The following is a 41,223-nucleotide window of genomic DNA, read 5'->3' as shown; positions in this document are numbered from 1 at the left end:
AAGCATTACGGAGAAAATTGTAATGAAAGTGTTTCACATGACGCCAGAAGCCGTCATCACTAAAACCGCCTTCGGAGATAAGGCAGTGGATATGAGGGTTCCATTTGAGATCCCTGCCGAAGGTATGTAAAACCATAATGAAACCAGGGGTAAAGTTTTTTGATTTGTTTATCTGATGAAACATACGGGAAACAACCCTGTTAACGGAATGGAAAAGGCAGTTAAGCAGAGAACGGTCCCTGAGGAAGAAGTTACGAAGATTTTCATCAATGGTAAAAACACAATGACGGTGAGAGACATTTACTAGTTTAAAAGCCATAGTGGTAGTGCGTTCCATGGAGTATTTATTACCACAAGTAGGGCAAAAACGGCTATGGAAGCGGAAAGGAACAAATTTAAAATTTCCGCAATGAGTGCAGGCGTACATGGAGCCGCCGAAAGAAGGATCCCCACAGCCTAACATCTTATCGATATTTTCCATCTCAGTATCTCTGGGATGAAGAGTATATATAATTTCTTCATAATAGTCGGTAAAGATTGTCTGTAAGATATTCATAAGACTATAGAAGATTATCTTTCGGGATTACTAATTCATATATTTCCATGTATGGACTTAACACCAATCTCTGCTGTTGTTCGATCATAAAAACACCGCCTATATTTGATATATGCATTATAGCAAACACAGGCGGTATTATCTACTTTTTCAGTGCCCTCGATTGAGGGGCAGGGGAGTTGAATAGGCAAAGCCTATTTTTTATGGATATATACTAAAAAATCAATAATATATTGTATAAATTACCCAAAATCGAAAAGTATGTTGAATGATTGAAAAAGATATGTTAAATTATAAATAAGATATAACATTTCAACAAACAAAGCACCCAAGGAGGATTTTATGGGAGGAAACAAGTTTATTGACAAGTTTTCCAACGTGGCGATGCGTGTTGGGGGACAGATTCATCTGAAAGCATTAAGAGATACTTTTGCAACGCTTATGCCGCTATATATCTTAGCAGGTGTTGCAGTATTAATTAACAATGTGTTATTTCCATTTTTGTTAAAAGGTGATGCATTGGTAAATGCACAGTATTGGGGAACTGTAATTACAAACGGTACACTGAATATTTCAGGATTGTTAGTAGCACCAATCGTGGCATTTATGTTATCATCAAGTAAACGATTTGAAAATCCGCTGGCAGCAGCGATAATCGCATTGGCAAGTTTGGTTGTTATGATGCCAAACGTTATGGAAGTAACACCATTAAATGCAGATAAAGCAGTTGCAGCAACGGGAATTCTCGGATTCAGCAATATTGGAACAACAGGGTTATTTGCAGGAATCATCATTGGATTGATTACAACTGAATTATTCATATCAATTTCACACATTGATAAACTGCAGATTAAGCTTGGTGATAATATTCCACCGGCAGTATCAAAATCTTTCAATGTATTAATTCCTGTAATTATTGTTTTATCATTCTGGGGAATCATTTCAACCGTTTTATATGTCGTATTTGACACGAACTTGGTAGCACTGATTTCTATGTTCATCCAGGAACCATTAAGAAAAGTGAATACAAGCCTTGCAGGTGTCATTATTCTTTATAGCCTTGGAAATTTATTATTTACACTCGGAATTCATCAGACGGTTATTTACGGAACTTTACTTGAACCGCTTTTAATTGCAAATATCAACGAAAATATGCTTGCATTTGCAAATCATCAGGCAGTTCCACATATCATGAATGTAGCATTTGTTCCAACATTTGGAATGATCGGTGGTTCAGGAAGTACAATCGTATTAATCCTTGTAACATTTTTATTCAGTAGAAACAAAGCATCTAAGAGTATTGCAAAATTAGGACTTGCACCTGGAATCTTTAACATTAATGAGCCGGTTATCTTCGGATACCCAATCGTTTACAACCTGGCATTGATGATTCCATTCGTACTGCTTCCGGCAATCGGGTTAATCATAGGATATGTTGCAACATCCATCGGATTTATCGATCCTTGCGTTGTGTACATCCCTTGGACAACTCCACCATTGATCAATGCTTATCTTGCAACAGCAGGTGACTGGAAAGCCGTACTTGTACAGTTGATTGTTATCGCAATCGGTGTATTATTATACCTTCCATTTGTTAAAATCAATGATAGTATCATGGAAAAACAGATGGATGAAGGAACAGAAAATTAATATTGTATTATAGGAGAAATTTAACATGAAAAATATTTTATTAGTGTGTAACGCAGGAATGTCAACTAGTATGTTAGTACAGAAGATGAGTGCAGCTGCAAAAGAGATGGGTATTGAAGCAAACATTAATGCAAAATCTGTAACGGAAGCAATCAATGAAATCGATCATGTAGACGTTCTGTTATTAGGACCTCAGGTTGGTTACCAGAAAGCAGAAATGGAAAAACTTGCAGCGGGGAAAATTCCGGTAGAAGTTATCAATATGAGAGATTATGGAACAATGAACGGACAGAAAGTACTTCAGTTTGCATTAGATTTAATAGGGGAATAGAAAGATGGAAGGTATTGAATTAATTTGTTTTGAAATCATTTCAAACGTAGGAGCAGCAAAATCATGCTACATTAATGCGATTCAGAAAGCAAAAGAAGGTGCCTATGAAGAAGCACAAAATTGCATCAAAGAAGGTGACACTTATTATTCAGAAGGTCATAAAGCCCATGTAGAAATGATTCAGAAGGAAGCAAGCGGACAGCCAACAGAAGTTTGTTTGTTGTTAGTGCATGCAGAAGACCAGATGATGTCTGCTGAGACATTTAAAGTACTTGCAGGAGAATTTATCGACATCTGTAAAATGATCAATAAATAAAAATTACATGAAAAAAAACATATCTTTTGATTTAAGGTATGTTTTTTTCTTAGAATATTGAAAAGGAGAAATTGATGTCAAAAGTAGGAATTGATTTAGGTGGAACAAATATCAAGGCAGGAATTGTGAATGAAGAGAATGAAATCATTGCAAAAGGTCAGAAGAAGACCTTTGCACAACGTTCTGCAGAAGAAATTATGAAAGATATGGAAAAACTGGTAGAAGAGTTGCTTGAAGAACATCATATTTCCAAAGAGCAGGTAGAAAAAGTTGGGATTGGCTGTCCGGGAACCATTGATTCGAAAACCGGGACTGTCATCTATTCCAATAATATCGTATGGGAAAATATTGAACTTGGAGCAATAATGGAAAATAGTCTGCAGCTTCCGGTAAAAGTATATAATGATGCGGATTGTGCAGCTCTTGGGGAAACAGTTGCCGGAGCAGCAAAGGATTGTAACAATATGATTTTATTGACTCTTGGAACCGGAGTAGGAGGCGGAATCATTTTGGATGGAAAAGTGTTTGACGGATATTATGCCGGTGGGGCAGAACTTGGACATACCACATTGATTGCAGGAGGAGAACCTTGTACTTGTGGTAGAAAAGGCTGTTTGGAAGCGTATGCGTCTGCAACGGCAATCATACGAATTGCAAAGAAGAAAATGGAACAAGAAAAAGAATCTCTGCTTCATGAATACAATGAAATTGATGGAGTTGCAATTTTTGAGGCAGCGAAAAATAATGATCGGGCAGCCAATGAGGCAATTGATGAATATGTAATGTATTTGGCAGAGGGAATTGTAAATTTTGTAAATATCTTTCGCCCGGAAAAGGTGCTTCTCGGCGGCGGCATAAGTCATGCAGGAGATCGTTTGATTCAGCCGGTCAATGAATATGTGAAAAAATATTGTTTTGGAGGCAACAGGACATATATTCCGGAAGTTATGCAGATGAAGCTGGGGAATGATGCAGGAATCATTGGTGCTGCTAACTTGTAACTAAAAGATTACAAAAAGATTACAAAAATACTTTATATAATGCTGTAAATATGATAATATTCAATATGACGTAACAAAAATGTAACAAATAAAAACGAAGGAATAAGAGTGAAAAATAAATTAAAGAGTGTGTGAAACTTTTTCTGTAAAATAGAACTCATAAGGTTTTTCTATGATAAAATAAAAATCATAGGAGGGCCTTTTATTATGGCAAGAGAAAAGAAACCCGTACACAGAGTACAAATGACGGAAGGGAAACGCAGCATAATCCATCAGCTCCTGGAGGAATACGATATCCAAACTGCTGAAGACATTCAAGATGCCCTAAAAGCTCTCCTTGGCGGAACCATCACTGTGTCCAGGCCAGATACAGCATTTTCAGAAGGCTGTCATCCGTCGGAAAGACCGTCTTGGATTTTGTCACTTTCCGAAGCTGCCGGTTGAAGCCTTCAATGGCATTGGTTGTTATATCAGCCGTCTGACTGCTTCCGGGTATTTGAAATAAGTCAAAAGCGCTGCCCAGTTATCGTGCCAGGATTTATAGATTTTAGGGTATTTAGCGTCCCATTTGTCCTTGAACAGCTCCAGTTCGTTTTAGGCAATTTCTTCGGTTGGTGCAGCATATACACCTTTCAGATCTGCTATCAGTTTCTTGATATCCTTGTATGATACAAATTTTGTGGAATTCCGAATCTCATGAATAATATACTGTTGTATCTCTGTCTTTGATTAAACAGCTTCTATCGCCTGCGGAAAGCCGGTAAGTCCATCAACGCCCCGGTTCTTAAGACTAATCCTAAAAGATAACCAAAGTTTTGCACTTTCATTTTCACCTACATGAATATCACCATAGCTGGTATGCTCGGTCTTTTGTGAATGTCCGTTATGGCTGTTGTCAGTATCCTTATTCCGGTGATCATATTTTGAATAACCGAATTCTTTGTTAAGTTCCTTATCCAGTGCACCTTCCAGAAGCACTGACATCATGTCACGCATGACGGAGTTAACATCCGTGCCGGTTTCGATGCTGATATCATTTAATTTCATATAATCATGCATCATTTCCCTCATTGCTGCTTTTTGTGGGCTGTCATTCTCCCCTGCCATAAACAAAACCTCCAAACTGACTAATCTTATCTTACATCAGTTTGGAGGTTTACAAAAACTATGTGATACTCCCGTTTGTTGATTATAAAAGCAATTATAGTGGCGTTAATGAGTGAAATCGTTCTTCATAAACTTTGATCAAATCATCTCTAAAGTCAGGATGTGCAATCTCAATCAATGCTTTTGCTCTTGCTCGAAGTGTTTTTCCCTTCAAGTGAGCGATACCATATTCTGTGACTACGTAGTCAACATCATTTCTTGAAGTTGTCACAGCAGCTCCTTCATCTAGTAGCGGAACAATCTTTGAGATTGTTCCTTTTCTTGCAGTAGAAGGCATAGCAAGGATCGATATGCCGTGTTTTGCCATAGAAGCACCTCGAACGAAGTCTACTTGTCCACCAACTCCACTGATCTGAGTCAATCCAACGGATTCTGAACAAGCCTGTCCCATTAAATCAACTTGAACGCTAGAATTGATACAGATAATATGGTCATTTTTTGCAACGATTACTGGGTCATTGGTAAAGTCCGCAGGGTACATAGCAACATTTTCATTGTGATCTACAAAATCATAAAGACGTTTTGTTCCCATAAGAAAGTTTGCTACCATTTTTCCAGGAAGTAGTTCTTTTTTTGCGTTTGTAATAACTCCGGCTTCTGCTAATTCAACCACACCATCTGAAAACATCTCAGAGTGAATTCCAAGATCCTTTTTGTCTTTTAGGCAAAGAAGTACCGCATCTGGGATTGCTCCGATTCCTAATTGAAGTGTGTCTCCATCCTGGATCAAAGATGCACAGTTAGCTCCGATGGCTTTTTCCACATCAGATAGCACTGCTGGCTTTAATTCTGGAAGAGGTGTTGAATGTTCTACAAAGTAGTCGATTTCAGAAACGTCCATTAAACTGTCACCATAAGTAAAAGGCATTTGGTCGTTTACTTGAGCTATAACGATTTTAGCATTTTGGGCAGCGCCTTTTGTATAGTCTATAGAAACGCCAAGACTGACTCTTCCGTTTTCATCTGGAGGTGTGACAGAAATCAGTGCCACATCTACTGGAAGTTCTTCTTCAAACAATCTTGGGATTTCATGGAAGAAACAAGGAGTATAATCTCCACGTCCCTCAGCAACTGTCTTTTTGGTATTTGCACCAATAAACAGAGCATTGTGACGGAAATGTTTTTCCATTCCTTCCTGTGCATATTCACTTTTTCCAAGTGAAACCATATGGCAGATCTCTACGTTGTGAAACCATTCTTTATTTTCCGCCATTACGGTAAGAAGATAAGAAGGTTCCCCTGCAGCGTGTCCCGTTACGACACGTCCGCCATCAGGAATATTTTTTAAAGCAACTTCAGCTGAAGTTGATCTTTCTTCATAAATCTTTTTCCAGTCCATCGTTTCCTCCTAAAGAATCTTATTCTTCGATTTTTGCAATTGTCTTAGCAAGTTTTTTCTTCATAGGAAGGTTACCTTGACGAGCAATCATGATTCTTTGTGCCTGAGGTGATCCGGCTCCGTGCATAGACTCTGTACGATATCCAACAGCAGCACTTCCAAGGGTTAAGTTTTCAATCAAACGTAAGATACGTAGACGATTTTCAGTAGAAACATCCTCCACGCCACGAAGGTATTTGTCTATGTATCCTCCTAATTTAGGATTTTTTAAGTCCTTTTCAGATGGTGCAGTTACCATTAATCCACCAGCAATATCTTCTGCAAGACGAGCGATTTCATAAGGGAAACGAGTGACATTTTGCTTGCATACATTTGCCAATAGTAAGTCGATCATGTAGTTTCCTGATTTTGTCTTTGTACCTTCTGCTGAACAGGCAATACCACAGCAGTATAAAGTTTCATTTAAGTGAGTCATTTCGATTAATTTGTCTTTGACATGAGAGGCTCTTTGAGCTCCGTTGTATTCTGCAGCAACAGCAGTAGCACCAATCAAGACGTCACCAACACCTACTTTACATCCACCGTAAGATTGTCTGTGGTATCCGGCAAAACGTTCTACTAATACTCCAGCAAATTCATATTCTCCATTTAAGAAGATTCTATCATTTGGTACGAATACGTTATCAAATACGACCAAAGCTTCCATTCCACCAAATTGAGAGTTACCAACGTCGATTTGGCTTCCTTCTAGTTTTCTTGTGTCACAAGATTGACGTCCAACGATCATGAAGATTCCTTCAGAGTCAGTTGGTACTGCAAATGAAACTGCATAATCTTTGTCATCTTCCCCCATGGCGATGGTAGGCATTACGATCACTTCGTGGGAGTTGATGATACCAGTTTGATGAGCTTTTGCTCCGCGAACAACGATTCCATCTGGACGTCTTTCGACTACATGAAGATACAGATCTGGATCAGCTTGTGCATGAGGTGCTAAAGAACGATCTCCCTTTGGATCTGTCATGGCTCCATCGACTGTTAAATCCTTTTCTTGTACATACTTTAAGAAGCTTAAGAAGTTTTCGTGGTAGTTCGTTCCGTGAGCTTCATCTGTTTCAAACGTCGTACTATAAACTGCGTTAAATGCATCCATTCCTACACATCTTTGGAAACAAGCAGCTGTCTTTTGTCCGCATAAACGTTGCATCTTAACTTTCTTTACTAAGTCGGCAGTGCTTTCATGAATGTGAGTAAAACGGTTTACGATTTCTCCTGTATATGGAGATTTTGTTGTCATTAACTCTTCGTATTCTGGATTTCCTGCTAAGTCATAAGTTGCTTTGACTGAATTTAATGATGGACGTAAGATTGGGTCATCGACTGGGTTTTCGATTTTCTCTCCAAACATATAAACTTGAAGATTTAACTTCCTCATACTTTCCACATATTCATTTCCTGTCATTAAAGCCATAATTGTATCCTTCCTTTCTTGAATCATGAATAGTTCAAATGTTCCAAGTACATATAGCGTACTGAAATTATGATTGACTAAAAAGCAAAAGCCGTGCCAACTTAAAAAATGTTAAGATTCTGAAAAATGAATGCAATAAATGCAGAAATGCAACAAATCTACGATTCAAAAATGCAACAAGAAAATATTTGTTGCAAAAATGCAACAAGAAAGAAGGATAGAATTTAAAAGGTATCTGAATCCACACGAAATGAGGATGGCATAAGTTTTGCTATAATAAATAAAATGAAAAGAATTATAGTAGGAGGAAACAGAAATGTTACATGAAATAGAAAAGGTATTAGAAGAGGACGTAAGACCACAATTATTATCTCATGAAGGAAATGTAGAAGTTGTAGATGTTACAGATGGAGTCTTAAAAGTCAGATTGCTAGGACAATGTTCTGGATGTCCATCTGCTACACTAACGACAGAAGAATTAATTGCAGAAGCAATGAAAAGTCGGATTCCAGAGATCAAGGATGTTGTCTTAGTCAATCAGGTGAGTCAAGATTTGATCGATATGGCAAAGAAGATCCTAAGTCACGGAAGATAAGGAGCTTATTATGGAAATTGGGGTCAAGTTTTGTGGTGGCTGTAATCCAAGATATGATCGTGGACGAGAATTAACTGCACTCAAAGGAAAGTTTCCAGATGTGACTTGGGTTTGTGGAAGTTCAGATCAAGTATGTGATTATTGGTTGGTCATTTGCGGGTGTTCAAGAAGATGTATAGCCACGCAAGAATTGTTAGTGCGAAAGAAAATCTTATTACTAGAAAGTCCTATAGATTTTCAAAAGGCAGTGAAACAGATTAAAAAGGATCAAAGATCCAGAGGAAAGCAGGAACGAAAGGCTCTTACCGTTGGAGATGAAGCAGCCATGGAAAAGAAAGTGACCAAAGAGGTGGTAGAAGCATTTGCAAGTTTAACAGGTGACTATAATAAGATGCATATGGATACAGAATTTGCGTCTAGACAGTGGTTTCAAAAACCAGTTGCTCATGGGATGTTTTCATCAAGTCTTCTTTCGTCTGTTATGGGAATGAAGCTTCCTGGAGATGGAACGATCTTGATGGAGGAATCTAGCCAATTTCAAAAACCAGTGTACCTTGGAGATAACATTACAGCAAAGATCACATTTCATTCCTATCAGGAGGAACGTGTATTTTATATTGGAACATTCCATGGAGTATGCACCAATCAAAATGGTGAGATTATCACCGAAATGAAAGCAAAACAAATGATGATGAAACATTTATTTCAGGTAAAAGAAAAAGGAGAATGAAAATGACAAACTTAGAAAAATACAACAAAGTATTTCAAGTAATTTTAAAAAAAGAAGGAGAAGAATTAAAGGAACTTCGTTATCGAGGAGTTCCGGAATGGGACTCCATGGGACATATGAATTTGGTAGGAGAACTGGAGGAGAAGTTTGATATTATGCTAGATACACCAGATATGTTAGCCTTTAGTTCTTACGAAAAAGGAAAAGAAATTTTAAAAAAGTATGGGGTTGAAATTGAGAAAGAGGATGCCTAGACTATTTGTCTTAGAAGATCGTTTGACACAGAGTAATTGTTATCTGATGGAAGATAATGGAAGTGTTCTGATCATTGATCCAAATGACCATGAACGAATCCTAAAAATCATAAGAGAACATCAATGGAACATAGATTATATTTTATTGACTCATGAACATTGTGACCATATACAAGGATTAAATGGGGTGCGTAGAGGATACCCGGAAGCATTGGTCATCGCAACCGCTGTATGTAGTGAGAATCTTGGAAACCGGATCAAAAATATGAGTGGTATGATGGGTACTTATTTACACTTCAAGTATGGAGGTGACAAAAAGTATGTTTATTCATCGATTTTATGTAATCCTGCAAATCTTACGTTTGATCAAGAATATGAGTTTCATTGGAAAGGGCATATGATTCAAATGGAACTTGTACCAGGACATACCATGGGAAGCTGTTGTATAAGAATGGATGAAACGATTTTATTTTCAGGAGATTATTTGATTATGGGGGAAGAAGACATAACCAGATTGGCAGGAGGAAATGAAGAGGCATATGAAACTTATGCAAAGCCTTGGATCGAGGCGTTAGAAGATGGAATTCATATTTATCCCGGACACGGAACAGATTATATCTTAAAAAAAGAAAAGAGGTGAAAATGTGGAATATGAAGAGCTATTAAAACAGGAACCATTTGGTGTTTCACAAAAAGAAAAAGAGGTGTGGTTTTATAACTATTTTACAGAATTGACTGCATACCATAAAGAACATTGTCCAGCCTATGCAAAGTTGTTAAGCGCCCTTCAGGTTCCAGAGGCATTTTCATCGATGAGTCAAATCCCTATGATGCCAGTATCTGCATTTAAGGATATGAAACTTCGAAGTGTGGAGGAAGAGGATGTTTTTAAGGTAATTACATCTTCAGGAACAACAGGTAAGAAGGTGTCGGAAATCTATTTAGATGAGGAAACAGCAGCGAACCAACAAAAAACGTTAGTCCGAATTATGGAAGAAGTGATTGGAAAGAGGCGAATTCCAATGCTGATCGCAGACTCTCCAGAGGTGCTGCAAGATCGGAATATGTTTTCTGCAAGAGGAGCTGGAATCTTAGGATTTTCCATTGTATCTTCCAGACACCAGTATGCCTTTAACAAGGATATGAATCTAGATGTCAAAGGAATCGAAGCATTTTTAGAAAAATATAAGAATGGTCCCATTTTAGTCTTTGGCTTTACCTATATGATCTGGAAGTATTTTTATGGTGCGTTAAAAGAAAGTGAAAAAAAACTTTCGATTCCCAATGGGATCATGATCCATGGAGGCGGTTGGAAGAAGTTGCAGGCACAAGCGGTATCAATGGAGGATTTTAAAAAAGGTATTCAGGAAGTCAGTGAGATCAAACAGGTATATGACTATTATGGAATGGCAGAGCAGACGGGATGTATTTACTTAGAATGTGAATATGGTCATCTCCATGCAAGCACATATTCAGATATTTTGATTCGAAACATGCAGGATTTTTCGGTTTGTGAAATTGGAACGGAAGGAACGATCCAGGTACTGTCACCGATGGCTAGATCATATCCAGGGCATTCGATCTTAACAGAAGATCAGGGAATCTTACTTGGAATCGATGATTGTCCCTGTGGGAAAAAGGGAAAATATTTTAAAGTGACTGGAAGAATGCAGCACGCAGAGGTCAGGGGGTGCAGCGATACATATGAAGGATGAAACAATCATTAGATTAGCAGGAGGCTGGAAAGGATCTGAAATCGTTGGGAGAACCCTTTTAGAAGAAAGTGTGTTATGCTTTTTGGAGGATTTATCCAGGGAAATTCGCAGCAATCCCATGACAAGAAATCGAGAAGACTGCGCGGCTTTTGCATTCTGGTGTCGAAGAAAACATTTAGAGTCATGGAAAGAAGCACTGAATGATAGAGAAAGCAGACTTGGATGGGGAATGATATTTCACATTGCACCGTCAAATATACCAACGCTGTTTGCGTATAGCATGGTGTTTGGTATGTTGGCTGGAAATGGAAATGTCATTCGGATTTCGAGTCGAGTCATGGAAGATAGTCTTCCATTGTGCCAGATGATCGAGCAGGTAATGCAGCAGAAAAGGTATCAGGATATTTATGAAAATACGTTACTGTTTACTTGTGAACGAGGAGATGGCTGTATTGAAACCTATACAAATCTTTGTGATGGAAGGATTATTTGGGGTGGAGATAAAGCCATTGAAGAACTTCGCAAGATTCCAGTGAGGCCTGGTGTGACAGAACTTGAATTTGCAGACCGATATTCCATTGCAGTTATTGACACAGAATGGATGAAACAACGATCAGAAGAAGAGCTTCAGCAGCTTTCTTATCAGTTTTATAATGATACCTTTGCTATGGATCAAAATGCATGCTCTAGTCCAAGGTTGATCGTTTGGAAAGGGGAAGACAGAAAGTGTTTTGAAACGTGGTGGGAGCAATGTATGGAAACCGCAAAACGATATGAATTAAGTCCATGGAAAGTTAGTCGTAAATATGAAGAAGTCTGTCTAAACATCATGGAAACCGATCAAATAGAGAAGGTTCGTTTTTATGATAATCGAATCTATGTGGCAGATTTGCAAGAATGTCCTAGAAATCCAGAACAGTATGATGGGAGATTTGGTTGCTTTTATCAATGTATCATTCAAAATCTAGAGGAATTGATGCCAAGCTTAAATCGAAAGATTCAAACTATAGAGTATGCTGGTGTTTCGCCAAAGGAATTGCAAGATAGGATTGTAGAATTTGGAGCTAAAGGTGGAGACCGTATCGTTCCATTGGGACAAGCACTTTCTTTAGACTATATGTGGGATGGAATAAATTTGATAGAGCATCTGTCACGCGTGATTTGTACAGTAGAAAGAAGGGGAGACTAAATGTATTTTTTTGAAGAACAAGTATTAGATAAGGATCGGATCTATTTAAGATCAGAGAAGGAAGGATCAGTGACATATGGAGAGTTGGATTGCTTTTGCAAGGAGATGGGAACACATATGGAGAAAAGAACGCTGGTGTTTCTTCTATGTCAAAATACCGCAGGTTCTGTTCTTGGATACATAGCATGTCTTCGAAATCGAGTGGTCCCTCTTTTGTTAGATTGCAAAATGGATTATAATATGTTAAAAGATTTAATCTGCCATTATGAACCAGACTATGTGTTTGCACCAAAAGGACATCAGGGGTATTCTCCAGATGAAAGGACACAATTGGTATATGAGGCATATGGATATAACCTGTACGATATTTCAAAGGAAACGGAGACGAAGTTAAATGAGGATTTAGCTCTTTTACTGACGACGTCAGGAAGTACTGGAAGTCCCAAATTAGTCCGTCAAAGCTATGAAAATATTCAGTCCAATGCAGAATCCATCGTGGAATACTTAGAGTTAAATGAAAAAGAGCGTCCAATCTCGACACTTCCTATGAATTACACTTATGGCTTGTCGATTATAAATAGTCATACTCTTTGTGGGGCAACGATCTTATTAACCGAACATACCATGTTTGAACATGAATTTTGGGAGTATTTTAAGGCAGAAGAGGCAACTTCCTTCGGAGGAGTTCCGTTTACTTATGAGATGTTAAAGCGAATTCAATTTTTTCATATGGATTTACCGTCTCTTAGAACAATGACACAGGCTGGAGGAAAACTTTCGAGGGCTTTGCAAAAGGAATTTGCGTTATATGCGATAAAAGCAGGCGTTAAATTCGTGATTATGTATGGTCAGACAGAAGCTACGGCTAGAATGTCCTGGCTTCCGCCAGAATGTGTTCTGGAAAAAGCAGGAAGCATTGGAATATCGATTCCAGGTGGAGCATTCTCTATTGTGGATGGTGAACTTGTTTATGAAGGGAAAAATGTAACTTTAGGTTATGCAAAGTGTAAGGAGGATCTGGCAAAAAAAGATGAGCGTCATGGCGTTCTATACACAGGGGATCTGGCAAGAAAAGATGAGGATGGATTTTACTATATAACCGGGCGGAAAAAACGATTTTTAAAGATCCTTGGCAGCAGGGTCAATCTTGATGAAATTGAGCAGATTTTAAAAGGAAGATATAAGGATGTTTGTTTTGCTTGTACTGGTGTGGATGATCGATTAGATATCTTCGTAGAAAAAGGAGCTGGTCTTTGTTCAGAAGAAATCGTTGACTTTATTAGTAAAAAAATAAAGATGAATGATGGAGTGCTTCAAGTGAGGCAGATCGACAGTATCCCGTTGAATCATTCTGGAAAGATACATTATAGAGAATTGGAGGAAATGTAGATGGCATATGGGTTGGAACTCCAACAGGGGTTATCACAACAACTGAATCAATTTCAATTACAATCATTGAATATATTGTCGTTGGATAATTATGAGTTGGATGAATTTTTGCAAAATGAATTTGCAGAAAACCCATTGCTAGAGTATAAACCACAAAGTGAAAGTCCACAGATGTTAAGTGGAAATGCAGGCGGCTACCGAGAGACTGAGAGACCAGAGATCAAAGACGAATCTCCCAGAGACAAAAAAACATTTTTTATGGAGCAATTGCATCTTGTACAATTTACAAGAAAGGAACTGGATATTATGACATATCTGATAGACTGTCTTGAAGATTCAGGGTTATTGCATGTTTCTTTAGAAGAAATCAGTGATAATCTTGGTGTCCCTTTAGAAGAGATCAAAGCGTGTCATGATGCATTGATCAATCTAGAGCCAGCTGGTGTTTTTGCAAGAAACCTAGAAGAATGTTTGATGCTGCAGTTGGAACGAAAAGGATTGTTAGATGATGATCTTGAGAAAATTATCCTAGAACATTTAAGCGATGTGGCGACGGGGCATATTGCTTCGATCACAAGAACTTTGGGTCTTTCAACGGTGCAGGCAAGAAAGTATATTCAACAGATCCAGCAACTCAATCCAAGACCTTTTAGTGGATATTCATATGAAAAGGCAGAGTACATTGTTCCTGATATCATCATCCAGAGAAATGGAGATGAGTGGAAGATTGAACTTAACGATAACTGGATAGGAAATTATTCTTTGAATGACTATTATCTAAAGATGATGAAGGAAATCGAAGATCCGGAATTGAAAGAATATTTTCAGAAAAAGTATGAGAGAAGCCGCTTTATCATCGCAAGTATCGAACAGAGAAGACAGACTATTACAAAGATTGTATGGGCTGTTTTTAAGAAGCAAAAAGAGTACTTTACTAAGGGCGGAAAGCTAAAACCCATGTGTATGCAGGATGTTGCAGATGAGACACAGATGCATGTCTCTACTGTCAGCCGTGCTTCCAAAGGGAAATATATTCAATCCCCATTTGGAACCGTCTCGATCAAGGACTTATTTGCATCTTCCTATTCGTTCGGGAATCAGTGGAATACAGCAGATGATATCAAGGAGGCAATTTGGAAGTTGATCCAGTCGGAAGATCCCAAAAAGCCATATAGTGATCTTAAGATATCTCAGTTGTTGTTGGAAAAAGAGATGAAGATCTCGAGAAGAACGGTGGCGAAGTATCGAAAAGAGATGGGGATCTTGGGGACGTATTCGAGGAAAGATAGTGAAAGTTTCGGATGGTAGAGCTTTTTAGCTCATCGATTAAGACTTGGGACCATAAAAGGAAAAATCGTCAAGGTCATGAATTGATTATAACCTTGGCGATTCTACCTTATCTTGAATTTGAAAATGAAGATTATCTAGTCTGTTTCTTCGATTGCGTCTGGTGAATTTTCTTCAAGAACAGGGTTCTTGAAGTTTCCATTGACTAAGATGTAAACAATGATACCAATGCAAAGTCCCCAGCTAGCACCCTTGATGGCAAGGATAGCAGCCATAACTCCTGCGATACCACGTTCCATATCAGTGCCGATCATACTAAGGCCAATCTTACAACATACATAACCTTGAACAATTAATGTAAGTGACAATGCAGCCGGGAGGATTGGCTGTACAAAAGATGCAACAGGAACCAATGCGACACAGATAAATGTCATCCAACGGAAGGTACCGACTCCACTGTAGATGGAATCCATAGATTCACGGCCTTCTTTGTAGCGTTCAGAAATGGCTGCGGTAACAGCTGCCCACAATGGGCCGCTTAATACAACATAAGGACAGAAGAATCCTTCCACTAAGTTACGTAATGCACTGATGACATTTGAACGGTTTGAATTGAAGTCAATCTTCTCATCGGTACGAATTTCATCTGCCTCACGAATCAACTGTTCACTCGAAACGAAATCACCGAATGCAATGATGTAAACAGCAATTGCTGTTGGAATCACAGAGATAAAGGTTTGGATGGAAGGGAATCCAATTCCAAATGGACTCAAAGTTTGGAAAATCGTTCCGATATCCGGAATTTTGATGATAGATCCAAGCACAAAGTTTGGTGCTGGTAATTCTCCAGATAAAGGTCCAATGATAACAGCGATGATGATCGCTGGTAACATCCCAAAGTTTCCAATTGTGTGCCAAAACTTACTTTTTTCCTTCGTTCGTCGGAATAGCAAGGAAAAGAGCAAGAAATAAGCAATCAAAGAGCCAATACCAACAGTGATAGGGTATAATCCAAATCTTCCTCCTGTTTGGAATTCACCCATTATCGCAGAAAATCCAGCACCCAATAAGATACCAGCTTTAATCGCATTTGGAATCAATCCAATGATCTTTCCTGCCATTCCACTCAGACCCATACTTAAGAATATAAGTCCAACTACAATTTGAAGTGCAATCAATGTTTTGATTCGCTCAGGCCCTTGTTGAGATTGGGTCAAAAATGCAGTAATCAAGGGAAGTGCCGGTGTAATCCAACCTGGAACCACCGGGTCACCAAGCAGAGTGTGTAGATTGTATAAAAAACCGTTAAGAATAACCATGCTCCATGCGATTTCATATGGAACGCCTAAGACTTGCTCCAGGATTGGGATCGCCCCAAGACAGGTTGCACACATTAAAATAGCTTGAAGACATTCAGAAAGTTCCCAACGATAGTGAATGAATGGAAGTCTGATCTTAAAAATACCAGCGGGTATGTATGGCTGTTCCATACCCTCTTTACGTTTTAATGCCATATTATATTCCTCCTCTTCGTATAATAAAATTTATTTGCTAATGATATAAGAAGCAAAAAAGGTGCCAACCTTAGAACCTTGGTTTTGTGTTAAAAATAAAACAAAATACGAATCATTTTTGAAACGTGTTGCAAAAATGGATCAATACGTAGATAATAGGGTTGAAAAAATTAGACAGAAGAGAAAAATAGGAAGGAGATGCTATAATGAAAAAAATTAATTTATTTCGGACAAAAGAAGAAACTTTGGAACGCTTAGAAGCGATCATTGAACATTCTTTTGATGGAATTTATATTACAGATGGACATGCGAATACCGTGATGATTAATCGTGCCTACGGACAGATTTCTGGATTAAAAAAGGAAGAGGTTATGGGTCGCAATATGAAGGATCTTGAGAAAGAAGGGCTCATATCGATCTCAGGTTCCTTAAGGGCTATTCGAGAGAATCGAGTGGTAACGTTGCCACAGGAATTTAAGACTGGGAAAAAAGCAATTATTACAAGCTCCCCAATCTATGATGAACATGGAAATATTGTTATGGTAGTGACCAATGTACGTGATTTGACGGAAATACACTATTTAAAAGAACAGGTAGAAGAACAGCAGCAGCAAGAGGAGCGTTTGCGTCGAAATCTGGAGCATATGCAGGATAGACTTTTGAAAAAGGATATCATCGCACAAGATGAGAATACATTGAATGCCATTTTTAAGGCGGATAAAGTAGCACCACTTGATGTGACCGTGATGCTGCAAGGAGAAACCGGAGTTGGAAAAGAAGTATTTGCGACCTATATCTTTCAAAATAGTTCCAGAAAAGATGAGAACTTTATCAAAGTTAATTGCGGAGCCATTCCAGAAAATTTATTAGAAAGTGAATTGTTTGGATATGAAAAAGGTGCATTTACAGGTGCCAACCGAATGGGAAAGATTGGATTATTTGAATTGGCAGATAAAGGAACTATTTTCTTAGATGAGATTGGAGAACTTCCTTTGGCGATGCAGGTGAAGCTGCTTCGTGCCATTCAAGAACAAGAGATTACAAGAATTGGTGGAAGTAAGCCGATAAAGATCAATGTAAGAATCATTGCTGCAACGAACAGAAATCTTGAAGAGATGATGCGGCAAGAAACATTCCGAGCGGATCTATATTATCGATTGATGGTATTTCCAATTTATATTCCTCCGCTTAGGGAACGAAAAAATGATATTATGGCACTGGCAGAATCTTTTTTGGATAAATTAAATAAAAAGTATAACTTTCAAAAAAAGTTTTCAGATAGCAGTAAATATATTTTAAATGAGTATGCTTGGCCTGGGAATATTCGAGAATTAAAGAATATCGTTGAGCGAGCCATTATAATTAGTAATGGAGATGAAATCGAGCCGGATGCCATTCCGATCGTAAGCCAAAGAGAAGCTGCACAGCCGGAAGGAAAGATGTTAAAGCCAGTGAATAATCTTGCTCAAACTTTGCTTGAAATTGAAGCCGAATATATGAATCAAGCTTATGAAAAGTGCGGAAATGTAAGAGACGCAGCTAAGAGTTTAGGGATGAATCCATCAACCTTTGTACGAAAACGAAAAAAATATGAAGCATATTTAAAAGAAGGAGAAGGCCAAGGATGGACACAACAAAATTAGTGATGTTAGGCACAGGAAATGCCATGTAACCACGCGAAGCTATATATTGCCTGTGGACTTTCCGGCGCTAGCAGAACCCAAAATGAACCCTTATGACCTTTATGTATAGACCAGCACATGCAATCTGGAATAGAGATGATGATGGAAATATTCACTGATGATTCAGCAAAAATATCCAGCAGGGGCCTCCTGCTGGATAAATTTTTTTATTGTTTAACTTTCTGCATAACAGGCCGCGGTGATCTTACAGCTCATTAATCGTCTCCGTAACAGATATATTCCGAATCCTTTTTGCCGGCCCATAAACTGCGGCAGCGGCTGAAAACGAAACGAGCAGAAGTATAAGGATCAGAGATTTGACAGGCAGGCTCCAGACAGCATAACCGAAATGTGAAGTGATGAGCATATCGTACATTGTTTTGCTGAGAAGCAGGCCGAACGCACATCCGGCAATACAGCCGGATAAAGCATAAGTAAACGATTCGGCAGCGATCATTTTCGTCAGCTGTCGTTCATCCATGCCAACTGCCCGCATTGCTCCGTATTGTTTGATTCTTGCAGAGACACTCATAGAAATGCTGTTTACAATATTCAATACTGTCACTAAAGTAATGATTGCCAAAAATGCGTAGATGCACAGCACGAACGCAGTATAAGTGCCGGAAGTGCTCTGGCTGCGCTGATCACTGAATTTATATTTGCTGCCTGCTATATTGCGGATGGCTTTGATATTGTCATCGGTTGCGTCTTTTGTGGTCTGTATCATTACAAGAGAATAATCTGAAACACCGGTTAGCCGCTGAAAGGTTTTTCCGGAAGTAATTAGCGTTATTTTTTTATTTGTACTGCCTCCACTGTTGAACGGATCATATTTTAACAAGCCTGCGATCTCTAATTTTGATGCCCCTACCTGTATTTTATCACCGATTTTTAAAGGACTTTTTTTATCCCAGGTTGCCAAAACATAATGGCTGTCTCCGTATACTTTTGAAATATCGCTGCCCTTTTTTAATACATCATCTTTTGTAAGGCAGTCTAAATCAAAGTTATCATAAGAAATTATATCAGTTTTGTCTGAAAGTTTTGTTTCCCTGTCTAATTCTGCGGGAATATCAAAAATGCTTCTGCGTCCATAAACGTGCTTTACTCCTTCCATACCGCTGATTCTGTCAAGCAATTTTTCGTCTATTGAATTAGAACTGCTGCTTGAAATCTGGAGATCAGGGGTGCTGGATAACTGAGGCATAAGACAGCCGACAAAATCAATAAGAACCGAAAAACTTAAAAAGAGAATGATGCTGAGGGCAAAGGACCCTGTCATGAGTATAAGATTTTTCTTGGCTGATACTGCGTGATGGATGCCCAAGGCAGTTTCGATTTTAAAAAAACGTGTATTTACTGCACGGTGTATGTTTTTTGTACTTTCAGAATTTCCGGAAACAGCAGTAACAGGGGATACCTTCGCTGCCCGTTTCGCAGGGGATCTTGCAGCAAGAAGTACTGTGACGATTCCTACAATAATCCCGCTGATAATTCCAATGATGCTGATACCAAACAGAGGGATATCAGAAAATTCCTCTCCGACAATAAAACGCAGAGCGGCACACAAACCCCAAGTAGACACGGTTCCAAGTATAAGTCCTGCCGGAACTGCAGTTTTACACCAGTTCAGTGCTTCCAGCCGGACAAAACGGATGATCTGACGTTTGCTCATTCCGATGCAGCGCATCATTCCGAAAAATTTTGTTCTTTGAGCTACGTTGCTGTTGATGCTGCTTGAGATCATCAGCACTCCGGCTATCAGAATCAGGACAAATAATACTGCAGCTGCCAGATAGATCGTTTGTCCCATGGCACTGCCGCTTAAATCTTGAAGTGACAGTCCGCCATGTTTCTTCATCAGTCTTGTCTGTTCCATCCTGACACCCATGTCTGCCATGCTGAAAACAGCTGTTACTAAAAATACGGCAAAGATGATGCAGAGCAGCGTCATGCGGTTTTGCCGTCTGTGTACTTTTGCGGAAATTGGGATCAGGCTAAGATAGCTTTTCATTCGCGGCACCTCCCAAAATCGGTCAGGACACCGTCAGATACCTGCAATATCCGGTCTGCAGACTGTGCGATGCTGCGGCTGTGGGTAATCATAACAATGGTCTGTTCATATACTTTTGCGGCTTCTTTTAGCAGAGCAATGACTTCACTGCTGTTTTGTGAGTCCAAATTACCTGTTGGTTCATCTGCAAGGATAAGAGAAGGACGAGTAATCAGAGCACGGCCTATCGCCACGCGCTGCTGCTGGCCGCCGGATAATTGGCTGGGCAAGTGGTGGCGGCGTTCTTTCAGATTGAGGACAGTAAGAATTTCTTCCAGATAATTTTGATCGGGTTTCTGGTAATCAAGCAATACAGGGAATATGATGTTTTGTTCAACACTCAATTCCGGAATTAAATTAAAACTTTGGAAAATAAATCCGATATTTCTGCGGCGAAAAATTGTCAGGCTGCGTTCTTTCATTGCAAAAATATCTTTACCGTCAATCAATACTTTCCCGGAGGTTGGTGTGTCAAGTGCTCCTATCATATTCAAAAGTGTACTTTTTCCGGAGCCGGACTCGCCGACGACTGCGACAAATTCGCCTTTCGGAACGGAAAAAGCAGCGTTTTTTAGTGCGTGTACGGCAGCTTCGCCACTGCCGTAAGTTTTAGAAATTGATTTAACTTCCAATAAGTCCATTGGATAAACACTCCTTTCTGTTAAGAAATGACGTTTGTCAAGTAGAATTTATCATATTCTTTGATTTTCGTCTTTATTAATAAAAATCAAGGATATTTCTTTTTTTAATCTTTTTTCCTATAGATAGAATATCACTCCAATACTACCGGAAGATGACACACAGCCTACAATTTTGTAGGAATTAAGAAATTGATCGTAAAGGTTGTTCCAACCCCTAATTCACTGCCAGCCTCGATGGTTCCACTGTGTGCCTCAACAATCGCTTTCGCAAGCGGAAGGCCCAGCCCGATGCCCTGTGTATCTTTAGAAAAGCGGCTGCGGTAAAATCTTTTAAAAATGTGGTGCAGATCTTCCGGGTGGATACCGCTGCCATTATCTTTTATGGAAATTTGAACAACCGACGGGAACTGTTTCCATTCTATACAGATCCTATCGCCTTTTTTTGTATGGTCAAAAGCATTCTTAACAAGATTGCCGATGCCCTCAATCAGCCAGTTACGGTCGCATAATAATGAAATGCTGTCATCCCCGGACAGATGTATTTCTTTTTCCTCCTGCCGGGCGCGGTACAGGTAGTGATCTTTTATATTGTTCATCATCTCAGACACATTTTCCATGTTTTTATCTACTACAATCGTTCCTGCGTCAAGTTTTGTGATTTTCAGAAGATTTTGTACAAGGATTTCGATTCTGTCCAGCTCCCGTTCCGAAAGATCTGCAAACTCTTTGATCGCAGGCATGTCTTTTGTTTCTTCCTGAAGGATGCCGTTATAGATATTGAGGGCAGCGAGAGGGGTTTTTAACTGATGAGAAATATCAGAAATAGTGTCTTTTAAGAACCTTTTTTCTTTTCCGGCATTTTCAGCATGGGCATTTAAAATAGACACTAAAGAATTTACTTCATGGAAGAGCCTGTATAATTCTCCCTCGTCGTTACATTCGATGCGTGCATTCTGGTTTCCGGAAATATATGCTCTGATCTGTGTGACGGCATCCTCCATTATTTTATTTTGTTCCCTGAAGTACAAATAGGCGGTTACTAATAATGAGATACTCATACACAAAGAAGCAGCCAATATATAAGATGCCGCATTTCCGGTTTTCAAACCTATAAAAGCAGTGGAGAGAAGAGTATATACTGTGATAAACAGCAATTCCCAACAAAAAAATAATTTAATCTTTCTATTTATTAATATTTTCATACTGCACCTCAATCCATTGTGTTCCATTTGTACCCCATACGCCGGACGGTCACTATTTTTTGGGGCTCTCTGGGGTTATCTTCGATTTTTGTGCGGAGTCTGCGAATATACACAGTTAGAGTGCTGCTTTCTATAAACTTGTCATCATAATCCCAGAGTTTGCTCAGAATCTGTTCCGGTGAGAGAACAATATTCGGATTTTCCATAAAGAGACAGAGCAATTTATATTCGCCTGCGGTTAAATCAATCTGTGTTCCGTTTTTATAGACTTCCATTTTCAGAAGCTGTACTCTTATTCCGTTTGAGATTAATTCAGTATTTGCCTGAGTAAAATTACTGCTTCTGCGGAGCAGGGCATTGATCCTTGACAAAAATACTGCAAGCTTGAATGGCTTTGTAATATAATCATCGCCTCCTAAATCAAGGCCCATGATAATATCCGTTTCCTCATCGGCCGCAGTCAAAAACATAATGGGCACTTTGGATGATTCACGTATTTTTTTACACAGTTCGTAGCCGGAACCATCGGGGAGTGAAACGTCCAGAATAACTAAATCAAATGTACCGTTTGCCCATAAAATTTGTGCTTCATTGCTTGTGCGGGCAACCTCTATTTCATATCCCTGTTTTTTCATGGCATAGGATAAACCGCTGATTAAACTTAAATCGTCTTCAACAAAGAATATACGTTTCATTTTTTACACTGTCCTTTCCGACACCTTCTCTCAGAATCTATACGATACATTATATAAGTTTGACCGAATAAAAACAATAAAGGATGAAAGCAGTAATATAAAATCAGTTTTTGAAACTTGCCCGCATTGTCCTCAACCGCCAGTACCGATTGTGGATCTGAGACAGCAGGTCGACGTGACGGAGGGCGGATATGACACCACACTTCAGCCATCAAAAACAGACGGAGGAAAAATGATCATACCGGTTCTGTTGGAGAATAGAGGATTAAAAGAAAGCTATGAGTTATGGCAGGTGGGATTTTATGCGGAAGATCCGGACGAGGGGGAGTTTTATTCTGTCTTGCACAGGCGGCACAGGCTAAAAATATTCCCGCGGAGACGAAAAGCCCGGGCTTTTCTGTTACATGGGATTTTTGTTTTGATATTTCTAATACTGCACCATTTGATGTAGTGATGAACTTTGTTGGATTAGTAAACATTGAGGCATAATTTGTTTTTATAATACTATTTGAACAACCCGACAAATTATGAATATAATACAGTAAAACAGTAGTTGGAAACTTTTATGGATAACAATACTCGTGGGAGATTGATTCAACAAGGAAATCTGATGCGGATCAACAACGCTTTCGTGGAAGAGACTTCTTGTGTTAATAATTCAGTTGGAAGTATTTTGATATCTTATTCTGTCCCGGAAAGAAATCGGTCTGATTCGATTCATTATATACGTTTAAATTTAAATAGGAATACGGTGATCTTAAATTCTTTTGGACAGAGCATGTGTATATGCTGTATTCAGAGGGGAATGTGGGTGAATGTCATATTTTCATCACGCATGACAAGAAGCATACCGCCTCAGTCCAATGCGGTCTCTGTGATTGTACAAAGGACCTCTTTGCCGCCGCGGCCGCCATTGCCGCCTCAGCGCCCTTCCTCGGTGACAACAGGAAGGATTGTTTTAATTGATTTTGACAATAATTATATCGTTACGGAAAATCCAAGGAATATCAACAGTCAAAACAGATTTTTGATCACAAATTCAACTACATTTACTAACCAATTCGGTTTGCCGATCAGACTGCGTGATCTGCAGCCCGGAAATATGGTGAAAGTGACTCATGCAAATTTTCAGACGCCTTCTGTGATACCTCAGACGACTGCATTCCATATACAACGGATATAATTTGAGAAATCGATGAATTTAAGGAGAAGGTTTTATGAAATAGGCGGCATTATTTGTTTTATTGGATCAATATGCTGACTGGGAGTCTGCCTATCTGTCCTCTGCTCTCTATATACTGGGAGACAGCAGGTATGAGGTTAAAACAGTATCCCTGATAAAAGACAAGGTTTCATCTATCGGAGGTTTTCATGTTCTGCCTGATTATGATATTTGTTCCGTCCGGGATGAATATGAGGCTTTGATCCTGATCGGCGGGATGGCGTGGAGAGATGAAAATGCAGGCCCTCTTTTTATTTTTTAAGAAAGATCTTGTCACGCTGATGTGTGAAAGCTTTTCCTGAAAAATAAAAAACTCTCCGCGGGCTGTGCACAGATGCGTAATGAAAAACAGCAGAAATTTTATTATAAAATTTCTGCTGTTTCCGAACTTAAAGGAATAAAGAAAATGAGTTGGTGGATGTTATCATCTTAGCATCCTGATTTGTTTGCGAAAGATTCACAGTCAGTGCATTCTTTTGTTGTTGGATTAGGCTCATGAGTTCCGATTTTGATTGTCTCTAAAGTACAGTAGTCAACGTCGCCTGCATGGTAGGCACAGTTATTTATTGTACACTCGATACAATCGTTTTTTTCATTTGATTTCATAACAAAGCTCCTTTCAATTTATGATACAACCTTAGTATCTCCTTAATCTAAAAAAGGATACATAACATGTTGACACTAAATAAAATGTTCGTTATCCTTATACGTGGCAAGCAAAAACAGGCCATAAAAGGTAAATGCAGCTTAAAGACAGGAGAAAAATATGGCAAAAATGAAACAAAAATATTTATATATAATGGGTGCAGCGGCGGTGGTCGTCATTGCAGCACTCACAGCAGTACATATTTATTATAAAGACCGGTGGTATCCAGGAAGCAGAATCGACGGCCTCAAAGTATCCGGAATGACCTATGAAGAGTCGCTGGATGAGCTCAAACAGACTGCAGACCGTTACAGACTTACTGTAAAAGGCAGGGAAAAAGGAACCTTAACGATCACAGGCAGGGATATTGACTTAAAGGTAAAGTCTCTGGAGTCGGTGGAAAAACTGTATCAAAAGCAGCATAAACAGAGTGTCATTTTTTCTTTTATGAAGAAGGAACAGAGAAATTTAAAGGACACGATTGATTTTTCAGAGAAGAAGCTCTCGGCTCTTGTAAAAAAATCGGTTTTGGTGACCGGGGATGACGGCTATAAGCTGATGAAGCCCGAAGATGCAGCGATCGAATACTCCAAAGAGAAAAAGTATGGTGTGCTGAAAAAAGAATTAGAAGGAAATATTTTGGATCAGAAGGCCTTTCTGGGACAGTTATCGGAGGCCATAAAGGGGCTGAAACCTTCTATGGACCTGATGGACCAAAAGACATATCCCGGTGTGTATCAAGAACCCGGACTCAGAATCGATGACGCCGAACTTACCAGGATGCAGGAGAAATATAATCAGTATTTGCTGCACTGGATCCAATGGGACATGGGAGACAATACAAAAGAGACGATGACACCTGAGGTTTTGAAAGACTGTATCAAGGTCAACACGAAAAAACATACGGTGAAGCTTAACAAAACTGCCGTGGAAGACTGGGTGGAAAAATTCTGTCTTAAGTATAAAACGGTAGGTATTGCCAGAAAATTTACGACTCATTCAGGCAAGAAAATAAAAGTAGAAGGCGGAGATTACGGATGGAGGATCGATTACGACAAGGAGATCGCCAGAGTCCTGAAATTGCTGAAGAAAGTGCCGTCAAAGGAATTGATTGAGGCTTACCAAAAAGATCCGTCGGATAAAAATCAGGAAGCTATGACTGCAAAATTAAAACCTGTTTATTTTAATAAGGCCTATCGGAAAGATTATCAAAATCCCCAGAATGACTGGGATCATAAAAATTACAGTGAGGTGGATCTGTCCGCCCAGGAAGTATTTGTATATAAAAACGGCAAGAGAGTATTTTCTGCAAACTGTATTACGGGGAAACCGACTCCTGACCGCATAACAAGGACCGGAACTTACTACGTGAAGGAAAAACGGCTGACCAAAACTCTGGTTGGTGCAGATTACAGTGTAGACACGAAGTATTGGGTCAGAATCATGTGGACCGGAACCGGATACCACTGGAGCAAGAGGAGCGACTGGGGTCTCTGGTCTCCGAGCAGATATAAAGTGACCGGTTCCCACGGGTGTGTAAACCTTCAGCTCTCAGACGCCGCGGCCATATATAAACTTGTGGAGAGCGGAGATCCGGTGTTTATCCACTATTAAGTGTTCTTAATACTCAACATTCATCAGGAACAGACCCTGGGGCGGGGCGGTGATACCTGCATCTTTCCGGTCTTTTGACTGAAAGACATGAAGGATAGATTCAGGATCTCTGGTTCCTGCACCGACCTCAGCCAGTGTTCCGGTCAGAATCCGGACCATATTATAAAGGAAGCCGTCGCCTGTGAAACTGATCCGGACTTCCCGGTGACCTTCTTCAATCACAATAGAAGAGATCGTTCTCACAGTTGATTTCTTTGTCTTTTTTACAGAAGAGAATCCTAAAAAGTCGTGGGTGCCTAGACAGAAGGAGGCTGCCTTGTTCATTTTTTCTATGTCGAGTGTTTTTGGATACTTCCACAGATATTTTCTTTCAAAAACATTCACGGTGCCGGGGACAGCGATGCGGTACTGATATGTCTTTTGTTTTGAATTCAGCCGGCTGTGGAAGCGCTCTGCGACTTCATCTGCCGTCAGAAGTCCGATATCGGAAGGCAGATATTTCGTGAGGTACTCTTTGATCTCCTGGCAGGAGAAGCCGCAGTCTGTATGGAAATTGGCGACTTGTCCGCAGGCGTGTACGCCGGCATCTGTGCGGCCGGAACCGATAACCTGGATGGATTCCCCGGTCATTTTCGAGAGGACCGACTCCAATTTTCCCTGGATCGTGTTGGCGTTTACATTTTTGCCAAGCTTCTGCCAGCCTTGATAGCGGGTGCCGTCATATTCTATTTTCAGGCGGATATTGCGTTTCATCATTTCCTGTACTCCTTTTTGTGCGGGATTTTTTAATCTGCTGGACTTCATTATAGGGGAAGATGCCAAAAAATACAAATCATAGTTTCTGCTGCAGGCTGTGTACAGATGCGCAGGGAATTTATGATATAATAGAGGACAGAAAATATCAGGAGGAGAGATGAAGTTTCGGATACCGGATTATTATGACAAATTTAAATGTATAGGTTCTGACTGCACAGACAGCTGCTGCGCGGGATGGGATATCACTGTGAACGATGAGACCTATGAAAAGTACACCCTCGTGAAAGGATCATTCGGAGACCGTCTCATGAGATCTGTCAGCTCTTCCTGTCCTCATCATTTTCTCATGGAGGAGAGAAGATGTCCTTTTTTAAATCAAAAGAATTTATGCGATATTTACATTCATCTGGGAGAAGATTTCCTCTGCCAGATCTGTACAGACCATCCACGGTTCTATGAAGTTTATGGCAGCCGGCAGGAAGCGGGACTGGGACTCGTGTGTGAAGAGGCGGCAAGACTGATTTTGACCAACAAGAAAAAGGTCCGGTTTCTTGATAAAAATTTGGATGAAAAAAAGGAAGAAGAGGAGCCCTGGCTGGAGCCGCTTACGCTGGCAAGAGACTTGATCATCCGTCTGCTTCAGGACAGGGAGCAGACGCTGGAGAGACGTTTGCGACAGACGCTGTCGGCGGCAGCTGTCTTTCAGGAAGATTACATTCGCGATGATATGGAGGCCATGTATCTGCATATACATAAATGGAAGACGAAAGAAAGAGTACAAAAGCCGCGGATCGGTCTGAGAGAATGGTTCACGGAATGTCTGGAATTTCTTCTGGATCTGGAGATTCTGACCCCCGAGTGGAAGCAGGCTTTAAGCCAGGCATCTTTCATGTTTCGGGAGGGAGACATTTGTTTTTCTGATTTTGACGGAATCTTTTATGAACATTTGATGGTGTATTTTATATACCGGTATTTTTTAAGATCCGTTTATGATTTTCAGCTGTTGGATAAGGTTAAATTTGCGGTTTTCAGTTGTTTGGCTGTCCGGGGGACAGAGGCTGCGGCTTCGGGAGAGGGGAGCCTGACGTCTTTGGAAATTGCCCGTCTGTACTCAAAAGAAATAGAATACTCGGAAGAAAATATGGAAGCAGTCAATGAACAAATTTTGTTTTCAGACATGTTTGACACACAGAGACTGTCAGAGATGGTATCTGCAGTGTTCAGAAGTTCATATTTATCTGAAGAGACAGGGAGAACTTATGAATAAGATAAAAAAATATCTGGTGTTTCCGGCAGATTCTGCTTACCGGATTCAAATTGAACAGAACCTGACCGCCAATATTTTTAAAACTCATACGATTTTTCAGCTGCTTATTTTGGGCTGTCAGATTTTGATGCTCTATTCGATATCGACACTTCCGGGAGGCGTTTTTTTGAAACCGAGAAGAACCGCATATTTCTGATCACTCTATATCGGAACCGGGTTTTGTCAGAATATGACCGTATTATTATCGGAGAACAGTATCAAAAAATCGCCGAGATCAATAAGGAATTGAATCAACAGGTGATCCGTGACCGTCTGACCGGGCTTTTTAACCGCAGTTATCTGGAAACTTCCCTAAAAGAACAGTTCCAGACCGTACAAGAGAAGCTCGGAAACATTGCATGTATGATGATTGATATTGATTATTTTAAGCAATATAATGATCGGTTTGGACATATATCCGGAGACCAGTGCCTGAGAACTTTCGCAGGCTTCCTGGAGAAGGAAGTGCAGAACAGGTCAGGAAGCCTGATCCGTTATGGCGGAGAAGAATTTCTCGTATTCTTATTTGGGCAGGGTGCTGAGGAGGCGGAAGAAACTGTGTAAAATTAAAAACAAGTAAACTGCCTCAGCAGACATAGACCAGTCTTGCTTCCGGAAGACGCAGACTCACATAGTCTGTCAGCACCGACTCTGCTTCCAGACGCAGTTCCTTCCGGTAGCGGTATTTTCCTCTTCCGCCTCCGGACATAGACTGATTGTCATAGAGGTCCGGGACCTCCGGAAATGCCTCTTTGTTAATAGCATTCTGTACAAAACTGTAAGTCATAAAAATCATCTCTATGGTCATCGCCTTTTTTGTTTTTTCTGTAAGCCCGTCGGCCAGTTGATCGATCAAATCCATGTATTTTTCTTTCCATCCATCATTAAGAATGATGGGAGCGATTAGTATTCCTACGGGATATCCGGCCTCACACATAGCGTTGACTGCCCGTATTCTCTGATCCAGAGGTGAGGTTCCAAGTTCGATGTGGTCGATGATCTCCTGAGGGTTGACGCTCATTCGAAAAATGGTTTTTCCCTGATGGTCAAGGCCGAGCAAAGGTTTTACAGATGCAAATTTGGTCGGAAACGTAATCTGTCCTCTCCCTTCACGGGCGAAAGCAGGTATGACCCATTCCAGATTGCCTGTGATCATATTTTCTAAGACAAGATCGCTGTTGGAGCCTATCTCAAATGTCTGGGGATCAGCTCCTTTTTTTGAGTTCTTTATCAACCGTTCCATCATCTCTTCCCGGTTTACGAAAAGCCTTAAATAGGCGCATTTATTATAATTGCATACCAAATAACAATAAAGGCACATGGCAGTGCATCCGGACGAGGTGAATGGGACCAGATAATCGGATATCTTATGGTTTTCCGTATATCGGTGGGTTTTTCTTGTGCCGATGATCAGGAAGCGTTTCATTTTTGGAAAATCGCTGTTGGGCCTTTGGGTCATCTCTTCGATTCGGTTATGGCTTTTGATCTCATGCCAGGGCAGATCCGCAAAATCTCTTTTTAATTTTCGGCCGAGGGGATAATCAAAGATTCCTGGTTCATGATATACGGCGGTAAATAATCTCATAAGCAGTTCTCCTTTTCGTATTTGTTTTAGTATTCCAGAAAAAAACGAGATATATTGATTGTTGTCTGATTTTTGGTAAGGATTTCATTGGAAATAATAGAAAATTTTCTAGTTAAAACAGATTTATTATGTTATAATAAATGAAAACAGATTTGTTTGCATGTAAAATGATGGGAGTTATAAATTGGATGAATATTCAGCGTTGATGATACATATAAAAAAGAGAATGAGGTATGAGCCCGCAGAGGAGCAGAATCTTCAGATTTATCTGACCAAAGTGGCGGAGCAGCTGAACAGCCTTTTTGTGGATAGCATGATATTTCCGGTGATCTTCGGAAGGCATGACGAACTTCAGGGCCTGTTTACATCTTCAATGTCCGCTGCCTCTTATTTCCGGCTTTTTGAGATCATGTGTTATCCGGTCGCCGTCACCGGAGGGATCGGAATCGGAGAGTGGACGGTACGGATAGAGGAAGGGACTTCTGCGCAGCAGCAGGGACCAGCCTATGACCGGGCAGAAGAGGCCATGAAGACTGCTGCAAAGAAGAAGACACAGAGGCTGCGGATCCATTCTTCCAGAGAAGACGGCATGGCAAACTATCTTCTGAATGTCTCCAAGGACATGCTGAGCGCACAGAATTCTATCCAGAATCGTCTCCAGCTGATCGCAGAGATCCTGTACCCGTTTGTTGAGAACAGGACGTGGATACGATTTGAAAATCATGGTCTCAGGCTGCTGACATTGAAGGAGAATTTTGGGCCTGCGAAACAGATGGTTGATAAGATCGCAAAAGTGCCGGAACAGACGATCTCCTGGAAGAAGAACGTTTATGTCCAGGAACCGATCTTCATCACTGGCGAAAAAAAGGAAGGAGAAGAAGCTGTCATTCTTAAAAATGTTTCCAGCAACATTGCGGTGACCGCAAAGAAAAGCCGGCAGAACGTGGAAACGATCATGAAACGGGGGAAACTGCTCACGATCCGGATCATGGATTATATGGCACTGCAGTATATAAAACGGTATTACTGAAAAGGGAGAAAGAAATATAAGTATGGAAAAGAAGGAAAAAAGATTTGCTCTTTTAATCGACGCTGACAACATATCAGCAAAATATATCAAGCCGATTTTGGACGAGCTGTCCCAGTACGGCAACATTACATACAAGAGAATCTACGGCGACTGGACAAGTACGCTTCATGCCAGCTGGAAAGAGGAACTGCTGGCCAACTCCATCACGCCGATCCAGCAGTTTTCTTATACACAGGGGAAAAATGCGACGGATTCAGCAATGATTATCGATGCCATGGATATCCTTTACACCAACCGGGTGGACGGCTTCTGTATCGTCTCCAGTGACAGCGACTTTACGAGGCTTGCCAGTAGGATCAGAGAGACAGGACTCACTGTGATCGGCATGGGTGAGGGGAAGACTCCCCCGGCTTTCCGTAAAGCGTGTGATGTTTTTACAAACCTGGAACTCCTGATCGAGGACAAAGAGGAAAAGGAAAGCAAACCTATTGGCCGCAAGGATATCGAGGCAGCGATCCATTCTATCATCACTGACAATCAGAACAGCGATAAAGAGACGACGCTGGGAGAGATCGGGACAAGGCTGTTAAAGAGATATCCGGACTTTGATGTGAGGAGCTATGGCTACAGTCTGCTCTCTAAATTTCTGGAAGAATTCGATCATTTCAGGCTGATAAAGGATGGCAATATTGTCACTGTTTCTCTGAGAGAAGATATTGACATGAAAGAACAGCTGGACCACTATGTGACGGCGCTGGTGAAAAATACAGGAAAGAAGGGGCTTGATCTGTCTGATCTTGCAAATAAAATTTATGCAGAATATGAGAACTTTAAGGTGCAGGACTTTGGATACAACCGGTTCAGCTCATATGTGCGGAGCATCCCGGGCATGCAGCTGGAGAACAAGAACAATATTACAAAAGTAACATTTTCAAAAAAATAATACCGCTAAGGCAAAAAAATTTTCTAATAGAAATACGAAAGCAGATAAATATACAAACCAAACGAGGTATTTTAAATATGAGAATTTTTTTATGGGAAATCAGGGAAGAACAGGGTTACAGTTTGAGAAATCTTGAAAAATATACGGGCATCAGCCATATGCATATCTATGATATTGAAAGAGGGCTGGTCAGTCCCACGTTGGAGGAAATCGAAAAGCTGGCGGGAGTCATGAGGATCAGTCCTTACCGTCTGTTTGATTTTCGTCCGGCCATACAAGTTAATTCCAATTAAAGAGACTGCTGCAAAACGCGCATGAGTGTTTCTGTTTGAAACAGAATATCGGGTTTTGCAGCAGTCCTTTGTCAAACGAATATGAGGATCATTGGTATTAGAGATCTCTTCCACAGCGGCCGTAAAAGGTTAAAAGATAAAGTCCGCAGATGCCGACCAGATCATAGACGAGCCTTGAAAGCATCGTCATGCTGCCGAAGAGAAAAGCTACTAAATCAAACCGGAAGAAGCCAATCAGGCCCCAGTTGACCGCACCTATAATTGTAATTGTCAGTGCTATATAATCTAATGTTTTACTTCCCATAGCAACCTCCTTTTCTATTTATAATCTTCCCAGTCTTAGAAATATTATGCATGATATTTTGGCACTATGGTCAAAATATTAATTTCCGCCGGGACCGTCTTTTCTGGGACGTTCAGACTCGGGAAGAGGCTCCACGATATGCGGACGTTCTTTTTTTGCGTCTTTTGGTTCCTGCTGTTTATGCCTGTGGCAGTTGGATTCGTGCATTGCGATCACTCCTTTCTTTTTAGTTCTCTTAGTATGTTTGCAAAAAGTCCGGACTATACAGTATAATAAAGACAGAAACTACGAATATAGATTGAGATTAGGATAGGAGGGATTTTATGGTGGGAAAACAGAAAAGCACCTGTGAGTCTTGTGTAAATTATGTGTATGACGAGATGTGCGGTTACTATGTATGTGACGTAAACCTGGACGAAGATGAGCTGATGCGGTTTATAACATATTCTAATTATAACTGTCCGTATTTTCAATTAAATGATGAATATAGTATTGTTAGAAGACAAATTTAAACAGGAAAAGATGTATGAAGTTAAAAAGAAATCGTATGGTATCCTGGACAATGGTCATTTTGATGATGGCGGTGATCTTTTTATTTTCTGCGAAGACGGCAGATGCGTCTGAGCAGATGAGTATGGGAGTAACCCAATGGATATCAAAGCTGATCGGGATATCCCCGGCAGAGGCGGGAACATTCGGAAACAGCCTATATGATATGCTGTCCGTCATGGACCACTATGTGAGGAAGACAGCCCACTTTTTGGAATATGCACTGCTCGGAGTGCTTGTGTGCCGGGCTTTGAGGATTGATGTAAAGAAAAAGGCCCATCTTCTGGGTGCGGCATTGGCGTTTTGTTCTATCTATGCCGTGACAGATGAACTGCACCAATATTTCGTACCAGGAAGAAGCTGTCAGGTCAAAGATGTCATGATCGACAGTTCGGGTGCTCTGACCGGCATCTGTCTTTGTATGTTGGCATGTTTTGTATTAAAAAAATTAAAGGATAAAGCGTAGAACTTTCCTATGAAATGAAAAAACACCCCGGATGTCAGATTTTTCTGATATCCGGGGTGAAATTTTTGGTGACAGCGGCAAACAAATTATATAAGATCCCTTATCTCCCTGTGACGAGATTAATCAGATCAGAGCCAAGCTGTTTGGAATCTTTCGGAAAGTACAGGGTAACTGTGTCTTCACCGCTTTTGATATTCTGTTTGGTCAGTGTGAAAGTCTTTGTCTTCATGTCGGAAGACGGTTTCATACTTTTGAAACCTTTTGCCACGTTTTTGATCAAAAGTTTCTGAGCATCTTCTTTCGTCTCGATATGCTGAGGCTTCAATGCATCTACTGTTTTTTTCTTGGCGTCCTTAAATACAGATAAGTAATCAATATACTGTGATTTTACAGTGACAACAGCCTCTTTCTTTTCCTGCTCTTTCACGGATACTTCATATTCAAGACTGGACAAAGCCTGGGAGAGTGCATCAAAGATATCTTCAGCGTCTTTTGTGGTCAGTGTGATGCCCGCAGATTTGAAGCTGTTTTTCAGTGATGAAATCGTAGACTCCTTGTATACACTCAGGGTATCACTGACTTCGGCAGAGTCAATGCCCAGATCTGTCATGGCATCTGCTTTATGGCATACGATCAGCTGATAAAAAGCATCCATGGATTTATCTGCATCCGGGGCTTTTTTTGTGCCGCATCCGGTCAGCAGAGTCACTGCCAATAAGGCTGTTATAACCAAGGACATCAATTTCGTATTTTTCTTCATAATTCATTTCCCCAATCCTGTTTGTTTATAATGAATACTCGTTTCATTATAAAGGTTAGAAGGAAATGTGTCAATAAATGACGAATAGAATCGAAGGACCGGATGTTTCCGATAACATTTTCATGACCGGAGTTCCTGGATCAGTCTGCGGAGCTTAGATATGATCTTTCGTCTGTGTATGCCGGTATAGCCCGTTTTTTCTGCAGAGAGGAACAAATACTCGCGGTAAAGAACGACGATATCCGGCTGCGAGATCTCAAGTACCGTAAAAGGATCAGACAGATGTACCAAAAGGGCGCGCTGATTTTCTTTCAACATGAGTGTACTGTCTGGTTTTTTGAGAGCAGGCTGTTTCCTTTGGTTCAGAGACTGCAGACCGGCTTCTGGCGGATTTATCAACTGCCCTGCTCAGTACGCTGTCCGGTGACCTGTCGGTGTTTACCAGAGCAAGAGCGGATACATTTTTTATACTTGTCCCATACAATGAGGACCGTGCGCTTATGGCTGCTGACAGAAAGTGCATACGTGAAGGATTCAGAAAAGTTTTTATCTGTTATAGAAAAGGTGAACCAGAAAGGATTTATTATTGAAATGGATGACATTGGGAGCGGTTACTCGTTTCTTAATACACCTTCAGAGCTCCACATTGATGTTATGAAACTGGATCTGAAATTTTTGCGGCAGACTGAGGATAACCGGCGGCGTCAAAAAGTAGTGGAGTTTGTCAGATGCCCCTGAACTTCAAGTCATCGCAGAAGGGGTAGAGACAAAGGAACAGGCACAGATGTATAAGAAGATGGGTGCTGTCATGCCCAGGGATATCTGTACGGATGTCCGATGCCGGAGCAGGAGTTTATAAACTATTTATCAGGAGAAGAATTGTAAGCAAAGCTATTATGCGGATTAAGTATAACAGCCTTTTGCATGAAAAACGATGGAATACTGCACACTATGACTACTGCAGGATATCTACTTGAAGTTCTTGTTCAAAATGTATATAATATTTTAGATTGTATAAAAGCAGATGTTTCTATGACAGGGCTGCAGGAAAGCCTTGATCATATTGGGAGGAGAATATAGAAAATGAGCAGTCAAAACTATGACGCAAACAGTATTTCTGTACTGGAAGGGCTGGAGGCAGTCAGGAAGCGGCCCGGAATGTATATAGGAAGTGTTTCGACAAAGGGGCTTAATCATCTGATCTATGAGATCGTAGATAACTCAGTGGATGAATTTCTTGCGGGACACTGCGATGAAATCACGGTAACACTCAAGGATGACGGGACAGCAGTGGTCGAAGACAACGGCAGGGGCATTCCTGTCGGGATCAATGAACAGACCGGTCTTTCAGCGGTGGAGATGGTGTTTACCATGCTTCATGCCGGAGGAAAATTCGGAGACGGGGGATATAAAATTTCAGGAGGACTGCACGGTGTGGGGGCATCTGTGGTCAACGCCCTTTCTACCTGGCTTAAAGTGACGGTCAAACAGGACGGAAAAATCTATGAGGAATGTTTTGAGAGAGGGAAGGTTACAGAACCGCTGAAAGTCATCGGAAGCTGTAAAAAGTCGGAGACCGGGACAAAGGTCCGGTTTCTGCCCGATCCCGAGATCTTTGACAAGACCTATTTCAAAGCCGCTATGATCCGCAACCGTCTCCATGAGACGACTTATCTGAACCCGGAATTAAAGATTAATTATATTAATGAACGTTCAGGGGAAGAGACGGAAGTTTTATATCATGAGCCTGAGGGGATCTGTGCCTATGTAAAGAAGCTGAATGATGGTAAGCATGTGCTGCATGATCCGGTCTATTATAAGAGGGAGATCAACGGAATCGAAGCGGAGATCGCCTTCCAGTATACGGAAGATTTTGGTGAAAATATTTTAGGCTTCTGCAATAACATTTATACCACGGAGGGCGGTACCCATATCACGGGATTTAAGTCCAAATTTACGGCAGTGATGAACCAGTATGCCAGGGAACTGGGTGTATTAAAGGAAAAAGACGCAAACTTTACCGGGGCAGATGTGAGAAACGGCATGACCGCAATCATTTCCGTAAAGCATCCGGAACCAAGGTTTGAAGGTCAGACAAAGACAAAATTGGACAATCCTGATGCCAGTAAAGTGGTCAGTGAAATTACCGGAGATGAGACGGTATTATTTTTTGATAAAAACCTGGATACCTTAAAAAAAGTCCTTGCCTGTGCGGAGAAATCTGCAAAGATCCGCAAGGCTGAAGAAAAAGCGAAGACAAATCTTCTTGTGAGACAGAAGCTCTCCATTGACAGCAACGGAAAGCTATCTAACTGTGAAAGCCGTAAGCCGGAAGAGTGTGAGATTTTTATCGTCGAGGGAGATTCTGCCGGAGGCTCTGCGAAAACTGCCAGAAACCGCCGAACTCAGGCCATTCTGCCGATCAGGGGAAAGATCCTGAATGTTGAGAAGGCTACCATGGACAAGGTCTTGGCTAATGCAGAGATTAAAACGATGATAAACACCTTTGGGTGCGGATTTTCAGAAGGGTACGGAAACGATTTTGACATCGAAAAACTGAGGTATCAAAAAATTGTGATTATGACCGATGCCGATGTGGACGGAGCCCATATTGCCACCTTGCTGCTGACATTTTTCTACCGGTTTATGCCGGAGCTGATTACCCACGGACACGTTTATCTGGCAACACCTCCTCTTTATAAGGCAATTCCTAAGAAAGGAAAGGAAACTTATCTGTTCGATGATACCGCGTTGGAGAAATACAAGGCTGCTCATAAGGGTCCGTTTACCCTTCAGCGGTATAAGGGCCTCGGAGAGATGGACGCCAGCCAGCTGTGGGAGACGACGCTGGACCCGGAGACGAGGACATTAAAGCAGATTGAGATCGAAGATGCCAGAATGGCATCCGATGTGACCTCTATGCTGATGGGCAGCGAGGTTCCGCCGAGAAGGCAGTTTATTTACGATAATGCAGGCGATGCGATGTTGGATATATAGAAAGGGAGAAAGATGGCAGAACATATCATTAGGGCAGAATTTTCCGAGGTCATGCAGAAGTCGTATATCGACTATGCTATGAGCGTTATTTGTGCGCGTGCCCTCCCCGACATTCGGGACGGTTTAAAGCCCGTACAGCGCCGCGTCCTGTATGCCATGGATGAGCTTAATCTGAGGTATGACAGGCCGCACAGAAAATCTGCGAGGATCGTCGGAGACACGATGGGTAAATATCATCCCCACGGAGACGGCTCTATCTATGAGTCTCTGGTAGTCATGGAACAGGAATTTAAAAAGGGTATGCCTTTGGTGGACGGACATGGAAACTTTGGTTCCATCGAGGGTGACGGGGCCGCGGCCATGCGTTACACGGAGGCAAGACTGAAAAAGTTTACCCAGGAGGTTTATCTTGCGGATCTGGATAAAAATATAGTAGATTTTATATCCAATTTTGACGAGACAGAGAAAGAACCGGAAGTGCTTCCGGTCAGAGTGCCGAATCTTCTGATCAACGGCGCCGAGGGGATCGCCGTCGGTATGACCACCAGCATTCCGACTCATAATCTGGGCGAAGTGGTCGATGCCATGATCGCGTATTTGGAAGATGAGTCAGTGACCAATGAAGATCTGCTCACCTATATCCAGGGACCGGATTTTCCGACCGGAGGCCTGGTGGTCAACAAAAAGGACATAAAAACAATTTACTCTGAGGGCCGCGGAAAACTGAAACTCCGGGGGAAAGTAGTCTTTGAGCCGGGGAAGAAGCGCGGGGAAAAGGACAAGCTGGTCATCACAGAGATACCATATACGATGATCGGCGCCAATATCGGGAAATTTCTTTCTGATGTCGTAAACCTCGTGGAATCTAAGAAAACGACGGATATCGTTGATATTTCCAACGAATCCTCCAAGGAGGGTATCCGCATTGTTCTGGAACTGAAAAAAGGGACAGACATAGAACGCCTGAAGAATCTCCTGTACAAAAAAACAAAGCTTGAGGATACCTTCGGCGTGAATATGCTGGCCATCGTCGACGGCCGTCCGGAGACTCTGAGTCTTCGGGATATCATAGCGCATCACACAGAGTTTCATTACGGGCTTGTAAGAAGAAAATATCAGACTCTTTTATCCAAACTTTATGACCAGAGGGAGATTAAAGAAGGCTTGATCAAGGCCTGCGATATGATCGATCTGATCATTGAGATACTGAGAGGGAGCAAAAACCTGAAAGAGGCAAAAGCATGTCTTACGAAGGGTGAGGTCGGAACTATCAGGTTCAAATCATCTGAATCCATGATCGAAGCCTGCAAGCTGTCTTTTACAGAGAAACAGGCAGAGGCGATCCTGGACCTGCGCCTCGGAAAGCTCATCGGATTAGAAATCCTGGCTCTCAAAGAAGAATATGAAGAGATCGTTGCCAAAATAGCCGAATATGAGGATATCCTTCATAATCCGGCATCTATGCAGCGCGTTATGAAACAGGATCTCACGAAGATTAAAAAAGAGTATCAGAGAGAGAGAAGAACGGTGGTAGAGGACGGAGCCGAGGCAGTTTATGAAGAAGAACCGCTGAAAGAGGAGCAGGTTTATTTTGTCATGGACCGGTTTGGCTATGCAAAGACCTTCGACAAGGCTACCTACCAGAGAAATCAGGAGAATGCAGCCAGGGATTATAAATATATTGTTCCGTGTATGAATACGGATAAGATCTGTATTTTTACAGACACCGGCGTAATGCATCAGATCAAAGTGCTGGACATACCGGCAGGAAAATATAAAGATAAGGGAACACCGATCGACAATCTGGGCAACTACGACAGCTCCGACGAAGCAATTATCGCAGTTCTGGCAGCGGAGGAAATGATACATGAAAGTCTTTTCTTTGCCACGGAACAGGGGATGTTAAAGATCGTTTCGGGAACGGAATTCCAGGTAACCAAAAGAACAGTATCCGCCACAAAACTGTCGGACGGAGACGCACTCCTCTCGGTAAAGCCGCTGAAAACCGACGGTGGCCTGATAAAACCGGATATGGTAATATTAGAGACAAAAGAGGGGGTTTTCCTGCGGTTTTCACTGGAAGAGGTGCCGGAAAAGAAAAAAGGTGCGGTAGGCGTAAGAGGCATCAAACTGAATAAGGATGATATACTGCTCCATACTTATCTTATGGAGGCCGACGGCATTACATCCATAGATTATAAAGGAAAACGTCTGGATTTCAATAAACTGAAGCTTGCAAAACGGGATACGAAGGGTTCTAAAATCCGGCGCTGAGAAAAAGGAGAGAAGCGATGACGATTGATCTTGTAATTCCAACTTATAAACCAGGGGAGAAGCTTTTTGAATCTCTCCGGCGCCTGTCGAGGCAGACGGTTACCTTCGGAACTATCTTTCTGATCAACACGGAGGAGGAATATTTTCCTGAACATCTTACAGAGCAGTATCCGAATGTGGCAGTAAAGCATATAAAAAAAGAAGAGTTTGACCACGGAGCCACAAGGGATTACGGAGCTTCACTTTCTGATGCGGAGATCATTGCGTTTATGACCGATGATGCGGTGCCCAGAGACAAATATATGGTGGAAAATCTGCTGAAGGCTTTTGAGGACCCCCGTGTGGGAGCCGCTTATGGGCGCCAGATGGCGGACCCGAAGGACAATTATCTGGAGTATTATACGAGGAGCTTTAACTATCCCCCGGATAGCTCCATAAAGACAAAAGCCGACCTGCCAAAGCTTGGGATCAAGACATTTTTCTGTTCCAATGTGTGCAGTGCATACAGGAAAAAAGATTATGAAGCTATGGGCGGATTCATTCACAAAACAATATTTAATGAGGACATGATTATGGCTTCCAGGCTGATCGAGTCAGACAAAGCCATTGCATACCAGGCAGATGCCGCCGTATGGCACTGGCACAACTACCGCTGTTTTGACCAGCTGCACAGGAATTTTGATCTGGCAGTTTCACAGGTATCCTACGGAGGACTGTTTCTTGAAGTCTCTTCTGAATCGGAGGGGATGAGGATGGTCCTTCACACACTGAAACATCTGCTGTTTACCGGAAGATTTTTTAAGATTCCTAAATTCATGGCGGATACGGCGTGTAAATTCATAGGCTATAAGCTGGGCAGCAACTATAAAAAACTCCCCAAAAGCCTTATCCTGAAACTTACGATGAACCATTCTTACTGGGATTCGTATGAAAAGCTTTAGATTTTCTTAACATTTCTGGTTTAGTTTTCTGTTACAATAGATAAAATTACAGACATACGTTTGGAGGATAAGGAAATGGGAAAGAAATTTAAAATTGTTATGGCTGTCTTCCTTGTATTTGCTCTTTCAATAGGAGGAGTTCTTGGATACTATGATGCAAAATTAGAGGCTTCGGTGACACCGAAGGGAAACTTAAGCAAAGTAGATGTGGGAGACGACGTTAAATTTGATAATGATGTAGTCAACATCCTGCTGGTCGGTTCTGACCGCAGATCCGACGAGACCGAGGCAGGAAGGTCGGATTCTTCTATGATCGCCACCATCAATATGAAGACAAAAGAATTAAAGCTTACCTCTTTGATGAGGGATATGTATGTGGATATTCCGGGGCACGGAAGGAACAAGCTGAATTCTGCATATTCTTTCGGCGGAGTGGACCTGCTCTACAAAACCATTGCCCAGAATTTTGATATAAAGATCGACAAATACTGTGTCGTAGACTTTTCAACATTTGAGAAGGTGATCAATGAGGTGGGCGGCATCGAGATCGACCTGGAAGAAAAAGAGGCAGACTATCTGAATACGACCAATTACATTTCAAAGAAAAAATACCGCAATGTAAAAGCCGGAAAACATGTCCTGAATGGGAACCAGGCTCTCGGTTATTCCAGAATCCGTTATGTGTCAAACAGCAGGTACGGAGACGGCGAATTCGGCCGCACCGGCCGTCAGAGAGCGGTCCTGGAAGCTACTTATAAAA

Annotated in this window: 46 protein-coding genes and 3 pseudogenes (1 of these 49 cut by a window edge); 32 read left to right on the top strand and 17 right to left on the bottom strand. The window is 41.1% G+C overall.

Going from position 1 to position 41,223, the window contains the following annotated elements; translation table 11 throughout:
• On the bottom strand, positions 1-556 hold a 556-nt coding region (locus CI597_RS19415), incomplete at its 3' end, for an IS91 family transposase (RefSeq protein ID WP_143266069.1).
• A 342-nt stretch (positions 557-898) separates the two neighbouring features.
• Here CI597_RS19415 and CI597_RS08230 point away from each other — a divergent pair.
• From CI597_RS08230 to CI597_RS19735, 5 genes and pseudogenes are all read left to right on the top strand, one after another.
• The gene (locus tag CI597_RS08230; protein WP_024727468.1) at positions 899-2,206 is read left to right on the top strand and encodes a PTS sugar transporter subunit IIC; all 1,308 of its coding nucleotides are present in this window, start codon (positions 899-901) and stop codon (positions 2,204-2,206) included.
• 25 nt (positions 2,207-2,231) lie between these two features.
• Positions 2,232-2,537 (top strand): PTS sugar transporter subunit IIB, encoded by a 306-nt coding sequence (locus CI597_RS08225; RefSeq protein ID WP_024727469.1) that lies wholly within the window; start codon positions 2,232-2,234, stop codon positions 2,535-2,537.
• Positions 2,538-2,541: 4 nt separating this feature from the next.
• A complete protein-coding gene (locus CI597_RS08220; protein WP_024727470.1) occupies positions 2,542-2,853 on the top strand; it encodes a PTS lactose/cellobiose transporter subunit IIA in 312 nt (103 codons plus the stop codon).
• Between the two features lie 74 nt (positions 2,854-2,927).
• On the top strand, positions 2,928-3,854 hold the full coding sequence (locus CI597_RS08215; RefSeq protein ID WP_034549341.1) for an ROK family protein: 927 nt from the start codon (positions 2,928-2,930) through the stop codon (positions 3,852-3,854).
• A 207-nt stretch (positions 3,855-4,061) separates the two neighbouring features.
• A pseudogene (locus tag CI597_RS19735) lies at positions 4,062-4,205 on the top strand (IS256 family transposase); the annotation flags it as partial.
• Here CI597_RS19735 and CI597_RS19730 read toward each other — a convergent pair.
• The 4 genes and pseudogenes from CI597_RS19730 to CI597_RS08195 form a co-directional block, all read right to left on the bottom strand.
• Positions 4,204-4,400 (bottom strand): annotated as a pseudogene (locus tag CI597_RS19730) (transposase). The pseudogenes CI597_RS19735 and CI597_RS19730 overlap by 2 nt on opposite strands.
• A gap of 183 nt (positions 4,401-4,583) precedes the next feature.
• A complete protein-coding gene (locus CI597_RS19725) occupies positions 4,584-4,961 on the bottom strand; it encodes a transposase (RefSeq protein ID WP_024727472.1) in 378 nt (125 codons plus the stop codon).
• A 94-nt stretch (positions 4,962-5,055) separates the two neighbouring features.
• Complete coding sequence (locus CI597_RS08200) at positions 5,056-6,360, bottom strand: acetyl-CoA hydrolase/transferase family protein (RefSeq protein WP_024727473.1); 1,305 nt, start codon at positions 6,358-6,360, stop codon at positions 5,056-5,058.
• Positions 6,361-6,379: 19 nt separating this feature from the next.
• Positions 6,380-7,831 (bottom strand): 4-hydroxyphenylacetate 3-hydroxylase family protein, encoded by a 1,452-nt coding sequence (locus tag CI597_RS08195; protein WP_024727474.1) that lies wholly within the window; start codon positions 7,829-7,831, stop codon positions 6,380-6,382.
• 316 nt (positions 7,832-8,147) lie between these two features.
• Here CI597_RS08195 and CI597_RS08190 point away from each other — a divergent pair, with 316 nt between their 5' ends.
• From CI597_RS08190 to rpoN, 8 genes are read left to right on the top strand one after another with little or no spacing between them, the layout of a single operon-like run.
• A complete protein-coding gene (locus CI597_RS08190) occupies positions 8,148-8,426 on the top strand; it encodes a NifU family protein (protein ID WP_024727475.1) in 279 nt (92 codons plus the stop codon).
• Between the two features lie 10 nt (positions 8,427-8,436).
• The gene (locus CI597_RS08185; protein WP_024727476.1) at positions 8,437-9,156 is read left to right on the top strand and encodes a MaoC family dehydratase; all 720 of its coding nucleotides are present in this window, start codon (positions 8,437-8,439) and stop codon (positions 9,154-9,156) included.
• A gap of 2 nt (positions 9,157-9,158) precedes the next feature.
• On the top strand, positions 9,159-9,410 hold the full coding sequence (locus CI597_RS08180) for a hypothetical protein (protein WP_024727477.1): 252 nt from the start codon (positions 9,159-9,161) through the stop codon (positions 9,408-9,410).
• Positions 9,403-10,050: an MBL fold metallo-hydrolase gene (locus CI597_RS08175; protein ID WP_051405201.1), complete on the top strand. Its 648-nt coding sequence runs from the start codon at positions 9,403-9,405 to the stop codon at positions 10,048-10,050. The genes CI597_RS08180 and CI597_RS08175 overlap by 8 nt, the downstream gene beginning before the upstream one ends.
• A gap of 4 nt (positions 10,051-10,054) precedes the next feature.
• A complete protein-coding gene (locus tag CI597_RS08170; protein WP_024727478.1) occupies positions 10,055-11,125 on the top strand; it encodes an acyl-protein synthetase in 1,071 nt (356 codons plus the stop codon).
• A complete protein-coding gene (locus CI597_RS08165; protein WP_024727479.1) occupies positions 11,115-12,314 on the top strand; it encodes an acyl-CoA reductase in 1,200 nt (399 codons plus the stop codon). The genes CI597_RS08170 and CI597_RS08165 overlap by 11 nt, the downstream gene beginning before the upstream one ends.
• Positions 12,315-13,703, top strand: coding sequence for an AMP-binding protein (locus tag CI597_RS08160; protein WP_024727480.1), 1,389 nt, complete (start codon positions 12,315-12,317; stop codon positions 13,701-13,703). It begins immediately after the preceding gene.
• On the top strand, positions 13,704-15,011 hold the full coding sequence (rpoN, locus tag CI597_RS08155; protein WP_024727481.1) for an RNA polymerase factor sigma-54: 1,308 nt from the start codon (positions 13,704-13,706) through the stop codon (positions 15,009-15,011).
• 116 nt (positions 15,012-15,127) lie between these two features.
• Here the strand turns inward: rpoN and CI597_RS08150 are convergent, their stop codons facing one another.
• Complete coding sequence (locus CI597_RS08150) at positions 15,128-16,504, bottom strand: hypothetical protein (RefSeq protein ID WP_024727482.1); 1,377 nt, start codon at positions 16,502-16,504, stop codon at positions 15,128-15,130.
• 206 nt (positions 16,505-16,710) lie between these two features.
• Here CI597_RS08150 and CI597_RS08145 point away from each other — a divergent pair, with 206 nt between their 5' ends.
• Positions 16,711-18,147, top strand: coding sequence for a sigma-54 interaction domain-containing protein (locus CI597_RS08145; RefSeq protein WP_024727483.1), 1,437 nt, complete (start codon positions 16,711-16,713; stop codon positions 18,145-18,147).
• A gap of 244 nt (positions 18,148-18,391) precedes the next feature.
• On the opposite strand, the gene CI597_RS08140 is transcribed toward CI597_RS08145, so the two are convergent.
• The 4 genes from CI597_RS08140 to CI597_RS08125 all read right to left on the bottom strand — a co-directional run bounded on the left by CI597_RS08140 (position 18,392) and on the right by CI597_RS08125 (position 22,777).
• The gene (locus CI597_RS08140; RefSeq protein ID WP_024727484.1) at positions 18,392-20,200 is read right to left on the bottom strand and encodes an ABC transporter permease; all 1,809 of its coding nucleotides are present in this window, start codon (positions 20,198-20,200) and stop codon (positions 18,392-18,394) included.
• On the bottom strand, positions 20,197-20,880 hold the full coding sequence (locus tag CI597_RS08135; protein ID WP_024727485.1) for an ABC transporter ATP-binding protein: 684 nt from the start codon (positions 20,878-20,880) through the stop codon (positions 20,197-20,199). Before CI597_RS08135 ends, CI597_RS08140 begins: the two co-directional genes overlap by 4 nt.
• A 164-nt stretch (positions 20,881-21,044) precedes the next feature.
• On the bottom strand, positions 21,045-22,082 hold the full coding sequence (locus CI597_RS08130) for a sensor histidine kinase (protein WP_024727486.1): 1,038 nt from the start codon (positions 22,080-22,082) through the stop codon (positions 21,045-21,047).
• Positions 22,083-22,090: 8 nt separating this feature from the next.
• Complete coding sequence (locus CI597_RS08125) at positions 22,091-22,777, bottom strand: response regulator transcription factor (protein ID WP_024727487.1); 687 nt, start codon at positions 22,775-22,777, stop codon at positions 22,091-22,093.
• Between the two features lie 285 nt (positions 22,778-23,062).
• Here CI597_RS08125 and CI597_RS18465 point away from each other — a divergent pair, with 285 nt between their 5' ends.
• The 3 genes and pseudogenes from CI597_RS18465 to CI597_RS08110 form a co-directional block, all read left to right on the top strand.
• Positions 23,063-23,266 carry a hypothetical protein gene (locus tag CI597_RS18465; RefSeq protein ID WP_162147658.1) on the top strand — a complete coding sequence of 68 codons (204 nt, stop codon included), beginning with the start codon at positions 23,063-23,065 and terminating at the stop codon, positions 23,264-23,266.
• A gap of 76 nt (positions 23,267-23,342) precedes the next feature.
• On the top strand, positions 23,343-23,960 hold the full coding sequence (locus CI597_RS19405) for a hypothetical protein (protein WP_024727489.1): 618 nt from the start codon (positions 23,343-23,345) through the stop codon (positions 23,958-23,960).
• 58 nt (positions 23,961-24,018) lie between these two features.
• Positions 24,019-24,261, top strand: a pseudogene (locus CI597_RS08110) (DJ-1/PfpI family protein); the annotation flags it as partial.
• 167 nt (positions 24,262-24,428) lie between these two features.
• On the opposite strand, the gene CI597_RS08105 reads toward CI597_RS08110, so the two are convergent.
• Positions 24,429-24,605, bottom strand: coding sequence for a DUF1540 domain-containing protein (locus CI597_RS08105; RefSeq protein WP_081723827.1), 177 nt, complete (start codon positions 24,603-24,605; stop codon positions 24,429-24,431).
• A gap of 160 nt (positions 24,606-24,765) precedes the next feature.
• Between CI597_RS08105 and CI597_RS08100 the strand changes: the two genes are divergently transcribed.
• Positions 24,766-26,259 (top strand): L,D-transpeptidase, encoded by a 1,494-nt coding sequence (locus CI597_RS08100; protein WP_024727490.1) that lies wholly within the window; start codon positions 24,766-24,768, stop codon positions 26,257-26,259.
• A 6-nt stretch (positions 26,260-26,265) separates the two neighbouring features.
• Here the strand turns inward: CI597_RS08100 and truA are convergent, their stop codons facing one another.
• Positions 26,266-27,015 (bottom strand): tRNA pseudouridine(38-40) synthase TruA, encoded by a 750-nt coding sequence (truA, locus tag CI597_RS08095; protein WP_034549348.1) that lies wholly within the window; start codon positions 27,013-27,015, stop codon positions 26,266-26,268.
• A 157-nt stretch (positions 27,016-27,172) separates the two neighbouring features.
• Between truA and fliB the strand changes: the two genes are divergently transcribed.
• From fliB to CI597_RS08080, 3 genes are read left to right on the top strand one after another with little or no spacing between them, the layout of a single operon-like run.
• Positions 27,173-28,282 (top strand): flagellin lysine-N-methylase, encoded by a 1,110-nt coding sequence (gene fliB / locus CI597_RS08090; protein WP_024727492.1) that lies wholly within the window; start codon positions 27,173-27,175, stop codon positions 28,280-28,282.
• The gene (locus CI597_RS08085) at positions 28,275-28,478 is read left to right on the top strand and encodes a hypothetical protein (protein WP_235824579.1); all 204 of its coding nucleotides are present in this window, start codon (positions 28,275-28,277) and stop codon (positions 28,476-28,478) included. Before fliB ends, CI597_RS08085 begins: the two co-directional genes overlap by 8 nt.
• Before the next feature lie 23 nt (positions 28,479-28,501).
• On the top strand, positions 28,502-28,885 hold the full coding sequence (locus CI597_RS08080) for a GGDEF domain-containing protein (protein WP_024727493.1): 384 nt from the start codon (positions 28,502-28,504) through the stop codon (positions 28,883-28,885).
• A 22-nt stretch (positions 28,886-28,907) separates the two neighbouring features.
• On the opposite strand, the gene CI597_RS08075 is transcribed toward CI597_RS08080, so the two are convergent.
• The gene (locus CI597_RS08075; RefSeq protein ID WP_024727494.1) at positions 28,908-29,906 is read right to left on the bottom strand and encodes an SPL family radical SAM protein; all 999 of its coding nucleotides are present in this window, start codon (positions 29,904-29,906) and stop codon (positions 28,908-28,910) included.
• Between the two features lie 184 nt (positions 29,907-30,090).
• Here CI597_RS08075 and CI597_RS08070 point away from each other — a divergent pair, with 184 nt between their 5' ends.
• The 3 genes from CI597_RS08070 (at position 30,091) to CI597_RS08060 (ending at position 32,172) form a co-directional block, all read left to right on the top strand.
• Entirely contained in the window at positions 30,091-30,936 is an 846-nt protein-coding gene (locus CI597_RS08070) for a hypothetical protein (protein ID WP_024727495.1), read from the top strand.
• A gap of 22 nt (positions 30,937-30,958) precedes the next feature.
• Entirely contained in the window at positions 30,959-31,879 is a 921-nt protein-coding gene (locus CI597_RS08065; RefSeq protein ID WP_024727496.1) for an NYN domain-containing protein, read from the top strand.
• Between the two features lie 77 nt (positions 31,880-31,956).
• On the top strand, positions 31,957-32,172 hold the full coding sequence (locus tag CI597_RS08060; protein ID WP_009289583.1) for a helix-turn-helix domain-containing protein: 216 nt from the start codon (positions 31,957-31,959) through the stop codon (positions 32,170-32,172).
• Positions 32,173-32,269: 97 nt separating this feature from the next.
• Here the strand turns inward: CI597_RS08060 and CI597_RS08055 are convergent, their stop codons facing one another.
• Together CI597_RS08055 and CI597_RS18940 are read right to left on the bottom strand one after the other, a co-directional pair.
• A complete protein-coding gene (locus CI597_RS08055) occupies positions 32,270-32,476 on the bottom strand; it encodes a DUF378 domain-containing protein (RefSeq protein WP_024727497.1) in 207 nt (68 codons plus the stop codon).
• Positions 32,477-32,554: 78 nt separating this feature from the next.
• Positions 32,555-32,683, bottom strand: a complete 129-nt coding sequence (locus CI597_RS18940; RefSeq protein WP_268876113.1) for a hypothetical protein — start codon at positions 32,681-32,683, stop codon at positions 32,555-32,557.
• 116 nt (positions 32,684-32,799) lie between these two features.
• On the opposite strand from CI597_RS18940, the gene CI597_RS08050 reads away from it, so the two are divergent.
• Together CI597_RS08050 and CI597_RS08045 are read left to right on the top strand one after the other, a co-directional pair.
• The gene (locus CI597_RS08050; RefSeq protein WP_024727498.1) at positions 32,800-32,988 is read left to right on the top strand and encodes a DUF6472 family protein; all 189 of its coding nucleotides are present in this window, start codon (positions 32,800-32,802) and stop codon (positions 32,986-32,988) included.
• Positions 32,989-33,002: 14 nt separating this feature from the next.
• A complete protein-coding gene (locus tag CI597_RS08045; protein WP_051405203.1) occupies positions 33,003-33,491 on the top strand; it encodes a VanZ family protein in 489 nt (162 codons plus the stop codon).
• 100 nt (positions 33,492-33,591) lie between these two features.
• On the opposite strand, the gene CI597_RS08040 is transcribed toward CI597_RS08045, so the two are convergent.
• Together CI597_RS08040 and CI597_RS08035 are read right to left on the bottom strand one after the other, a co-directional pair.
• Positions 33,592-34,251 carry a hypothetical protein gene (locus CI597_RS08040; RefSeq protein WP_024727499.1) on the bottom strand — a complete coding sequence of 220 codons (660 nt, stop codon included), beginning with the start codon at positions 34,249-34,251 and terminating at the stop codon, positions 33,592-33,594.
• 120 nt (positions 34,252-34,371) lie between these two features.
• The gene (locus tag CI597_RS08035) at positions 34,372-34,650 is read right to left on the bottom strand and encodes a hypothetical protein (protein WP_024727500.1); all 279 of its coding nucleotides are present in this window, start codon (positions 34,648-34,650) and stop codon (positions 34,372-34,374) included.
• Between CI597_RS08035 and CI597_RS19720 the strand changes: the two genes are divergently transcribed.
• The 6 genes from CI597_RS19720 to CI597_RS08005 all read left to right on the top strand — a co-directional run.
• A complete protein-coding gene (locus tag CI597_RS19720; protein WP_143266067.1) occupies positions 34,534-34,989 on the top strand; it encodes an EAL domain-containing protein in 456 nt (151 codons plus the stop codon). The two genes, CI597_RS08035 and CI597_RS19720, sit on opposite strands and share 117 nt — an antisense overlap.
• A complete protein-coding gene (locus tag CI597_RS08025; RefSeq protein ID WP_235824578.1) occupies positions 34,973-35,110 on the top strand; it encodes a hypothetical protein in 138 nt (45 codons plus the stop codon). The genes CI597_RS19720 and CI597_RS08025 overlap by 17 nt, the downstream gene beginning before the upstream one ends.
• Positions 35,111-35,334: 224 nt before the next feature.
• The gene (locus tag CI597_RS08020) at positions 35,335-37,248 is read left to right on the top strand and encodes a DNA gyrase/topoisomerase IV subunit B (protein ID WP_024727502.1); all 1,914 of its coding nucleotides are present in this window, start codon (positions 35,335-35,337) and stop codon (positions 37,246-37,248) included.
• A 12-nt stretch (positions 37,249-37,260) separates the two neighbouring features.
• Positions 37,261-39,522, top strand: a complete 2,262-nt coding sequence (locus CI597_RS08015; protein WP_024727503.1) for a DNA gyrase/topoisomerase IV subunit A — start codon at positions 37,261-37,263, stop codon at positions 39,520-39,522.
• Between the two features lie 17 nt (positions 39,523-39,539).
• On the top strand, positions 39,540-40,463 hold the full coding sequence (locus CI597_RS08010) for a glycosyltransferase family 2 protein (protein WP_024727504.1): 924 nt from the start codon (positions 39,540-39,542) through the stop codon (positions 40,461-40,463).
• 75 nt (positions 40,464-40,538) lie between these two features.
• Positions 40,539-41,223 carry the 5' portion of an LCP family protein gene (locus tag CI597_RS08005; protein WP_024727505.1) on the top strand. The gene runs 380 nt beyond the window's last position, so 685 of the gene's 1,065 nt are visible here — the first part of the coding sequence; the start codon lies at positions 40,539-40,541; its stop codon lies off the right edge, out of view.

Origin of the sequence: Anaerostipes hominis (ex Lee et al. 2021) (assembly GCF_002270485.1) — a bacterium.
In the GTDB taxonomy this organism is placed as follows: domain Bacteria; phylum Bacillota; class Clostridia; order Lachnospirales; family Lachnospiraceae; genus Anaerostipes; species Anaerostipes hominis.
Note: the sequence above shows the minus strand (reverse complement) of the source record. Positions and strands in the feature narration are given on the sequence as shown.

Coding starts and splice junctions, on each gene's coding strand:
- truA (WP_034549348.1), bottom strand. CDS start 27,015: ATGATGAAACGCAATATCCGCCTGAAAATAGAATATGACGGCACCCGC.
- CI597_RS08050 (WP_024727498.1), top strand. CDS start 32,800: ATGGTGGGAAAACAGAAAAGCACCTGTGAGTCTTGTGTAAATTATGTG.
- rpoN (WP_024727481.1), top strand. CDS start 13,704: ATGGCATATGGGTTGGAACTCCAACAGGGGTTATCACAACAACTGAAT.
- CI597_RS08150 (WP_024727482.1), bottom strand. CDS start 16,504: ATGGCATTAAAACGTAAAGAGGGTATGGAACAGCCATACATACCCGCT.
- CI597_RS08220 (WP_024727470.1), top strand. CDS start 2,542: ATGGAAGGTATTGAATTAATTTGTTTTGAAATCATTTCAAACGTAGGA.
- CI597_RS08075 (WP_024727494.1), bottom strand. CDS start 29,906: ATGAGATTATTTACCGCCGTATATCATGAACCAGGAATCTTTGATTAT.
- CI597_RS08040 (WP_024727499.1), bottom strand. CDS start 34,251: ATGAAGAAAAATACGAAATTGATGTCCTTGGTTATAACAGCCTTATTG.
- CI597_RS08215 (WP_034549341.1), top strand. CDS start 2,928: ATGTCAAAAGTAGGAATTGATTTAGGTGGAACAAATATCAAGGCAGGA.
- CI597_RS08190 (WP_024727475.1), top strand. CDS start 8,148: ATGTTACATGAAATAGAAAAGGTATTAGAAGAGGACGTAAGACCACAA.
- CI597_RS08165 (WP_024727479.1), top strand. CDS start 11,115: ATGAAGGATGAAACAATCATTAGATTAGCAGGAGGCTGGAAAGGATCT.
- CI597_RS08230 (WP_024727468.1), top strand. CDS start 899: ATGGGAGGAAACAAGTTTATTGACAAGTTTTCCAACGTGGCGATGCGT.
- CI597_RS08020 (WP_024727502.1), top strand. CDS start 35,335: ATGAGCAGTCAAAACTATGACGCAAACAGTATTTCTGTACTGGAAGGG.
- CI597_RS08105 (WP_081723827.1), bottom strand. CDS start 24,605: ATGAAATCAAATGAAAAAAACGATTGTATCGAGTGTACAATAAATAAC.
- CI597_RS19720 (WP_143266067.1), top strand. CDS start 34,534: ATGTACCAAAAGGGCGCGCTGATTTTCTTTCAACATGAGTGTACTGTC.
- CI597_RS08060 (WP_009289583.1), top strand. CDS start 31,957: ATGAGAATTTTTTTATGGGAAATCAGGGAAGAACAGGGTTACAGTTTG.
- CI597_RS19725 (WP_024727472.1), bottom strand. CDS start 4,961: ATGGCAGGGGAGAATGACAGCCCACAAAAAGCAGCAATGAGGGAAATG.
- CI597_RS08195 (WP_024727474.1), bottom strand. CDS start 7,831: ATGGCTTTAATGACAGGAAATGAATATGTGGAAAGTATGAGGAAGTTA.
- CI597_RS08065 (WP_024727496.1), top strand. CDS start 30,959: ATGGAAAAGAAGGAAAAAAGATTTGCTCTTTTAATCGACGCTGACAAC.
- CI597_RS08175 (WP_051405201.1), top strand. CDS start 9,403: ATGCCTAGACTATTTGTCTTAGAAGATCGTTTGACACAGAGTAATTGT.
- CI597_RS08225 (WP_024727469.1), top strand. CDS start 2,232: ATGAAAAATATTTTATTAGTGTGTAACGCAGGAATGTCAACTAGTATG.
- CI597_RS08200 (WP_024727473.1), bottom strand. CDS start 6,360: ATGGACTGGAAAAAGATTTATGAAGAAAGATCAACTTCAGCTGAAGTT.
- CI597_RS08145 (WP_024727483.1), top strand. CDS start 16,711: ATGAAAAAAATTAATTTATTTCGGACAAAAGAAGAAACTTTGGAACGC.
- CI597_RS08045 (WP_051405203.1), top strand. CDS start 33,003: ATGAAGTTAAAAAGAAATCGTATGGTATCCTGGACAATGGTCATTTTG.
- CI597_RS18940 (WP_268876113.1), bottom strand. CDS start 32,683: ATGCACGAATCCAACTGCCACAGGCATAAACAGCAGGAACCAAAAGAC.
- CI597_RS18465 (WP_162147658.1), top strand. CDS start 23,063: ATGGCAGGTGGGATTTTATGCGGAAGATCCGGACGAGGGGGAGTTTTA.
- CI597_RS08100 (WP_024727490.1), top strand. CDS start 24,766: ATGGCAAAAATGAAACAAAAATATTTATATATAATGGGTGCAGCGGCG.
- CI597_RS08125 (WP_024727487.1), bottom strand. CDS start 22,777: ATGAAACGTATATTCTTTGTTGAAGACGATTTAAGTTTAATCAGCGGT.
- CI597_RS08010 (WP_024727504.1), top strand. CDS start 39,540: ATGACGATTGATCTTGTAATTCCAACTTATAAACCAGGGGAGAAGCTT.
- CI597_RS08140 (WP_024727484.1), bottom strand. CDS start 20,200: ATGAAAAGCTATCTTAGCCTGATCCCAATTTCCGCAAAAGTACACAGA.
- CI597_RS08085 (WP_235824579.1), top strand. CDS start 28,275: ATGAATAAGATAAAAAAATATCTGGTGTTTCCGGCAGATTCTGCTTAC.
- CI597_RS08135 (WP_024727485.1), bottom strand. CDS start 20,880: ATGGACTTATTGGAAGTTAAATCAATTTCTAAAACTTACGGCAGTGGC.
- CI597_RS08180 (WP_024727477.1), top strand. CDS start 9,159: ATGACAAACTTAGAAAAATACAACAAAGTATTTCAAGTAATTTTAAAA.
- CI597_RS08160 (WP_024727480.1), top strand. CDS start 12,315: ATGTATTTTTTTGAAGAACAAGTATTAGATAAGGATCGGATCTATTTA.
- CI597_RS08055 (WP_024727497.1), bottom strand. CDS start 32,476: ATGGGAAGTAAAACATTAGATTATATAGCACTGACAATTACAATTATA.
- CI597_RS19405 (WP_024727489.1), top strand. CDS start 23,343: ATGGATAACAATACTCGTGGGAGATTGATTCAACAAGGAAATCTGATG.
- fliB (WP_024727492.1), top strand. CDS start 27,173: ATGAAGTTTCGGATACCGGATTATTATGACAAATTTAAATGTATAGGT.
- CI597_RS08130 (WP_024727486.1), bottom strand. CDS start 22,082: ATGAAAATATTAATAAATAGAAAGATTAAATTATTTTTTTGTTGGGAA.
- CI597_RS08015 (WP_024727503.1), top strand. CDS start 37,261: ATGGCAGAACATATCATTAGGGCAGAATTTTCCGAGGTCATGCAGAAG.
- CI597_RS08185 (WP_024727476.1), top strand. CDS start 8,437: ATGGAAATTGGGGTCAAGTTTTGTGGTGGCTGTAATCCAAGATATGAT.